The organism is Desulfitobacterium sp., assembly GCF_034927245.1.
Taxonomy (GTDB): Bacteria; Bacillota; Desulfitobacteriia; order Desulfitobacteriales; family Desulfitobacteriaceae; genus Desulfitobacterium_A.
Genome location: NZ_JAYFQK010000067.1, coordinates 1 through 44,950 on the forward strand (window position 1 = coordinate 1; position 44,950 = coordinate 44,950).

General features: G+C 44.0%; 42 protein-coding genes and 1 riboswitch. Of the genes, 9 read left to right on the forward strand and 33 right to left on the reverse strand.

Going from position 1 to position 44,950, the window contains the following annotated elements; translation table 11 throughout:
- Positions 1-880: FGGY family carbohydrate kinase (locus tag VB077_RS15305; RefSeq protein ID WP_323416125.1), on the forward strand; the 880-nt coding region annotated here is incomplete at its 5' end.
- Between the two features lie 63 nt (positions 881-943).
- On the opposite strand, the gene VB077_RS15310 is transcribed toward VB077_RS15305, so the two are convergent.
- Positions 944-1,948 carry a lipoate--protein ligase gene (locus VB077_RS15310; RefSeq protein WP_323416126.1) on the reverse strand — a complete coding sequence of 335 codons (1,005 nt, stop codon included), beginning with the start codon at positions 1,946-1,948 and terminating at the stop codon, positions 944-946.
- A gap of 175 nt (positions 1,949-2,123) precedes the next feature.
- Between VB077_RS15310 and VB077_RS15315 the strand changes: the two genes are divergently transcribed.
- Entirely contained in the window at positions 2,124-2,693 is a 570-nt protein-coding gene (locus VB077_RS15315; protein ID WP_323416127.1) for a class I SAM-dependent methyltransferase, read from the forward strand.
- Positions 2,694-2,723: 30 nt separating this feature from the next.
- Here VB077_RS15315 and yedF read toward each other — a convergent pair whose 3' ends face one another.
- The 7 genes from yedF to VB077_RS15350 form a co-directional block, all read right to left on the reverse strand.
- Complete coding sequence (gene yedF, locus VB077_RS15320) at positions 2,724-3,062, reverse strand: sulfurtransferase-like selenium metabolism protein YedF (protein ID WP_323416128.1); 339 nt, start codon at positions 3,060-3,062, stop codon at positions 2,724-2,726.
- Between the two features lie 229 nt (positions 3,063-3,291).
- Positions 3,292-3,948: a phosphate signaling complex protein PhoU gene (gene phoU / locus VB077_RS15325; protein ID WP_323416129.1), complete on the reverse strand. Its 657-nt coding sequence runs from the start codon at positions 3,946-3,948 to the stop codon at positions 3,292-3,294.
- A gap of 17 nt (positions 3,949-3,965) precedes the next feature.
- A complete protein-coding gene (gene pstB / locus VB077_RS15330; protein WP_323416130.1) occupies positions 3,966-4,721 on the reverse strand; it encodes a phosphate ABC transporter ATP-binding protein PstB in 756 nt (251 codons plus the stop codon).
- Positions 4,722-4,733: 12 nt separating this feature from the next.
- Positions 4,734-5,591 (reverse strand): phosphate ABC transporter permease PstA, encoded by an 858-nt coding sequence (gene pstA / locus VB077_RS15335; RefSeq protein WP_323416131.1) that lies wholly within the window; start codon positions 5,589-5,591, stop codon positions 4,734-4,736.
- Positions 5,588-6,469 (reverse strand): phosphate ABC transporter permease subunit PstC, encoded by an 882-nt coding sequence (gene pstC / locus VB077_RS15340; protein WP_323416132.1) that lies wholly within the window; start codon positions 6,467-6,469, stop codon positions 5,588-5,590. Before pstC ends, pstA begins: the two co-directional genes overlap by 4 nt.
- 183 nt (positions 6,470-6,652) lie before the next feature.
- Positions 6,653-7,525, reverse strand: coding sequence for a phosphate ABC transporter substrate-binding protein (locus VB077_RS15345; protein WP_323416133.1), 873 nt, complete (start codon positions 7,523-7,525; stop codon positions 6,653-6,655).
- Between the two features lie 107 nt (positions 7,526-7,632).
- Positions 7,633-8,334, reverse strand: coding sequence for a response regulator transcription factor (locus tag VB077_RS15350; protein ID WP_323416134.1), 702 nt, complete (start codon positions 8,332-8,334; stop codon positions 7,633-7,635).
- A gap of 224 nt (positions 8,335-8,558) precedes the next feature.
- Here VB077_RS15350 and VB077_RS15355 point away from each other — a divergent pair, with 224 nt between their 5' ends.
- The 4 genes from VB077_RS15355 (at position 8,559) to VB077_RS15370 (ending at position 16,861) form a co-directional block, all read left to right on the forward strand.
- Positions 8,559-10,760 carry a bifunctional diguanylate cyclase/phosphodiesterase gene (locus VB077_RS15355; protein WP_323416135.1) on the forward strand — a complete coding sequence of 734 codons (2,202 nt, stop codon included), beginning with the start codon at positions 8,559-8,561 and terminating at the stop codon, positions 10,758-10,760.
- Positions 10,761-10,971: 211 nt separating this feature from the next.
- Positions 10,972-12,351 (forward strand): sodium:alanine symporter family protein, encoded by a 1,380-nt coding sequence (locus VB077_RS15360; RefSeq protein ID WP_323416136.1) that lies wholly within the window; start codon positions 10,972-10,974, stop codon positions 12,349-12,351.
- Between the two features lie 305 nt (positions 12,352-12,656).
- Positions 12,657-13,811: an exonuclease SbcCD subunit D gene (locus VB077_RS15365; RefSeq protein WP_323416137.1), complete on the forward strand. Its 1,155-nt coding sequence runs from the start codon at positions 12,657-12,659 to the stop codon at positions 13,809-13,811.
- On the forward strand, positions 13,808-16,861 hold the full coding sequence (locus tag VB077_RS15370) for an SMC family ATPase (protein ID WP_323416138.1): 3,054 nt from the start codon (positions 13,808-13,810) through the stop codon (positions 16,859-16,861). The genes VB077_RS15365 and VB077_RS15370 overlap by 4 nt, the downstream gene beginning before the upstream one ends.
- 96 nt (positions 16,862-16,957) lie before the next feature.
- On the opposite strand, the gene VB077_RS15375 is transcribed toward VB077_RS15370, so the two are convergent.
- The 22 genes from VB077_RS15375 to VB077_RS15480 form a co-directional block, all read right to left on the reverse strand.
- Positions 16,958-18,145: an anaerobic nitric oxide reductase flavorubredoxin gene (locus VB077_RS15375; protein ID WP_323416139.1), complete on the reverse strand. Its 1,188-nt coding sequence runs from the start codon at positions 18,143-18,145 to the stop codon at positions 16,958-16,960.
- 227 nt (positions 18,146-18,372) lie between these two features.
- Positions 18,373-18,666, reverse strand: a complete 294-nt coding sequence (gene eutM / locus VB077_RS15380) for an ethanolamine utilization microcompartment protein EutM (RefSeq protein ID WP_323416140.1) — start codon at positions 18,664-18,666, stop codon at positions 18,373-18,375.
- Positions 18,667-18,685: 19 nt separating this feature from the next.
- Positions 18,686-19,327 carry a phosphate propanoyltransferase gene (locus VB077_RS15385; protein ID WP_323416141.1) on the reverse strand — a complete coding sequence of 214 codons (642 nt, stop codon included), beginning with the start codon at positions 19,325-19,327 and terminating at the stop codon, positions 18,686-18,688.
- Position 19,328: 1 nt separating this feature from the next.
- Positions 19,329-20,813 (reverse strand): acetaldehyde dehydrogenase (acetylating), encoded by a 1,485-nt coding sequence (locus VB077_RS15390; protein WP_323416142.1) that lies wholly within the window; start codon positions 20,811-20,813, stop codon positions 19,329-19,331.
- A 75-nt stretch (positions 20,814-20,888) separates the two neighbouring features.
- Positions 20,889-21,557 (reverse strand): BMC domain-containing protein, encoded by a 669-nt coding sequence (locus VB077_RS15395; RefSeq protein ID WP_323416143.1) that lies wholly within the window; start codon positions 21,555-21,557, stop codon positions 20,889-20,891.
- Between the two features lie 14 nt (positions 21,558-21,571).
- Positions 21,572-22,255, reverse strand: a complete 684-nt coding sequence (locus tag VB077_RS15400) for a cupin domain-containing protein (protein ID WP_323416144.1) — start codon at positions 22,253-22,255, stop codon at positions 21,572-21,574.
- A gap of 24 nt (positions 22,256-22,279) precedes the next feature.
- On the reverse strand, positions 22,280-22,828 hold the full coding sequence (locus VB077_RS15405; protein WP_323416145.1) for a BMC domain-containing protein: 549 nt from the start codon (positions 22,826-22,828) through the stop codon (positions 22,280-22,282).
- Positions 22,821-24,158: a 4Fe-4S dicluster domain-containing protein gene (locus VB077_RS15410; RefSeq protein WP_323416146.1), complete on the reverse strand. Its 1,338-nt coding sequence runs from the start codon at positions 24,156-24,158 to the stop codon at positions 22,821-22,823. The genes VB077_RS15405 and VB077_RS15410 overlap by 8 nt, the downstream gene beginning before the upstream one ends.
- Before the next feature lie 21 nt (positions 24,159-24,179).
- Entirely contained in the window at positions 24,180-24,440 is a 261-nt protein-coding gene (locus VB077_RS15415; RefSeq protein ID WP_323416147.1) for a EutN/CcmL family microcompartment protein, read from the reverse strand.
- Positions 24,441-24,454: 14 nt separating this feature from the next.
- Entirely contained in the window at positions 24,455-24,745 is a 291-nt protein-coding gene (locus VB077_RS15420; protein WP_323416148.1) for a BMC domain-containing protein, read from the reverse strand.
- Positions 24,746-24,764: 19 nt separating this feature from the next.
- The gene (gene eutJ / locus VB077_RS15425) at positions 24,765-25,607 is read right to left on the reverse strand and encodes an ethanolamine utilization protein EutJ (RefSeq protein ID WP_323416149.1); all 843 of its coding nucleotides are present in this window, start codon (positions 25,605-25,607) and stop codon (positions 24,765-24,767) included.
- Positions 25,595-26,269 carry a cobalamin adenosyltransferase gene (locus tag VB077_RS15430; RefSeq protein ID WP_323416150.1) on the reverse strand — a complete coding sequence of 225 codons (675 nt, stop codon included), beginning with the start codon at positions 26,267-26,269 and terminating at the stop codon, positions 25,595-25,597. Before VB077_RS15430 ends, eutJ begins: the two co-directional genes overlap by 13 nt.
- A 9-nt stretch (positions 26,270-26,278) precedes the next feature.
- Entirely contained in the window at positions 26,279-26,740 is a 462-nt protein-coding gene (locus VB077_RS15435) for a EutP/PduV family microcompartment system protein (RefSeq protein WP_323416151.1), read from the reverse strand.
- A complete protein-coding gene (locus tag VB077_RS15440; RefSeq protein WP_323416152.1) occupies positions 26,737-27,090 on the reverse strand; it encodes a BMC domain-containing protein in 354 nt (117 codons plus the stop codon). Before VB077_RS15440 ends, VB077_RS15435 begins: the two co-directional genes overlap by 4 nt.
- 35 nt (positions 27,091-27,125) lie before the next feature.
- Positions 27,126-28,076, reverse strand: coding sequence for a choline TMA-lyase-activating enzyme (gene cutD, locus VB077_RS15445; RefSeq protein ID WP_323416153.1), 951 nt, complete (start codon positions 28,074-28,076; stop codon positions 27,126-27,128).
- A gap of 25 nt (positions 28,077-28,101) precedes the next feature.
- The gene (gene cutC, locus VB077_RS15450; RefSeq protein WP_323416166.1) at positions 28,102-30,651 is read right to left on the reverse strand and encodes a choline trimethylamine-lyase; all 2,550 of its coding nucleotides are present in this window, start codon (positions 30,649-30,651) and stop codon (positions 28,102-28,104) included.
- Positions 30,652-30,666: 15 nt separating this feature from the next.
- Complete coding sequence (locus tag VB077_RS15455) at positions 30,667-32,115, reverse strand: acetaldehyde dehydrogenase (acetylating) (protein ID WP_323416154.1); 1,449 nt, start codon at positions 32,113-32,115, stop codon at positions 30,667-30,669.
- Positions 32,116-32,161: 46 nt separating this feature from the next.
- On the reverse strand, positions 32,162-32,452 hold the full coding sequence (locus tag VB077_RS15460) for a BMC domain-containing protein (protein WP_323416155.1): 291 nt from the start codon (positions 32,450-32,452) through the stop codon (positions 32,162-32,164).
- 27 nt (positions 32,453-32,479) lie between these two features.
- Positions 32,480-32,776, reverse strand: a complete 297-nt coding sequence (locus tag VB077_RS15465; RefSeq protein ID WP_323416156.1) for a BMC domain-containing protein — start codon at positions 32,774-32,776, stop codon at positions 32,480-32,482.
- 135 nt (positions 32,777-32,911) lie between these two features.
- Complete coding sequence (locus VB077_RS15470; RefSeq protein ID WP_323416157.1) at positions 32,912-33,574, reverse strand: TerC family protein; 663 nt, start codon at positions 33,572-33,574, stop codon at positions 32,912-32,914.
- Positions 33,575-33,788: 214 nt separating this feature from the next.
- Positions 33,789-35,837, reverse strand: a complete 2,049-nt coding sequence (locus tag VB077_RS15475; protein ID WP_323416158.1) for an alkaline phosphatase family protein — start codon at positions 35,835-35,837, stop codon at positions 33,789-33,791.
- A gap of 31 nt (positions 35,838-35,868) precedes the next feature.
- Positions 35,869-37,476, reverse strand: a complete 1,608-nt coding sequence (locus tag VB077_RS15480; RefSeq protein WP_323416159.1) for a BCCT family transporter — start codon at positions 37,474-37,476, stop codon at positions 35,869-35,871.
- A 337-nt stretch (positions 37,477-37,813) separates the two neighbouring features.
- On the opposite strand from VB077_RS15480, the gene VB077_RS15485 reads away from it, so the two are divergent.
- The 3 genes from VB077_RS15485 to VB077_RS15495 all read left to right on the forward strand — a co-directional run bounded on the left by VB077_RS15485 (position 37,814) and on the right by VB077_RS15495 (position 40,146).
- On the forward strand, positions 37,814-38,719 hold the full coding sequence (locus VB077_RS15485; RefSeq protein ID WP_323416160.1) for a LysR family transcriptional regulator: 906 nt from the start codon (positions 37,814-37,816) through the stop codon (positions 38,717-38,719).
- 137 nt (positions 38,720-38,856) lie between these two features.
- Positions 38,857-39,849 carry a DMT family transporter gene (locus tag VB077_RS15490; RefSeq protein ID WP_323416161.1) on the forward strand — a complete coding sequence of 331 codons (993 nt, stop codon included), beginning with the start codon at positions 38,857-38,859 and terminating at the stop codon, positions 39,847-39,849.
- Between the two features lie 30 nt (positions 39,850-39,879).
- On the forward strand, positions 39,880-40,146 hold the full coding sequence (locus VB077_RS15495) for a hypothetical protein (protein WP_323416162.1): 267 nt from the start codon (positions 39,880-39,882) through the stop codon (positions 40,144-40,146).
- Positions 40,147-40,232: 86 nt separating this feature from the next.
- On the opposite strand, the gene VB077_RS15500 is transcribed toward VB077_RS15495, so the two are convergent.
- The 3 genes from VB077_RS15500 to VB077_RS15510 form a co-directional block, all read right to left on the reverse strand.
- Positions 40,233-41,558 (reverse strand): hypothetical protein, encoded by a 1,326-nt coding sequence (locus tag VB077_RS15500; protein ID WP_323416163.1) that lies wholly within the window; start codon positions 41,556-41,558, stop codon positions 40,233-40,235.
- Between the two features lie 302 nt (positions 41,559-41,860).
- Entirely contained in the window at positions 41,861-43,111 is a 1,251-nt protein-coding gene (locus tag VB077_RS15505) for an Nramp family divalent metal transporter (RefSeq protein ID WP_323416164.1), read from the reverse strand.
- Positions 43,108-44,406: a magnesium transporter MgtE N-terminal domain-containing protein gene (locus tag VB077_RS15510; protein WP_323416165.1), complete on the reverse strand. Its 1,299-nt coding sequence runs from the start codon at positions 44,404-44,406 to the stop codon at positions 43,108-43,110. The genes VB077_RS15505 and VB077_RS15510 overlap by 4 nt, the downstream gene beginning before the upstream one ends.
- A 221-nt stretch (positions 44,407-44,627) precedes the next feature.
- Positions 44,628-44,792: riboswitch (M-box (ykoK) riboswitch) on the reverse strand.
- Positions 44,793-44,950 lie beyond the last annotated feature (158 nt).

The window sequence follows — 44,950 nt, forward strand, 5'->3', positions numbered from 1 at the left end:
CGAAGAATTATGTGCGAAGTTCAGAGCTCCCATGAGCTTACTGCCTAATGTACAGCCTTCTTCCAGCAAATTCGGAACAACCACCCTCTTCGGTGGCGAAATCCCAATTACCGGTATTGCCGGTGACCAACAGGCAGCCCTCTTCGGACAGGCTTGCTTCGATGCTGGTATGGCTAAGAACACCTACGGAACCGGCTGCTTCATGCTGATGAACACCGGAAACCGCGTGATCGAGTCGCAAACCGGCCTTTTAACCACAATTGCTTGGGGAATTGACGGCCAAGTCACCTACGCCCTGGAAGGCAGTATTTTTATTGCCGGGGCAATTATCCAGTGGCTCCGCGATGAATTGAAGCTTATTGAAACCTCTGCCGACTCCGAGTACTTTGCCTCTAAAGTTCCGGATAACGGAGGAGTTTATGTCGTCCCCGCTTTTACCGGACTTGGTGCTCCTTATTGGGATATGCATGCCCGCGGTGCGATCTTAGGTCTATCGCGAGGCAGCAACAAAAATCACATTATTCGAGCAGCCCTCGAATCCATGGCCTATCAAACAAAAGATGTTCTTACGGCGATGGAAACAGATTCCGGTCTGAATCTCAAACTTCTGAAAGTCGATGGCGGAGCAGTCGCCAATAATCTTTTGATGCAATTCCAAGCCGACATTTTAGGGGTACAGGTTGAAAGACCCCAATGCATTGAAACAACCGCCTTAGGAGCTGCCTACCTTGCAGGACTTGCAACAGGCTTCTGGACAAATACCGATGAGCTTAGCCAAAGCTACCGCATCGACCGCCGCTTTACCCCCCAAATGGCGGAAGATCAGCAAAAGCAATTATATCAGGGATGGCAGAAAGCTATTTCCCGGATCAAAAACTAGCAAGCCTTTAAATCAAAGCCCTACCGGGAAGTTCATCAACTTTCCAATGCAGGGCTTTCATGTCTAAAGTTCGGTTAATTTTATCCCCAGCCAATTTTTTAGATCCTCGATTATGGCTTTATCTTCTTCAACACCCCCGATGGTTTCTAAACCTTCCCGTATATCCTCAGCAATAAGGGGGCGGCCGATTAAGGCTGCGGCAATATCTTCAATGAGATTAGCATTCATTGCGTCTGAATAGATCTTGGACTCTGAAATAATTCCCTTGTTAAGCGTTAATCCCAAATCGATTCCACCCCAAGGGAAACGGGTTTCCCAGCTGACATCAAAGCGGGGTGTTTTACCGTAGAGCCAATCCCAAGAAGAGTATTTAGCATAGAGTTCTTTTAAATGATACTCCTGTTCTTTAATGAGTACCGGCTCAGGGCTTTTCCCATAAAGCTCTTGGAAGCTTTGGATCAATGTTTCTTTCATCTCATCAATCGTTAAATCAGGACGATAATTACGAAGATTGGTCACTCGGGACTGAACCGAATCAACCCCTTTCGAAACCATCTTTTCCCGAGAAACCTGAAGATACGCAGAAACCTTCCGCACATCGACATCGATCATAATTGTCCCATGATGATACGCTTTATCCCCTTCAAAGTAGAAGGCATTCCCTGAAAACTTCTTTCCGTCCACCGTTAAATCATTCCGCCCCGTAAACTCGGCATGAATCCCCAGTTTTTGAGTTCCCTCAAGAATAACGTGGAGCTGTTTTTTTAGATCATAAAGTGAGCGATCCATGATAAAGGTAAAATTAAGGTTGCCTAAGTCATGAAAGACTGCCCCTCCGCCGGAAAGTCTTCGCGCAAGTTTGCCGCCGTCACTTTCCAACTTTGAACAACGGCACTCTTTCCAGGCATTCTGATTTCGGCCGACAACGACCGTATTCTGGTTTTGCCAGAGATAAAGAATAATCTGGTCCTTTTCGACTTGGCGAAAAAGATATTCTTCAAGCGCCAGATTATGCCATGGATCAAAAGAATCCGATCGTACGATTTTAGTCTTTATAGGTTGGTTCATAAATTCAGCCTCCGCTTAATTGTATATGTTTTTTACCGCTCCGGTGTAATCAAATATATCCCCTTATTCACGAAGACGCAAGGCGTAATCGCTTCTTACCATTACTCCCCAGTAGTGCTATAATTTGAATTATTAAATCATTAAATAAAAGATTATTTTAGACTGGAGTGTTCTTGTGAATTTCTATGATCTCTTCATGTCACCCTTAGAAAAAAATATTCTTGCGAAAATCCGCAAAGATATTATCTCCAAAGCTTTCGGCAATGTGCTCGAAATCGGATACGGGACAGGTGTAAACTTTCAATACTATAACCATACCGCCGTTAAAAGTATTTCGGCCTTAGATATTAAACCTTCAGCTCTTGTAGTAAAGACAGAAATTCCCCTCAATTTCTTTGAAGGCAAAGCCGAGGATCTTCCCTTTGTCGATGAGTCGTTTGACACGGTTGTCGAAACTTTGGTATTTTGTAGTGTGAAAAACCCGAAAAACGCCGTCAAAGAAGTTTGGCGTGTGCTAAAACCCGGCGGCCTCTTTATTTTTACCGATCATGTATTGCCGGAGGGAAAGAATATGGCTGCCCTGTTCAAAGCAACCAATACAATCTGGCCTAAGATCGCGGGGGGCTGCAATTTAACCCGGGAGCCGCATAAGCTTATTGAAGCTTCAGGCTTTGTCCTTGAGGAATCCGGAAAATCGGGTCATGATATCTTTCGTTGGGGTATCGGCAGAAAAGAAGCATCGTGAAAGGCTGTTGCATTGCAACAGCCTTTATTTTTAGAAAGAAATAACTTTATCCGCCTCGTGCATAACTTGGATGATCGTCGGCATATTCGAAACTTGCCCTAAACCGATTTTTTCCGTGATTCCGTAATATTCGAGGCATGTAACACAGGCGAGAAATTCAACACCTTCAGCTTCCAATTCCCTTAGAACTCCAAATGCATCAAATTCGGGAAGCAAAAGCTTAACCCCACTTTCCACGAGGAGAACTTTTGACGGTTTTTGTTCCGCTTCAAAGAGTTTACGGAAAAAACCTGCCATGAGTCTCTTCCCCAGTTCCGGGTCCTGATTTCCCATTTTATCTGAGGATATAAAATAAACAATATCAGGCACCAATATAATCCCCCTAACTTTCAAAATCTTGACTTTAAGGCTTCGGCGGTTAGCATAACGCCCGATACTTATTATATAACTTTTTAGTTATTCTTTCTATTATATTTTCGAAATATATTGAGTATCTCATTTCGTTAGATTTAGATTATGGGCTCCATTATTATATTAACTTCAAATTTTATTCGTTAGATAACAAAAGTCCTATTTTTCATAGGACTTGGTGATAGGTTCAGTTTAAATCTTGGCGTTTTCCGGTAACAACATAGATGACTTCTTCCGAAATGTTTGTACAATAATCACCCATGCGTTCCAAGTGTCTTCCCGCAAATAGGAGATGAGCCGCTTGAGTGGTCTTCTTGGGGTCTTCAATCATTAAGAGTAATAACTCACTGAAAATCTGATTATACAGGTGGTCGACTATATCATCCTTCGCGGCCATGGCTTGAGCCTCTTCCGCATTTTCATTTTTACACGCCATAAGGCCCTGCAGGGCCATTTCTTGGACAAGTTCACCCATACGGGGTAAATCAATAAGCGGTTTAATCAAGGGTGTCTCGCCGATACGCAAGGAAATCTTAGCCACATCAACGGCCAGATCGCCCATACGTTCAAGATTGATTGAAATTTTAAAATGAGCCACAATCTTGCGCAAGTCTTTAGCAAAAGGTTGTTGAGTCGCAATGAGCAATGTACACTTTTCTTCAATTGCTGCTTGCAATTCATTAATCTGCAGATCACCGGTAATCACTTGATTCGCCAGCTCTAAATCGCGCTTTTCAAGCGCTCTCATAGCATCTTTTATCTGCTTGTTTACCATTTCCCCTAAACGAAATATTTGTTCATTTAATTCCTCCAGGGATTGATCAAATAAATATCTTGTTGCCAATGGAGTACCTCCTTTAATCAGCCGAAACGACCGGAAATGTAATCTTCTGTTCTCTGATCAGCAGGCCGTGTGAATAAAACTCCCGTTTCATCCGCTTCAACGAGCACTCCGTTCAAGAAAAAGGCGGTTTGATCAGAGATCCGAGAGGCTTGATGCATATTATGTGTGACAATAACGATGGTATACTTCGTTTTTAATTGAGTAATTAATTCTTCTATTTTCATTGTCGAAATCGGGTCAAGCGCCGAGGTTGGTTCATCCATCAAAAGAACCTCCGGCTCCACTGCCAAAAGGCGGGCAATGCATAATCGCTGCTGCTGTCCTCCGGATAGTCCGAGAGCACTCTTGTGCAAACGATCCTTCACCTCATCCCATAATGCTGCCCCTCGCAGACTGGACTCAACAATCTCATCCAGACGCGCTTTGGAATTCTCGCCATGAATCCTCGGCCCGTAGGCAATATTCTCGTAAACCGATTTCGGAAAGGGATTCGGTCTTTGAAAAACCATGCCGACCCGTTTCCGTAAGAGGGCTATATCCGTATCCGGTGCATAAATATCCTGGTCATCAATCTTAATCTTTCCCATAATTCTAACATCTGGCAAGAGATCATGCATTCGATTGAGGGTGCGGATAAACGTTGACTTGCCGCAGCCCGACGGTCCAATCAAGGCTGTCACACTCCGCTCAATCATCTTAAGACTAATATTATTCAAAGCCTTATGATCACCGTAGAAGAGATCCAGACTCTCAACAACGATTTTATCTTTCATTACTCGTCTCCTTTATTGTTTACTGCCATTAAGCCGTCTTTCCAATAAACGGCTTGGCAGTGATAATACCAAATTAAAGATCAGTACAACAATAATCAATAATGCCGCTGTACCATCCGCAATGGCATCTGCATTCGTTCCGGGCAATGGATTTGCCTTCACGGCATATAAGTGAACCGCTAATGTTTCACCCGCTGCCATCGGATTGATGTCAAAAAGATTACGGGAGACATTCATGCCCGCCGTAAAAATCAGAATTGCAGTTTCACCTAGGGCACGACCCGCAACAAGGGTAATTCCTGTAACAATCCCCGGCATTGCCGTGGGAAGAATGACCTTGCGCAAGGTTTGCCACATCGTAGCACCTAGGGCAAGGCTAGCCTCACGGTAACTTTCAGGAACAGAGCGCAAGGACCCTTCCGTAACCCGGACGAGGATAGGTAAATTCAAGAGGGCTAAGGTAGCTGCTCCTCCCAGGATTGTATAACCCAGTCCCAAAACATTAACAAAGATAATCATTCCGAAGAGCCCAAAAACAATGGAAGGTACGCTGGCCAAACATTCTACACTCAAACGGATTAAATCGGTCAGCTTATTTTGGGGAGCGTATTCCGCTAAATAAATACCGGCTCCAATTCCAATCGGTAAAGAAAAAAGCAGCGATAGGAAGAGAATATAAAACGAGTTAAAGAGCTGTGCTCCAACTCCATCAGGACCCGTGAAAAACTGAAGATTAAGGTAAGGAATTCCTCGTTTTAAGATAAAAACTAAGAACCAGATCAGGAGCCCGATAATAAATAAGGCAGCAGCCCAAAGGAGTAAAGTCGCCAATTTATCCGTTATTTTGGGTTTCGCTATTTTAAGCCTCATTGTTTAGCCCCCCTTCTGGCTGTCATTCGTACGAGAAGGATAAGAATCAGGGAAATAATAAGAAGAATTAAAGCCATCATAAATAACGCATTATTCCAAGTCGAACCGAAAGGAGTATTTCCCATCTCCATAACAATGTTGCTCGTCAAAGTTGAAGTCGGGCTAACTAACGAATTCGGGAATCGAGAAGAATTTCCAATGACCATTTGTACAGCCATCGTTTCTCCGATCGCACGCGCGATTGCCAAGATCAGGGCCGTCAGAATACCCGGTGTGGCAGCCGGTACTAAAACCCTCCAGATGGTTTGCCACCGAGTTGCGCCCAGTGCTAAGGAAGCTTCTTCGTAGGTAGTCGGCAATGAACGTAAGGTATCTTCCGTAAGACTAATGATCGTTGGCAAGATCATAATCGACAAAACAACTCCGCTGGCAAGCAAGCCAAACCCGGTCGGCGAACCTGTTGTTTCGCGAATGATATTGACGAAAACCGTAATTCCAACGTAACCATAGACGACTGAGGGAATACCTGCGAAGAGGTCTGTAGCCGGACGCATAATTTGCCTTAACCAGGGCGGAGCAATTTTAGCCATAAATATAGCACCGGCTAATCCCAAAGGTCCTCCGATAAGCACAGCGATAAGGGTTGAAGCAAGTGATCCCGTAATAAACGTCAGTGCCCCATAATTTCCGTTACTCGGGTTCCATACACTGCTCGTAAAAAATTCAATAATACTTGCTTCACGAAAAGTTGCAAGTCCTTGATTCCCAACAAACCAGATAATCGAAACGATAATGAGTGAAACAAGAACTGCACTGGCAATAAAAAGATAACGAAACAATCGATCATTAAAATAAACAATAGACCTACTTTGAGGCAAAACCCCCACCTCCTTTGTATACGTGAACATACTTTACTTTAGCTTGCCTCTGTAAATTCAAAATTAAACAAGTGTTAAATTAATGTTAAAAATCCTAACCATCTATTTAAAATTCAAAATTTAATAGAGGGTTAGGATAATCAATAATTCGTGCTAACAGGGTTTTAAATTTTTAGGTTATTGTTATTTTTTCACTTTGCTTACAGGGATAAAACCGGCTTTCTCGACATTCGCGTTTTGGAATTCGGCACTCATGATATAGTCGAGGTAAGCCTTAACCGTACCTGTGGGTTCCCCTTTGGTATACATGTGACCATAGGCGTAGATGGGGTATTTTCCATCGATCACTGCATCTGCACTATAAGCAACACCATTGTATTTCAACGCCTTAACCGTATCTTTTAAGTAAGCCGCATCAATATAGCCGATAGATCCGGGAGTTTGAGCCACAGCCGTTATTAAGTTGCCTGTGGAATCTTGGGCTGTTGCAGCAGAGGTAAAGTCTTTCCCATCCATGACGACTTTACTGATCGTTGCCCGAGAACCTGAAGAGGCTGAACGGCCAATAATCGTAATTTTTGCATCTTGTCCGCCGACATCTTTCCAGTTGGCAATTTTGCCGGTAAAGATATCTGTTAACTGGGCTTGGCTTAAATTATCAATGGTGACATCTTTATTGGTAATGATTAAGAATGGCTCAACTGCAACTAGATGGTCAACTAAACCTTTGTCTTTAAAATCAGCATTCCCTTCGACACTGACATCTGAGTTGCCGATATCAGCAGAACCGCTCGTAACATTATTTAGACCGGTAAAGGAACCGCCGCCGCTGACATTGACTTGAATGCCGGCATTCTTGCTCATAAAGTCTTTAGCAGCTGCTTGCGCTAAGGGTTGTAATGCTGTCGAACCTGCAAGGGTAATTGTTTTCTTGTCAGTTGTCCCTGAGGATGTATTTCCACCTTGCGGCGCGGCGGCCTGTCCACAACCCGCCAGGACCAATAAAGCAACTAAGGCTGTACTTATAAGCGCAATTCTCGACTTCTTTTTAAACATATTATCATTTCCTCCTTCAATTTTGGTTTTAACCACCTAAACCTCTCTTACAATTGCATTATATCTAATGTTTGTTAATTGACCGTGAAATAATCGTAAAATGCATGTTAATTTTTCAAGAATTGGGTGGAAGAAAAACGATATCCGATTCCGCGTACTGAATCAATGACTGGGCCGAGTGCTTTCAGCTTATTCCTCAAATTACTGATATGGACATCAACCGTTCGCGTATCAGCACTTGTTTCATAACCCCATACCTTCTGCATAAGATACTCCCGACTAAAGACTTGATTCGGGTGACTGAGGAAAATACGGAGCAATTCAAACTCCTTAACCGTAAGATCCATATTCTCCCCTGCTACGGCAGCAATATAGCTCTCCGGCCATAGTTCTAAATCCCCCCAGGAAATTGATTCTTTTTTATCTTCCTTAATATTGCGCTTTCCCTCACGGAACCTCGCTTTAATCCGAGCGATTAATTCTCGATTACTAAAAGGCTTCGTTAAATAATCATCTGCCCCTAACTCAATCCCGATAATTATGTCTGCCACTTCATCTCGTGCACTCAACATTATAATAGGAAGATTTGTGCTTTCATTGTTCGCTCGTACCGCTTTGCAAACTTCATACCCATCGATCTCTGGCAGCATAACATCCAACAAAATTAAGTCGGGATGTTCCGTATAAACCATTTCCAAGCCCTTTTTCCCATCCCCGGCTACAATAACTTCATAGCCCTCCCTTGTCAGATTAAAGGTCACAAGTTCTTGAATCATTTGTTCGTCTTCAATCAATAAAATCTTAGCCATAAACGTCCTCCTGATCCGCAATGATACTCTAATATTGAATTTATTTTATACTTTTCTTGTTAATTCATAGTGAAGGCTGTGTTAATTTATCGTTAACCTCTTGCGAATTCTTTACATAAACTTTACTCTATCCTAATTTTTTCTTTTAATTTCTAAATATAATATTTACTTTTCAGTTTTAAACTTATAGATATAAAAATCTAATTATAATAAGAGGTACGAATATGAACAATAATCTTCAATGTAACCAGTCTCATGAACACAAACTCCATCAATTTTTGCGTGAAGGATATTCTGTTTGGGTCTTATACATCGACATTGTTAAATTCCATGAAGTCGAATTTCGCTACGGTTATAAAACCTGCAATCGGATACTGGAAATCGTTGAAAAAGAAATAAGTGATTATCTCAAAGAACAAGTGCATCTTTTCAAAACCACACTACTCGAATGCCGAGGCGGGGATGACTATGTTGTCTACTTTGTTCCCCACTCTCAAACCTCTTTTGATTTTCAATCATTTATTACTCCCTGGCTGCCTCCTCTTCAGAATCGAATTAACTTAAGAACTCAAGAGTTTGTATTAGAAAACATCCATATTCGGATTGGTTTTGTAGAATGTAAACCTCAGGCTTCAAGAAGTGCCGATTATTTGCTTTATAATGCAGTTAAAGAAGCCTTCCGCTTAAACAAATCCGAACCTGATTCTCAATACTATGAGCGCAAGGATGAAATTCATCAATTATTGACTGACCCTAATAATCATTTAGCCTCCGCTTATCAACCCATTCTTGACGTTAAACGCGGTGAAATTTTTGGTTTTGAAGCCTTGGCCCGAATGAAAGGCCCTACCTGTTTTCCGGATATCGCTGACTTTTTCCTCTTCGCAGAAAAAATCGGTGAACTTTATCCGATTGAAACGTTATGCCGGCGAAGTGCAATTTTTAACTCGTCTAAGGTACTGAAACCTCGGGAGTTATTATTTTTAAATGTCGATCCCCAAATCCTCACTGACCCGGATTTTGCTTCCGGACAAACGCGCAAACTTCTTGCTCAAAAAAATTTAAAGCCTTCTGACGTTGTGCTTGAAATTACGGAACGCAGCGCTATTCAAGACTTTCCAACCTTCCGCGAAGCCCTGGAACACTATCGAAATCAAGGCTATCTTATCGCACTCGACGATGTCGGAGCCGGCTACTCCTCATTGCAATCAATCGCTGAGCTTCAACCTGATTTTCTAAAGATTGATCGCTCGCTTATTCAATTGATTCACACCGATCCGACAAAATGGGCATTGCTCGAAACATTCAGTACGCTCTCTCACCGTATTGGGTGCCGTCTTATTGCAGAGGGTGTTGAAACCGAACCCGAAATGCAGACAGTTGTTCAATTAGGGGTCGATTTCGTGCAGGGTTATTTCATTGCCCGCCCCTCCTTTGTTCGCAGCGAAGTCAATCCACAAAGTCTTGAATTAGTCAAAAAGCGCTATAGCATCAACTTCCATGATAACAACACCATCCGGACGTTAGTCGAACCTCTTCCCCTTTTTCGATCGGAAGACTCCGTTCGCATCGTTGATGAGTATTTTCGGGCACATCCAAACATCTGGTTTATCGGCGTCAGCGAACAGAAACGAATTGTCGGAGTCATTCACCGCGATAAATTCTATTCTTCGCTTGGAACGCGCTATGGTGTTAGTCTCTATACAGACCGCCCTATTACTTTGCTCATGGATTCAACCCCTCTTATGCTCGAGGACAATACCCCAATTGAAGTCGCTTCAACCCTTGCGATGTCTCGTTCCGATGCCCAGCTTTATGACGGTCTCGTCGTTATCCACCAGCAAATGGCCGTGGGTATGGTTAAAGTCGCTTCTCTCATAAAGGCCATGGCTGCAACGCAAATCAAGATCGCCCAGGGTGCTAATCCGTTGACCGGATTACCCGGCAATATTGCGATCGAACAAGAGATGCAAAAACGCATTAACAATAATGTGTCATTTGCTCTCATTTACGCAGACCTCAATCACTTCAAATTGTATAATGATTCTTTCGGATTTCAAAAAGGAGATATGGTCATCAAAACCTTAGGCGAGATATTGTGCAAGGCAAGCGAAGAGAGTAAAGAATCCACTTTTGTCGGTCATATTGGCGGGGATGACTTCTTATTCATTACCCAAAACTCTGATCTTGAAAAACTTTGCAAAGAAATTATTTTTGAATTTATAGCCAAAACTGAGCAAATGGTTGGAGCGGATCAACTAAGTGTAGCCCTCGCTGTCCTCATTTTGCCAGCAAATCATTCCTTAACCCCCACTCAGATAGCTAAGCATGCCGCTCATCTTAAAAAGGAGACTAAAACAACCCCTGGCAATGCCTATCGGATTGAAAGGCTCCAAATTCAAAAAAATGAAGAGATTGGTATTTGATGACTAAGTATACATAATTCATGGAGTTTTCAGTCAAACTATCCCAAATATTTTCTTGATTAAAATTATGTGTAAATTTATAATATTAAGTAATTACGAGTTATCCAGGGTCAAATTTTACGATTTGACTCTTTTTATATATAATAATATTCTCGATAATACAGACAAAAAGAAAAAGAAAGAGAAAAAAAATGAGGAGGAAACAATAAATATGGAGGCATTTCACAATTTTATTCTCTGGCTTAATACTTACCTCTGGGGCCCCCCAATGCTGGTTTTGCTTTTCGGCACGCACTTATTTCTAACGTTTAGGACCCGCTTTATTCAAAGGTATACTTTTAAAGCCATTAAACTTTCAGTAACAAAGGATCATTCTGCTGAGGGAGATGTCAGTCAGTTTGGCGCCCTTACAACAGCCTTGGCGGCTACCATTGGTACGGGAAATATTGTCGGGGTCTCGACCGCGGTTGCTCTCGGCGGTCCCGGTGCTGTACTCTGGTGCTGGCTGACGGGAGTATTCGGTATTGCCACCAAATACTCGGAAGCTCTCTTAGCTGTAAAATACCGTGTAAAGACTTCTGATGGAACAATGCTCGGCGGGCCAATGTATGCCCTGGAAAATGGTTTAGGTCAAAAATGGCTCGCAGTCTTATTCGCAATTTTTACATCAATCGCTGCCTTTGGAATCGGGAATACCGTCCAAGCGAATTCAATTTCTTCTATGGTTGATGTAACCTTTCATATTTCCCCCTATATCAGTGGCGCCGTAATGGCTGCTCTCACCTTCGCCGTCATCATTGGCGGGGTAAAATCAATTGCTCGAGTCACTGAGAAACTTGTTCCTTTTATGGCAATTTTCTATGTCGTCGGTTGTGCCATTATCCTAATGATGAATTCTGAATTTGTAGGACCTGCCGTTTCTCTGATCTTCCAATCTGCCTTTACCCCTCACGCTGCAGGCGGCGGCTTCATTGGCGCAAGTGTTATGATGGCGGCTCGCTACGGTATTGCCCGGGGTCTCTTCTCCAATGAATCCGGATTAGGCTCAGCACCCATTGTGGCGGCAGCAGCGCAAACCAGAAATCCTGTTCGCCAAGCTCTTGTCTCATCTACCGGAACGTTCTGGGATACTGTTGTCGTATGTGCCATGACAGGTCTTGTTGTCGTCAGCAGCATTTTGAGTAATCCCGCGGCAACAGAAGGATTGTCAGGCGCCGCGCTAACCAATGTTGCCTTTGCACAAATCCCCATAGTCGGTCCAATCGTCCTTACTGTCGGACTTTTAACCTTTGTTTTTTCGACGATTCTCGGCTGGTCATACTATGGTGAACGGGCGGTTGAATACCTGTTTGGCAAAAAAGGTATTAAGCCTTACCGTTTTCTCTGGGTTGCCGCCGTATTTGTCGGCTCCATTATAGGGCTTCCTTTGGTTTGGGATATGGCAGATGCCTTCAACGCTATGATGGCCCTTCCGAATTTGGTTGCCCTGCTCCTGCTCAGTCCTGTCATCGTATCCGAAACGAAAAAATATCTATGGGAAGATCGATTGGATGAGATTAGCACCGAGCCCATCCCCATCGTCGGCAAGTAAAAATAAAATGAATTTTTAACTTAAGTACCAATAATAAAAAATACCCAATATAATATCCAATAAAAAATGGCGGGGCTGTCGCAAAACAGCCCCGTTTCCGTGCGCCCATAATTATGGACTATTGCCAAAGACCCAAAACTACACGACCATAGGTTTTGCGACAGCTCCGTTTCTTATGTCGGTTAAAGAAAAGAACCCTAAAGTATCAAAGGGGATAACAAAATTTTGACGAAATGTTATGGTAGAGTATAAGCACACAGCTTCTAAAACATTAAACATTACTCTTGATTAAGGAGGCCCAAAACTTGCGATTCCTTCATACCTCTGACTGGCATCTCGGTCGGATTTTTCATGGCATCCATTTAACGGATGACCAAGCTTTTTTATTAAACCAATTTATTGACCTGATCCGTGACAGCAAACCCCAAGCCGTAGTGATCGCCGGTGACATCTATGATCGTGCTGTTCCTCCTACCGAAGCAGTGGAACTCTTAAATGAGACGCTCTCCCGGATTATCCTTGATTGCCAAACACCTGTCATCCTGATTGCCGGAAACCATGACAGCCCGGAACGTATAGGCTTTGGCAATAAACTTCTTGCCCGGGAGGGATTGCATGTATTCGGACCGCTCACAGGTAAACCCAGAACCATCGTGCTCGAAGATGAATATGGTCCGGTTCATTTCGTTCCCCTGACCTATGCGGAGCCGTCGATCGTCAGAGAACGTCTTCAGGAACCTGAAGCTCTCGACCATGAGCATGCCTTAAATATCATGATTAACCATGCTTTAAGTCAAATTCCACCCTCCGCTCGTAAAGTGGCCATTGCCCATGCTTTCCTGAGCGGGGGCTCAGTCAGTGATTCGGAAAGACCGCTTTCCGTCGGCGGCAGTGGCATGGTTAGTGCTGATCTGTTTAAACCCTTTAATTACACTGCCTTAGGTCACTTACATCATTCCCAAAAGGTCGGTAATGACTCTATCCGCTACCCCGGATCGCTTTTCAAATATTCCTTTTCCGAAGCTAATCAAACGAAAGGCATCAATCTTGTTGAACTGGATGCTCAAGGGCAAGCTCGCATCGAGAATATTCCCCTAATGCCCCACCGGGACGTCCGGATTCTTGAAGGATACTTTAAGGAAATCCTCGAACACGCGGACTCATTCGGAAATCGAGGGGATTATCTGCAGATCGTACTTAAAGATACCGATCCTATACTGGACCCGATCGGACAGTTGCGCAATGTCTTTCCGAATGTCTTAGCTATTGAGCGGCCTAACATTACCAATAAAGGCAATCTGCTCGGATTGAAAGCTGATCATCGTAAATTGACAGAGAAAGCACTATTCGCCTCTTTTTTTGAACAGATGACCGGACAAACTATAAATCCTGAGCAGGAAAGGGAATTAACGGATGTGCTCGAAGAAACCTTCCGCGAATTACGGGAGGTCACCGTATGAAACCTTTAGTTTTAACCATGGCGGCCTTTGGTCCCTATGCCCATCAGCAAACTTTAGATTTTGCCGAATTAAAGGGACGCTCTTTCTTTCTGATTACCGGGCCGACAGGTTCCGGAAAAACCTCCATTCTGGACGCGATTTGTTTTGCGCTTTATGGAACGATGAGCGGAAGCTCCCGCACCGGCAAATCCATGCGCAGCGATTATGCTGATCTCACCGTCCAGACCGAAGTCGAATTTGAATTTGCCATCGGCGAAAAGCAATATAAGGTTCATCGTTGGCCGGAACAGGAACGTCTCAGCAAACGCGGAGGAGGCACAACCAATTCCCCGGCCAAAGCCGAGCTTTTTATCCTCGCTGAGGACGGAAACTATGAGTTAATCGCTAGTTCATGGCGAGAGGTCACTGAAAAAGTAGAAGCGCTCCTTGGCTTCAAGAGTGAACAATTCCGTCAGGTTGTTCTCCTGCCTCAAGGGGAATTTCGCAAGCTCTTAACAGCATCCTCCGATGAGCGGGAAGTTATTATGCAAACCCTTTTCAAAACCGATATATATCGTTTAATCGAAGATAAACTCAAAACCAAGGCCAAAGAATTGACCCAGCTTCATAAAGAGCTCCTTCATGATCAGGAGATGATTCTCCAGGAAGCTGAAGTTGCGAATTTAAATGACTTGGAAAAAGAGTTAGGGCTAATTCGTCAAGATGAAACTCAATCTAAAAAACATGTGGAAGAATCGGATTTAAAACTCAAAAATGCTCAAGCCGAAATTACCACAGCTGCTCAAGCAGAAGACCAATGGAAAGAGCGTGAGGCTGCAGAAAAAGAACTTAATGAACTCGCCGCGAAAACTCCCCTCGTGGATCAATTTCGCCGGGAACTTACAAGTGCCCTTGCCGCAGCTGCTTTGACAGATACGGAAGCACAGCTCTCCCAACAACTCCACGATGTCGCACATCTCGAAACGCAGTTAAATATTCAGGAGAAAGCGCTGCAATCCGGCAAGCAGGAGTTTGAAATATCCCAGAAAAACTTAGAAATTCAAAAAAACAGAGCACCGGAGCGTGAAAAGGCCGCAGCCGAAATTCATCGTCTGCAGCAACTCTCGGGAACGGTCCAAGCCCTTGCCTTAGCCCGCAAGGAAGCCCTTGAAGCTCAAAATACCGCTCATTTAGCTTTTGAACGTAAAAACCGTTCTCAGCTTCAACTCGAAGAAGCTCAAAAAAACCATCAAGCAAAAACGGAAAAAGCCCAAGCTCTTCTTCTGCTATCCAGTGAAGCCCAAAGTCGTCGTCTGCAGTTAGAAAAGCTCCAATCTTTTCTTGAAAAACGCCAAAGTTTAGAAAGTGAAAAGAAAACGCTTCTGAGCGCTGAGCGTCATTTATCTGCGACACAGCGCAAGTTAGAACAGTCGGAGGAGCAGCTTAAAGAGCTAAAGCAAGTCTATGCTGCCCTTCAACAAGCTTGGTTCAACGGACAAGCCGGAGCCATGGCCTCTCAATTGACCGAAGGAACACCTTGCCCTGTTTGCGGTTCTATCCATCATCCTCAACTTGCCGCATTTGTTTCGGAAACGCCTGATGAAACGACACTCAAACGAAAGAACTCAGAACTTGAACAGGCTGAAACCAATGTCAAACTTCTTCAAACCGCCTATCACCGTGAATTAAATGAGCGCGATCTCACCGCCCAAAAAATCCAAAACTTAAGTGATGAGCTCGAAAACTATGCTCAGGTAGAGCTTCTCACCTTAAAGACTGAACTTGAACACGCCCGTTTAGCTTATCAGGAAGCCCTCAAGGCAGCCCAACAACACGAAACGCTCCGCCAAGAACTATCTCTCTGGGCTGAAAAACAAACACAATCAGAGCGCGAGGCGGAAGATTATGCCAAGGCTTGGGAATCCGCAAATTCAGCCTCGCAAAAAGCTCAAGCCATCTTAGAAGAACGGCAAACCAGCATTCCCGCCGAACTTCGAGATCCATCGGCCCTTCAAAAGGCTTTGCAGGCGGCTCAAGCTCTTCAGTCCCAGCTAAACTCCGAATGGGAAAATGCCCAAAAAGATGAATTGCGTCTGGGCCAAACCCTGACCAAGCTTCAAGCCGACAATGATAATATTTCAGCCAACCTGAAGCAAGCTCGGCAACGCTTAGCGCAAAGGCAAGAGGATTTCGACAGCAGACTTAAATCCTCCGGCTTTTCAACCCATGAAGAATACAATCACGCAAAATGGCCGCCTGAACGAATAAAAAAAGTACAGGAACACATAAAAGACTTTGAGCTCAACTTAAGCGCAGCTGAGCAACGCGTAGAGCGGAGCAAAGAAAAGACAGAGACCCTCCCCCGCCCGGATTTAGGAAAACTTCAGCAATCAGCCGCCGCGCTTCGTCAGGAATACGAAGCTGCAGTTCGTCACCATTCGGATCTTCTCCATACAATGGATCTTAAAAAGCGTTGGCTTGACCGTTTGAAGGAGATCAATGAAAAAGGCGAAAAACTTGCTTCGCGCTATGCCGTTATTGGCCGACTTTCTGAAGTCGCTAACGGTCAAAATGATTATCGGCTTACGCTCCAACGCTTTGTCTTGGGCACATTGCTGGATGATGTCGCCTTAGCCGCCAATGAACGGCTGAAAACCATGAGCAAAGGACGCTATTATCTTCAACGCACGATGGACCGCACCCGTAAAAATTCAGCCGGCGGTCTTGATCTGGAAGTTTTTGATAACTATACCGGCTTTGCCCGAGGTGTCGGAACCCTTTCCGGTGGGGAAACCTTCCTCGCTTCTCTCTCCTTAGCCCTTGGTTTGGTCGATGTTGTCCAGTCTTATGCCGGAGGTATTCATCTTGATACCCTCTTTGTCGATGAAGGCTTTGGCACTTTAGATCCTGAGTCTCTCGATGTTGCCATTAAAGCCCTTCTCGACTTGCAGCAAGGAGGCCGCTTAGTCGGAATCATCTCTCACGTACCCGAATTAAAAGAAAGAATTGACGCCCGTCTCGAAGTCACACCCACTTTAAAAGGAAGCGTAGCTGCCTTTAAGGTTGGGTAGTCATCGGATTAGAAAATAAGTCATATTTAATAAAAAATGCCTTAAGAAATTCCCTTTACGGGTTTTCTTAAGGCATTTTGCTTTAACATACTGTAATTAGAATGCTCCGATCACTCGTTTTCCAAATTCTCTGCATTGGCTCAAACCTTCTTCATCAGGAGACCAGAGCATCCGGAGTCCCGGATCAACAACTTCGAACCCCGCTTTTTGGAGTTCCTCAGATAATAATTTCGTATTTTCGCCGCTCCAACCATAACTTCCGAAGGAACTGGCTTTTTTCTTTTTAAATTTCATTCCCCTTATTTCTTCTAAAATTCCCGCCATCGAAGAGAGAATTCCATTATTAACCGTAGGTGAACCCACAATGATTCCTTTGGAGCGGAAAGCCTCGGCAACAATTTCCGTCTTATCCGAACGCGCTGCATTAAAGAGTTTTACCGTTAAATTAGGATCAGCTTCTCTGATCCCGGCGGCTATTTCTTCTGCCATTCTCCGCGTTGTATTCCACATCGTATCATAAATAATGGTAACTTGGTTTTCCTGATAGTCTGTCGCCCACTCCATATACTTCTTTACAATTTGCATAGGGTTATCACGCCAGATGACACCATGGCTTGGACAGATCATTTCAATGGGTAAAGCCAGTTTTTCCAGCTCGTTAATTTTCCCGACAACCATTTTGCTAAAAGGCGACAAAATGTTGGCATAATATTTCATTGCCTCAGTGGCAATTTCATCCTGATCGGCCAAATCATTATACATATGTTCGGAAGCATAATGCTGTCCAAAAGCATCCGTACTGAACAGGATATTATCGCCGGAGAGATAAGAAAACATGGTGTCCGGCCAATGAAGCATTTTTGCTTCTATAAATGTAATTTCCCGCTGTCCGATATTTAAACGGTCACCGGTTTTCACTTCTACAAAATTCCAATCCTGGTGATAGTGGCCTTGAATAATCTTTTTACCGCTGGCCGTACAATAAATCGGTGTATTCGGAATCTCTTGCATTAGGTAGGGAAGAGCACCGCTGTGATCGACTTCCGAATGATCCATGATAATATAATCAATCTTGTTTAAATCGATTTCCCGTTTTAGCTTGTCAACAAATTCTTGACCAAAGGGTTTCCAAACCGTATCAATAAGAACGGTTTTTTCATCCCTGATCAAATAAGAATTGTACGATGACCCCTTTTGTGTTGAATACTCTTCCCCGTGAAATTTCCGCAGCTCCCAGTCAATCTTGCCTACATAGGTAATGTGATCATTAATTTTAAAACTCACTTCTACAACCCCTCCTTGAACATGCAATCACGGATTTAATAATTTGTTCTGCCAAACACAATTCTACGAGTAGTTGCTTTTCTCCTTCATAATTTGGCTAATTTTAAACTTCTTATGCCCCATTAGAATAAAGAAAACCCCAGAATGTTTCTTATCGAAAAATCTGGGGTTTTTTACGTAAATCAATTATGATAATTTGATTATTGGAAATAAGGTGTGAACGGGAATTACTGATCATCCCTCTTGACAGAAGGGAGTATCATTTCGACATCACTGTGAGGACGGGGGATGACATGGACAGAGATCAGCTCGCCAACTCGCTGGGCAGCCGCAGCTCCGGCATCAGTTGCAGCTTTTACGGCACCGACATCTCCTCTGACCATTACCGTGACAAGACCTCCGCCGACTAATTCGCGGCCGATTAAATATACGTTAGCTGCTTTAACCATAGCATCGGCTGCCTCAATCGATCCTACTAAACCTCTGGTTTCAATTAATCCTAGAGCTTCTGTTTTACTCATTATTATTTCCTCCTAAATTTCATTTTAATATTGTTATTTTGGATGTTGATGAAAGGTTCATCGCATTCGCTTCTTCTGTATCGATATGGCATTCAAGCGCTGAATCATTGTTGGCTCTGATCATGACATTGGCATAAGTTCCTCCGCGAAGTCCGCATGTCTGAATGGTCACTTTCTCCCCATCTTTAACGCCATAACATTTTGCATCTTCCGGGGTCATATGAATATGCCGTTGGGCAACCATAAGACCTTTAGAAAGGATAACGCTTCCTTTAGGGCCAATAAGCGTAATTCCCGGAGTTCCATCCAAATCCCCGGACAACTTTACCGGGGCGACTATGCCTAATTTGAAACAATCGCTTTGGAGTATTTCCACCTGGGATTCATTTCGCACAGGCCCAAGGATACGAACTTTTTCAATAGCACCTTTAGGACCGGCTATGGTTAGGGTTTCTTTGCAGGCATATTGCCTGGGTTGGGACAAATCCTTCGTTGCCGTTAATTGATATCCTTCACCAAACAAGGTGTTCAATGCTGTTTGGGACAGATGAATATGACGGTTAGATATTCCCACAGGAATGGAGTTATCGTCCTCCTTCAAATCCCCCCCTTCTTTGACTACTGCCAGCAGAAGTTCTACTAAAGCGTCATATTTCCCCACTTTAGTTATCACCTCTTTTTTTCAATAGGGTCAGAACCTCGTTAACCAGGGTTTGAATCTGTTCTTCACTGACTGAACCGGAATTTCCAAGCTGGGCCTTGCAAGCAGAATACACGGGATTGACATTTTCGGTGAAATCTTTGATGCCATAGGCTACCCGTTTGATATTGATCAAGTGCATGGGGGTTACATTATCGGAGGTTGCACTGCCGCCCCATGTACCGCAACCCAAGGTAAAAGCAGGTGAAAGTCCGGTGCTTGCTCCCACACCGCCTAGGCTGGAAGGGGTATTGACTAAAATCCTGAAGACCGGTTTTTCGGCGAATCTCATCACCATATCGGAATCCTCCGTATGGATGGATACGCTATGCCCAACCCCTCCATTATTTAATAACTTGATACATAAATCACACGCTTCATGCCAGTCTTTTACGCTATAAAAAGCCAGTACTGTCGTCAGCTTTTCATAGGAAAGCGGATATCCTTCTCCCACACCTTGTTGTTCACCTAAGAGGACTTTAGTTCCGGGCGGAATAGAAATACCGGCAGCATTTGCAATGACTTCAGCGGATCTTCCAACCATTTTCGCGCTCATCGCATGACCGCGGACAAACAAGTTTTTAGCGACCTTTTCTGTCTCCGAGGGGGTCATGAAATAGCCGCCTTGGCGTCTAAACTCTTCCATAACCTGATCTCGATTGCAGTCTTCAACAATAACGGATTGTTCAGATGCACAAATGGTCCCATTATCGAACGTTTGGCTCTTGATAATATTTTTAACAGCTTTGGTAATATTGGCCGTTCTTTCGATATAGGCCGGAACATTCCCCGGGCCTACACCCAGAGCCGGTTTTCCTGCACTATAAGCAGCCTTTACCATAGCTGAACCGCCTGTTGCAATAATCATGGAGACTTCATCACATTTCATCAGTTCATTGGTAGCATTCATGGATGTTTTTGAAATACAGCCGATAATATTGGCTGGAGCACCTGCTTCGACAGCAGCGTCATTCATCAATTGGGTTGCACGCAGCGTACATTTCGCAGCTGATGGATGTGGAGAGATTACAATTCCGTTGCGAGATTTAATGGCTATAATGCAATTGTATATTGCCGTGGATGTGGGGTTTGTTGATGGAACAATCCCCATAAGCAATCCGACGGGTTCGGCGATTTCCATGACTTTATTAGCCTTATCTTCTTTGATCACGCCGATCGTTTTCATCGGTTTGATGAATTCATAAAGTTCCGTGGAAGCAAAGCGATTTTTAAACGTTTTATCTTCGACTTTGCCGAATCCCGTTTCTTCCACCGCCATTTGGGCCAGCGAAACAGCATTCTCCTCTGCTGCTTTCACCATATTTCGGATAATCTTGTCTATCTGCTCACAATTGAATTTTGCGAGTTCAGCTTGAGCCAGTTTGGCTTTACGGGCGAGATTTCTTGCCTCCTGCACTGATTGTAAATCGTAATCAAAGCTTTCCAATTTAGTATTCCTCCCTCAACCGTCTATACCTAAGCAACGGATATACCTGTTAACATCCATGATTTTCGCCACAAGTTACGCCTTATTCTTTCCCTCGTAATATCCCTGTAATTTTTGAATAAGCAAATCTTTATTGGCTCTGGATATTGCCCTGCCCACTATATCCAGTTCTTTATATTCTCTTGCCAGATTTCTCAGCTTTACTACAGGGAGGGATTTGAGAGCATCCACGCTTTTTTCAAGCCCGAATTTCAGAACGAAATCATCCACTTGTTCTTTATGGCAGTTTTCCAAAGTCACCGGTTCCAAGTTCGTATTCTCATTTTTCATCTCGATCGGTTCGATCGGTTCGATCGATTCAATCGGTTTGATCGGTTCAATCGTTTCAATCAATTCTGTGGCTGTCTCCCCAGGGAGACGTGTTTTCTCCTGTTCCTCCAGAGAAACGGTCTGCTCCTCAGCGGAATCAGCGTTTTCATCAATTATGCATTCTAAACTGTCATGAGGTCTGGGGATGACATGCTGCGAAACCAATAACGAATGGCCGATGCTCTCAACCGCGCTTACCCCTGCTTCCACAGAGGCTTTAACCGCTCCGACATCGCCCGTTACAGCAATAGTGACCAGACCGCCGCCTACAAAAGTTCTCCCAACAAGTGTTACTTGTGCTGTCTTGAGCATAACATCTGCGCATTCAATCGCCGGAAGAAGCCCCCGTGTCTCAATTAGGCCAAGAGCCTGCATAACTTATCCCCCTCTTATTTAGCCGTAATCTCAGACCAGTTTGCCGGGTAAGTTACGTAAAAGAGTTTGACATAGCCGGTAGAATTCCAGGTAACTTTTGAACCTTTAGGTAGGAAAAGCACATCACCCTGGCAGGCTTCATAGGTTTTACCATGGATTGTGACGGACAAGCTTCCTTCGAGAATGATATCTATTTCTTCATAGCCTAATTCCCAGTCAAAGCTCGATTTTTCAATGGTCAAAAACCCCGCGCTCATTTGAGAATCATCTTTGCCGATGACTTCTCGGAAAGCCGCATGTGTACCGGGCTTCCCTGTATCAAAATTTTCGAATTGAACGCTTCTGCCGCGCACAATTTTCAATCCGCTTTGGGGATCACCCTCGGTCAGGAAGGGCTTTTCAAGGGCCGGAGTAGAAAGACTTGCCAGTAGCCCATGGCTCAATACCGCTTTGACGACTTGATAAATGACATCTCTGTCTATGGCTATTGCCGGATTCTCGGTCTTTGGCAGACTACTGTTTTTACAACGCGAACTTTCTACGGCAGCCGGAGCTGAACCAACCGAAAATTTCACTCCCAACTCTTTAGCCAAATCCTTTGCTGACGGTGTAATGATTGTCCCGCAATCTACGCAAAAAACGTTTTGACCCTTTGCTGCTGCCGCTTTTACCTCTTCTGCACAAACAAGTTTCTTCAAGATCGCACCTCCTTTCGATCGCCACTAGACCAGAGATGACCACAGCCGATCAGAAGGCGAAGGAATCACTTCAGTATCGACGAGCAAACCTTTTTCCAGGGCAATGGCTTTTCCCGCTTCAACCCCTTCCTCTACAGCTGCAACATCGCCGGTAAATGTGAAATACGCTTTACCCCCTAATCCTCTGCCCAATCGAAGTTCCAAGGCCTGAATGTCGGCAGCTTTAAGTGCCGCATCAGCCGCGGTAATCATGGAAGCCATTGAGAAGGATTCCATAATTCCCAGCGCTCCGGTACCCTCCGGTTCGGAGGTACCCGTTATGGCCGGGAAAATCCCCGGATGAACATTGGGAAGAATAAAGCTATCGACTAAATATTCTCCCGCAGAAGTCTCCCCTGCACTGATCGAGCTTTCCACAGCCGCAACATCGCCTTGAACAATGGCAATATATTTACCGGGGCAGACAGGGGTAGCACTGACTACATCAACGTAGGCTTTTTTTAGCATTTGGTCTGTTGCAAAAATTCCTTTAGCAACACTCATAACCTCAATCATACCTATTGCTCTATACATATGAACCCACCCTTATCACAATAGAATTCTCTTTGATCTCGGCAACCGTACCCGCCAAGCTGGCATGAACCGCTGCCCCAAGGCTATTTTCCGGAATCTTCCCAATCATTTGCTCTTTCTGCACGTATTCACCGACAGCTACAACCGGAATTGCCGGTGCTCCGATATGCTGGTGAAGTGAAATCTCAATGGTTTCAGGCCGAAATTCGACTTGAGTCATTGGCGCAGGCTGATCAAAAGGGGTCAAGCCGATTTTGGCGATAAGCCGTTTGCTGGGAATCAAGCGATATTCTCGGGCCGACCTTGTTTGGTATTCCTTCTGTGTCGGCTGGTATCGTATTCCTTGCTCAGCCAGTTTTTTCTTAAAATAGATATTGGCTGATTTGGGATGAAGATTTGCCGGACAGGAGAATAGTTCACAGGCATTGCATTCACAGCATAATTGGGCAATTTGCAATTCATTGATGTCCTGAATATTGTAGCTGAGAGCCCGCATCATTTTGTGCGGCTGAATGCTGTGCCCCAAGAGGTAGCGCGGACACAAATCAGTACACATGCGGCATTGCTCACAGGCCGTCCTGTTGATAACCCGAGCCTGATTCAGGTTCACCGATTTCTTGCGAATCAAAAAATGATTCTTTTTCAGCACAACATAGCCCTTGCTCTTTTTCGTAACGTATCCGTCAACACCGGTCTTGAGCGGGCCCATCATAGGGCCGCCGTCAATAATCGCATAATCATCTAAATCTTCTACTCCGCTTTGCTTGATAACATCACGAATGGGTACTCCAACCGGCACTTTAAGGGTCAGACGGTGGGGAATATCTCCGGCAACAGTGAGGTATGTTTCCGTAACGGGTTTCCCGGACATGGCCTTAAAAATATTAAGTGCCGTTTCCGCATTGATGACGACACAACCCACTTTTAAGGGAATGGAGGCCTCCGGAACAATCCTTTGCGTCAATTCATGAACCAAAACTTGTTCATCACCGGCAGGATACATATCCCGCAGTTCCTTCACTTCCATGAAATTTGCCAGTCCCAAAGCGGATATTCTCGCCCGCATGTGGGCAATGACTTCTTTATGTTTGCCTTTTATCCCCATGATCGCTTTATCGGCTTCAATATATCGTCCCGCAGCTTCAAGTCCTTTGATAATTTCATCAGCAAACATAGCCATCAACTGCTGATCCACCCGCAGCAGCGGTTCGCATTCGGCACCATTCAATAAGATATACTCGGCTTTTGACGTGAGCTTGGCATAAGTTGGGAATCCTGCGCCTCCTGCCCCAATCACCCCTGCATTCTTTATCATGTCTAACAGATCCAACGTTTTCCCACCTCCGAATTTCTAAAACGTGCAGTCTTCATCGATAATTCCTACAATAATGGCATCAACGGGGGTATTCTCCTGATTCAGCATTTTGCGGGCGGAGCTGCCGGTACAAACAAGAACACGTTCGCCGATCCCTGCCCCAATCGTGTCTGCAGCAATGAAGAGACGGCCGGCATCAATACCGCCGATAACTTCCACCAGCATAAATTTCAGCCCTCGGAGCGAATCCGCTTTACGTGTGGACCAGATATTATCCATTACTTTTGCTGCTATCATAGATTCTCACCTGTTCACTTCTTTAATTTTTCCTGAATCTCGCGAATCGCTGCTTCCACCGCTGCCGTATCCCCAAAGATAGCAATCATGATGAGATGCTGCGGGCAATGACCTTTTATATCCTCCACGACGACTCCGGCTGCCTTTTCAGCGATGTCAGCGGCAAAAACCATATCGATCAGCTGCCCCTGGACTAAACCTACGGCATCGTAGTTCTCAATCGAGACACTGGGTGCGGAACCTTTACGCCGAAAAAGGATATCGATCGTTCCTTTGGATGGAGATTTAATGATGCGATAATCCATGAACAACCGTCACTCCCCTCTAAAGGATTTCCTGAGTACAGTTCAAAGCTATCCCTAACGGTGTAACAAACATCGGATTTTGCGGCTTATAAATAGGAAGGTTTATTTGCTTGGCGATGATATTTTCGATTCCTTCCAAACAGCAGGTTCCCCCGACCAGGTAGATTTCTTTAACCGGGTAATCACGGACATGGCAGTTAATGATGGAGGCTACTTTTTCAATGACAGGCCTTAGCACCGGAAGCAATTCCTTATGATGTCTGGAATCCCGCTTATATTGGTCTGCTTCGTCAAAGCTCAACTTATAGGCCCCCGCAATAACAAGCGAAAAGTGCGTGCCACCCGTGGGCTCATCGGCTACATAAATCACTTGGCCGTCTTTCAGTATGGCAATCCCCGTAGTTCCCCCGCCAATATCGACAATCGCACCATTTTTAATGTTCAGCACAGCATTGGCTGCCGTGGGTTCATCTAAAAGCTTGGTTAATTCAAAACCGGCTCCCTGCACCACATATTTGATGGCTCCCGAATCCAAGGTGAATGTCCCCGGGGGAAGGGCTGCTGCGGCATAGATTAGTGTTGTCCCGATTTTTTCTTCAAGCTCTCGCTTTAGTTCTTTAACGATGCGAATCGCCCCAATATAGTCAACAACCATGCCGTCTTTAACAACATCGGCAAACCGGTAGGCACCGGCAACCGGCTGATAATTCTCATCAAGAACAGCCAGAACAATATAAGCTGTCCCTAAGTCAACCCCTGTATAGTAAACGGAGGATTTCTTCACAATCGGTTGGGCAATCACTTTTTCAAAATCACGCACCAGTTGATCGCAATATTGAAAGGATGTATTTACGGTTTGCATTGTCGTCCTCCTTGACACTTCCACATCATGATGCAGAGCACATCCATAATAATGTTTACTTTCTCAATTAAATCTTCACGTGTACAGGCTTGCTGCTCTTCATTCCAATAGGCTTCCAAAATCGCAATTTCGGCCTCGCGAAGGGAAACACACAAGTGATTTAACTGGGCCATTGTTTTTCCATGCGGAAACTGCACAAACGAGTCATCGATGATTAAATGTTTCTTAAGATTTTGAGAACAGTTTTTAATCTCCGTTTCCGTCCATTCCCAGAATTCAATCTTATCCGGCGCTGTTTGATTGCGTTCCGCATTTTTTACGCTTCGAACGTATTTCCCCAGTTGCAGGACTTCTTCACTTCGGGCAGCATCACCGCTGCTAAAAAGCTCTGCCGCTGTCACCTGAAAAAGTGATTCAATGCAGTCCAGTCTGCTCCTTAATCTGAGAACACACCAATTTCGCGATTCTTGTACAGGATTTGCCCTTTGGCCGTTCTTGTTCTGCTTGTCTTGCTTATCCTGCTCGGTCTGCAGCTTTATCCCTCTGTCCATGAGAAATTGGCGAGCACCGGGTGTGATCTTTGTATCTGGTTTGAGAACATAAGTGCTGAATGGATCTATTTTATATAAATCTCGCAGCTCCATTTCAGTAATGAATTTCATAGCCTCACCTCACACTTTCTTGGCTTCGGAATGATCCCGTTTTCCAAGCAGATACGATTTCAGCGTTTCAACGCCTGTATTGTCTTTTAACGAAATCTCAAAGCAGGGTTCTGAAACTCCGATGCGCTTGAGTTGCTGCCGACACAAGCTGAGATTTTCCGGCGCTAAATCAATCTTTGTAATCACACCGATAACCGGACACGTAAACGTTTTGGCAAAGCATGGAGGGTAGACGTCAATCGGGCGGAAAGCATTGATCAGGAGGAGTACATAGGATGCGGTTTGTGCTGTTGCAATCAGGTATCTGTACATTGAAGCGTTTTCAATATATGAGCCCGGTGTGTCCATCGTATTTTTCCCATAGATGACATCCTGAGTTTTTCTCAACGGTCTTTCCGTATCATTTAAAACATTGACCAAAGTGGATTTTCCGGCCTGGGTAGGCCCGATAACCATAATGCGTTTTTTCATGTTCGTGTCACCTTGGCCGGCGTGAAGAGCAGCAAATTTTCCAATGTATCATTGATGGCAGTCATGGCGGATTCGACACTGGCTACATCTCCGGAAATCACCAAGGATCCGGTAAAACGATCCAAAAAACCGATCTCAACGTCTGATGCCTTTGTTGCAATATCAGCGGCTATAATTGCCGTCTCACTCGGAGTAAGGGTTAAAATTCCGATGGCTCCGCGCTCCTCAATTCCCAAACGTTCATATAAATCGGATACGGGTGAGGCGATGATATGGGCCAAAGTAACTTGTTTGCCGGGTACATATTCCTGGATGATGCGTCTTCGGTCAAATTCATCATCTTCACTCATAAAATCCCCCCATCCGTTGGTCTCATTTGTACCGCTTAGTGTTTAACAATATTGACGTTTAGATTGTAATCCTTGATCACTTCGGCAATACGGTCCAGTTCTTCCGCTTTAAAGCTTAAATCTTCCGTAATGGTGTACTTTAGATCTAACTGCTTGTATTTGTTGATTCCTAATTTGTGATAAGGCAGCAGATCAATGCCTCGAAAGTTTTTGAACGTTTTAAATGGAAGTAAAAATTCCATGGTACGATGAAGGGTATCTGCACTGTCATTCATGCTTCTGATCAGCGGCATCCTAATTTTGACGTTAAATCCCCGATTAATAAGCTCTGTCAGATTATCCAGAATGCGTTCATTCCGGACTCCGGTCAGTTCATAATGATGATCGGAGTCAATATTCTTAATATCAAACAGAATCAGGTCGGTGAATCGGGCGACCATGAGCAAAGCATCCGGTTTTGCATAACCACAGGTCTCAATCGCTGTATGAATTCCCATCTGTTGGCATTCCATTAGAAGGTTAGCCGCAAACTCAGGCTGCGATGTGACTTCTCCTCCGCCAAGCGTGACCCCGCCACCTGAACTGAGATAGAAAAGGGCGTCTTGTTGGATGATTTTCAAGACTTCAGATACCGTTTTGTCCATACCGGCTATGGAAAGTGCCTTTCGCGGACATACCGATTCACATCTGCGGCAGCCTCGGCAATCTATCTTTCGATTGACTTTGTGTCTGGGTCCTTCCATCCAATAATGAATCTTTTCCGGACAAACAGAAATGCACTTGCCGCAATGAATGCACAAATCTTCCATAAACATGACCTGATATTTTCTTTCAAGTCCCTCGGGATTTGAACACCATTTGCATCTTAGCGGACATCCTTTGAAGAAAATTAATGTTCTTATGCCAGGCCCGTCATAGATTGAATACTTCTGAACATTGAAGATCCTCGCTTTCCGTTCTAAGACTCCGCTCATTTCTGTACTCATAATGTCTCCGTTCTAAAATTCCCTTTTAAAAATGATCTAAAACTGTTCTGCTGATAATCTCATCCTGTACTTCTTTGCAAAGTTCTACGAAGTAGGCACTATACCCGGCAACACGAATGATTAAATCACGATATTTGTCCGGTTCGATTTGGGCCTTCTTTAAGACTTCATTGTCAACATAGCTAAATTGCATCTGGCCATTGCCGAGAATAGATGCTGTTCTGAGCAAGGTAATCAAACCATTTTCACCTTCCGGCGTTTCGAGAATGCCGCGCAGCAGTTTAAAGTTGTGCACCATGCCGATATTCATAGACTCCACACTCAGCTTGCTGACCGATTTAATAATCGCGGTGGGACCAAGCTTATCGGCACCTTGGGTCGGGCTGATTCCGTCAGATAAGGGTGTCCAGGCGAGCCGCCCATTGGCTGTCGCACCGGTAATTTCGCCGATAGGTGTATTGTTGGAAATCGAAAGCGTACCATGGGAAAAATGCGAGAAGAGCATTTTATAGGAGTTATGCCTCCGTTCAGTCCAACTGATAATATCTGAGGCAATCGAGTCAACATAATCATCGTCATTCCCGTATTTCGGTGCATTCAAACAATCCGTTCGCAGAGCTTCATAGCCCTCAAAATTTGCGTCCAAGGCATCGCGAATTTGTTTAAGCGAATACTTCTTTTCTTCGAACACTAACTTCTTAATGGCTGCCATTGAATCCGCATAGGTTCCCAAGCCGGAGAAGATCAGACCGGGTCCGTAATTGATGAGCGCTCCGCCGTTTGTAACATCGGTCCCCTTTTCCATGCAGCCCTCGATCAGCAGGGACATCAGCGGTTTGGGAACAAGTTCCCGATGTACCCGCTGGCTGACAAGAGTTCCTATAGCCGATAAGCGAATAATGTGTTCGATTTGCTTCTTACAGGCCGCGTCAAATTCTTCATATGTCTTAATCTTGTCGAGATCCCCGGTATCCACCCCTTCCATCGTGCCATGCCATTTCATGATGCCGCGATTCAGAACAAATTCAATCGCAATCGGCCACTGCGTATAACCGGTGGAGGTCCACTGATAGATACGGCCGGATTTTTGCGGTTCAACACATCCCATCAGGCAATAGTCGCGTGCATCTTCGATGCTGAACCCCTTGGCTAGCATCATTTTTATATGACAATCATCAAAGTGGCAAGCGGGGAAGCCTAACCCGGCTTTAACAACCTCTACGATTTTCTTCAAATATTTTTGTGGGGATCGATTGTGGATCCGGCAAGCAAGAGAGGGCTGATACATCTTGGTAAACCGAACGGCATCCATAATTAGATAGGTCAAATCATTCGTGGCATCACCGCCCATCCGTAGCTGTCCGCCGACCGTCAGGTTGATGAACGGCTGATAGCCGGCAAAATATTTTGCTCCCAGCTCACTGGAAAGCCACATCACTTCAGAGCATTTGATAATAAAACAGCTCATCAATTCAAAGGCTTCAAGCTTGTTGATGCGGCCCGCCTCCATGTCCGCCTTGAACATTGGATAAATATATTGATCCAAGCGTCCGAGGGAGATACCTGTCTGATTCTCTTCCACTACAAACAGGGATTCCAGCGTCCAGACCGATTGCAAGGCTTCATGGAATGTTTTCGGCGGATTAGCCGGTACACGGGTCAAGATATCCGAGATTTTGTACAGTTCGTTCCTCCGGGCAGTGTCCTCTTCTCTGTCAGCCAGTTCATGCGCATAATCCGAAAGGCGTTTAGCATAGGCCAAGATCCCGTTACACGTTTCAATCTCGGCTTTATAAAAATAAATCTTATCGATATCATCGGGGTTTTCCATGGATAACCGGCTCAATCTGTTAACGGCTTCCTGTTTTACCCCACCGATCCCTTTTTTAATAAGGATGACATCATAACCCGGACAAGTATCCCCGCCGCCATTCAACTGATGATAGGAGAGGTCACTGACAAAGGCCTCGCCGGAGAATGACCAAATGCCGGCTTCTTCATATTGTTGCTGACAGATTTCATCCAGGCTTTTTCCTTCCCAGAAAAGAAAAATCTCCTCCCGCAAGATCCGCTTGTCCTCTTCACTAATTTGGAAAGGATCCTGGGGCCGGGTTGACATAGTATCCAACTCATCCCGAATCCATCTCCAGGCAATATCAGGGGATACTGCCCCGGCACGCGGTTTACCGCAGGGATGTCCCACAATTAACTCATCCTTTTGAATCAGCAAAGGGGCTGTCTCACAAGCTTTTTTGAAACACTTGGCCCGCAGCAAAATCTTGGGCAAGCCGGCATTTTCCTTAGCGACTTGGGTAAAGGCCTTGGCCCGATAGGTAGTAACGCTGGGTTTCGCTTTTAAATAAGCAGCGCGAAGACGTTTCAGCCTTGGCGTTAAACCGGTAATTTCCCCTTCATACACTTGTGAATTCGACCCACCGGATGTTTTAGCCCGTGTACTCGCTGCGGACAGTTCCCTAGAAATTCCTTGGAATAGCTTCATAACAGCCTTTTTTTCTTCCGGGGACAAATTTTTAGTGACATCGGCAAACTTTGCCGAGAATTCTTTTGCATCCAACATATTGTCCTCCATCTACTTATTCAGCAGCCGCTCAAGCAAATTCTCCAGCTGCTCTTTTAAATCAGACTCGTTTTCTTCGGAATGATGCACACCCTTTATATCTTCCAGTTTCCGCACACCATAACCCACTTTGCGGATATTGATCAGGTTTAGGGGCGAGACATTATCGGAAGTAAACCCGCCGCCGGCTGCACCGCACCCTAAGGTCAATGCCGGGAAGAGATTTGTTGTCGCTCCGATTCCGCCTAACGTGGAAGGCGTATTCACCAAAACTCTGGATACGGGTTTTTTCAGGGCAAATTCCCGAATCACATGATCGTTCTGTGAGTGAATGACGAGGGTATGTCCTCGGCCATCATTCAGCAGCAATTCGATGCATTTTTCACAAGCATTGTGCCAATCCCTTTCAATATAAAATGCCAAGATGGGGCAAAGCTTTTCCCTCGAATACGGATTGGTCGGGGAAACATATTTTTGTTCTGAAACCAAAACTTTCACATCATCAGGCAGACTCAGCCCAATCTTCTGTGCTATCTCACCGGCTGATTTCCCGACAATTTCCGGATTAATCGTACCGTCAGGACGCTGGAAAAATCGACTAAGCTCTTCCGATTCCTTTTCCGAAAGGAAATAGGCCCCCCTTTTTTTAAGCTCCCGCCTAACTTCTTCGGCAATACAATCCTCAACGACGATGGATTGTTCCGAGGCTGACACAATACCGTTATCAAACGTTCTGCTGGCAATAATATCTGCTGCCGCCTGTTTTATGTCGGCTGAACGTTCGATAAAGGCAGGGCCGTTGCCCGGTCCGCCATAGATGACAGGCTTTCCTGAGGCATATGCCGTCTTAGCCATCTTCGGTACCCCTGTCACTAAAAGGAGTGCCGTGTCCTTGTGCTTCATCAATTCAATCGTACCGCTCACTGTGATTGTATGCAGATAGGAAAGAGCACCCGGCGGCAATCCACTGGTTTCAGCCGCTCGTATCAGTATCTCCAGCACTTTGCCCATTGTTTTTTGAGCCTTGGGATGGGGTGAAAAAACAATGGCATTGCCTGATTTTATAGCAATTAACGCTTTATATATCGTGGTTGATACAGGGTTTGTCGAAGGAACCAAAGCGACAATGACTCCGACGGGTACCCCAATATCCATCGTCTTGTTTTCATGATCTTCAGCAATTATCCCGACAACTTTCATATCTTTAATCTTGTGATAGAGAAAATCACTGACAAAGATGTTTTTGATCCACTTATCCTGCCATTTGCCAAATCCCGTTTCTTCGGAAGACATAACGGCAAGCTCTCTGGCATATTTCGCAGCCTCCGAAGCCATATGCTTAACAATCTCATCCAATTTTTCCTGGGGGAAAGCTGCCAGAAGCTTTTGTGCTTCACGGGCATTCTCGATAAGAATCCGTGCCTCTTGAATCGAAAGCAGATCAATATCCATATGATTCACTCTCACCCTCTCATAACTCAAATCCTGTTCAACAATTCCCCTCTATTTACCAATCAAGAACATACTTAGCAACGATCTTTTCCACATCCGGATGGGGATTGGCAATTACATTGGTGCTGTAAATCTTGCCGACCTTGCCGGCGGCTTCGATACCCGCTTTGACCGCAGTTTTGACAGCTTCTACATCACCGCGTATGACAACGGAAATCAATCCGGAAGCTACATTCTCATAACCGACTAGCTCCACATCTGCAGCCTTGCACATGGCATCTGCTGCTTCGAGGACCGAAACAAGTCCATATGTTTCTATGAACCCTAATGCATCGCTTCTCTCCACAGCATTCTCCTTTCCGAACATCAATCATCAGTCATCAATATCATGCTGAGAAACAATTTTCCCTACACGGCTGACAGGACGCGGCATAACATGGGCGGCTGTTAATTCACCAATGGCAGCAGCGGCTGCCGCCCCTTGCTCGACAGCAGACCTTACAGCAGCGACATCACCTTTCACCATAACGGTAACAAGCCCGGAACCCACATTTTCATACGAAACAAGAACAACATCGGCTGCTTTACACATCACATCTGCCGCTTGTATGGCCGGAACCATCCCTTTTGTTTCCACAAGACCGAGTGCTTCTTCTCCAAAGTATTCCATGAGAACTACCCCATCCGATTTTTTTCTGATTCAACCCGTTTTTTATGTTTATTATTATAGTGCGACACACGGAGTTTGTAATATACTAAACTCTTATACGGGATATAACTCAAACGCTCTGCTTCGGAACCATGTCTATACCAATTTTTCAGCTACCTTTTTCTTATAGCTAAGAATTAATACAGCCGCAATGAGAACAACACTAAAACCAATTTCGAGGAACAAACTTTTCCCAACATAGTTTTGGATAAAAGGCTCACCGAGCATCATCTTTACTGCCGTGTGTATGATGACTGCAGCACCAATGGGAAGGATTATAGGAAAACGTTCAATTGCTTTGGTAATCAAAGTACTTCCCAAAACCACAATAGGAATGCTAATAGAAAGACCGCAAACAACAAGCAATGGACTGCCATTCGCCGCTCCGGCTACAGCCAAAACATTATCTAATCCCATCACGGCATCTGCGATAATGATCGTTCTGACGGCACTCCAGAGATTTGCACTCGATTCTATATGACTTTCTTCGTCACCCTTCTTTTCATTAAGGAGGTTATACGCCATCTTTACAAGAAACAGACCGCCAACGAGCATTAGACCGGGTATTTTCAACAACCAAACCGCAACAACGGTTGCAATAGTACGAATAACAATGGCCCCGCCTGTACCTATAAAAATAGCTTTTTTCTGATTTTTGTGAGGTAAATTTCGTACAGCCATACCAATAAAGATTGCATTATCTCCACCAAGTACTAAGTCCATTAGTATAATCGAGAAAAGAGCACTAACAAATTCCATTTTTGATTATTCCCCTTCTTAAACCAAAGCTTTTAAAACTTCCAACTATTAGTAAGACCTTTACCCAAATTGGGTAAAGGTCTTGCTTACAACTATGTTGCCAATAAAACCGGGATTAAAAGATCCGTACTGACGGCTTTATTGTTCAGCTACTCCCCTTTAAACAATTGAAATTTAATCTTTTCTGTAACGATAGCCGCGCAAATGGTATTTTCTAAACTTCTTCTGTGAAAATTTGATAGATTGGAGCCCCTTCACACTGTGCAGGGAAACGCAAACCCAACAATACTGCAACAGAAGGTGCCACATCCACTTGACGAATCGTGCGCTCGGTTGTAAACCCGGCTTTGATCCCGGAACCTGCCGCAGCAAAGATAGGCGAAACGGATGTATCGAAATATCCTTCTGAGGTTGAAATACTGTCACCATGTAATCGGTTGTAACCTTCTTCAATCGAGAAGAAGATATCGCCGCATTCCGGTCCGTTTGTACCGATTAACACTGCGTCTTTGTTTCTCAGGCAGATACCGACAACACGTTTTCCTGTCCTATCATCTCTGTAATTATATAGATCAGAGATGATTTGTTCTTCCAGGTCATACTTATCTTTCGGATCGACAATTCCATATTTATCTCTACCTTTAAGGTTGACATAAATATAGTTGCTGCGAATCTGAATCGCTCTTGTTTTTTCCCAATCCACTTCTCTGATAGAATTGCCATTTTCATCTTTTTTCATGACTGTATAGCCCAGTTCTTCCATAACCTTTGTATTGAGTCCACCATACTCCCCTAAAATAGGCGGTACGTTTTCACCAACGATAAGGCCATGGTCACTCAAAAATAGGATAGTCCAACCTTCATCTAATAGATGCAGGAACTCACCCAGATAATTATCAGTTTGGACATAAAATTTCTCGATGAACCCTTGGTAGGTTTTCTCATCTGTGTGTTTCCAAGGTTCCAGAGTTTTCCCGAGATGCCATAATTGATGGCCTGCACAGTCAATGTTATGAAGATGTGAGAATACAACCTCATATCCCTTTTCTTTGATACAGTAATTCAGACAATCCGCTTGCCATTTGTCATAAAGGGCCCAAGAAGGTTCAAAAATTTCTCGAACCAATTCGGCATCTTCCCCGCCGATCAAACTAACCGGCGGAACTTCGCCAACATTTTTAACGATATCTTGATAGAGCGATTTTTGATGCCATAGTTGGTCATTCGAAATATCCAGAGCATTACTGATCCAAAGTCTTACCTTATTGCCGGCCGGATCAAGTTCTAAAATCTTCATCGAACGGCATGCGGGTTTAGTCACTTCTTTTTTAGTAACATCGTCAATAATACCGGTGATCATGATATCTCTTTCTAAGGTAACGATCGGTGCTTCCGCTTTTTTATTCTTATAAATAGCCACTCGGTCATATTCACCGGCTTCATTTTTAAGGATTAAAGCGGGACGTCTCATGACACCGCCGGAAGTTATGATGGTAAATTCTTTAGCCCCTTTTGGTGCATTGGCCCAACCTGTCGCATCTTTGAGCGGGGAATTAACAATGTCATAGGCAACTTTACTCCCGATCACAACTTCAGTGTCCTCGTCATCCATGACATAGGTGCGAATTTCGCCGCCTTCACGCGCTTTATCTCCCCACCAAAGCTCCATCATTTCATCGTCAACTTCATCGTCCAAAGTACCTTCCAAATCCGTAATGATGCAGCCTACACCTGCCGGTTTCTCCGCTCTTGGGGCATAACGAACTTCTTTAATTTCAGGTGTAGCCACAATAACTTTTTCCCAGTCAAGCTGTGCGACACCCATATTAACAGAACCCGGCTGCGTACCATCGACAACACTTAGATTTTCACTGTGAGAGGTTGGGGGCCAAGAACTCCCGGGCCAGTGCCAGACTAGAGTTTTCTTCCCTGCTTCAGCTGCGACATTCCAGACTTGTTCAGCGGTACAATTCCGTGAATCCATATTGTAAACAACTGCATCAAGGCTTTCCGGTGATTGTCTCCAATAACACGTGATACCATGGGTTCCCGGGTAAGCACCTGTAGCTAAGGTTGTCCAACACGGCGGTGTAATGGTGGGAATTGCACCGAGCAAATGTAAATCTTCGCGAGCTGATCCGCGATTAATGAATTTTTGTAAGTTAGGCATTTTCCCTTCGGACAGGAATTTTTTACTGATCCTAGGGTCCATTCCATCGACACCTAATACCAGAATTTTTTTGGTAAGCGGTGTTCTTTTCATATCATGTCACTCCTCTTCTGCTTCGAATAATTTACTTACTGGCTTGGGGAATCGATTCCGCATTAACTGTGTCAATTTCGCCATCATATTTGTCTGTAGTTAGGGGGCGTGCATATCCAAAATCTTCACGCAGCCATTTCACCGTGGAAATCGCGAGAATAATCAGCAGGAATAGTACCGGTACCGCTGTCAAGACAGAGGATAGCTGAACAACTTGCATCCCTCCGACGAGGAGCAAGGCGACTGTTGAGAAGAACAGCATCGCTGCCCAGAAAAGCCGAATCCATTTCGGAGGTTCAACGCCGTCTTTTACTTCATAACACGCCATGTTGGCCATGGTAAAGGAAGCCGCATCTACCCCGGTAGCCTGGGAAATCGCCATGACAAAAATGAAGAAAGGAATGACGACCTTAGAGAAGGGAAGTGTATTCAAGAACGCAGAAACAACGGCCGGACCGCCTTGCGTTTTAAGAATTGCGGCAAGATCAGCTCCATGGTTAAGGATGGCATCGACCTGATAGCTTCCAAAGACAAGATAGAAAAGCATAGAACCTATGGTCGCTGAGAAAATCATGTTTAGAATGAGCGAGCGAATCGTACGTCCCTTGGAAATCCGGGCTGCGAAAAGGCCTACATAAATTGCCCAAGCAAGCCACCATGCCCAATAGAAGACAGTCCAGTCTTGAGGGAATCCTGATTTAGTGATCGGATCGGTATAGAAGCTCATCCGCACGAAATTTTGAAGGAGCACACCGATATTATCGCCAAATAAAGAGAACATGAAGGTGGTTGGCCCAACAATCATTACAAACCCAAGAATAATAAAGGTTAAATACATGTTCATATCAGCGAGCTTGGCAATCCCGCCTTTTAGACCATGGTAACAGCTCCAGGTATAGATACAGGAGAAAAGCACACAAACAATAAGTTTAAATTGGATATTATCTGCAATCCCGAAATAATCGGCTGAGATCTTGGATAACATGGGAATAACAAAGCCCAATGATGTGGCCATCCCTCCGACCATACCCACGATGACAATGGCATCAATGAATTTTCCTAACCATCCGTCAGCAGCTTTTCCGATTACCCCGCGGCAGGCATAACTTGGATAGAGATAGGGTTTCTTGCGGACATAATACATGTAAGCAAAAGCGACGGCCGGAACAGCAAAGGTTGCCCAAGCACTAAAACCCCAGTGAAAAATTCCATAGGCCAAGCAATATTGGGCAGCTTGTGGTGAAAAGGGTTCAATCCAAAACGGCGGAGCCTGCAAGTAGGAAATCGGCTCGATCAATGCCCAGTAGACAAGAGCCGCACCTGACCCTCCACAGAACATCATTGATATCCAAGTAAATGTGGAAAATTCCGGTTTATCATCCGGGCCCCCTAACTTTACATTGCCATAGCGGCCCATGGCTAACCAAGCTAAAAAGATTAGACACCCGAAAATAACAAATTCCCAAAGCCAGTCCGTATTATACGTGATAAAGTGTATTGCCTTATTCACGGGTTCTTGGGCCGCATTTTGGAATATCATCATAGGGCCATAGACAAGAAAGCAGGCTATAACGGAAACCCAAAACACAGGGTGGTTGACTTTTGCATAAATTGGCTTTTCATCTTTACCAATGGACATTGAACAATCCCCCTAAATTATCCGATTTTAGCTTCTTCAAAACTGATTAAATTTATAAGTTCTATTTTTTCTATTGAGACGGCGATACCAGATATATAACTTGACATTCCTCCTCATTGAACAATTCGGCTCCGCGGTACCGTATTGTTCTTGTTATCACTTGTACTTACACGCAAATTATAATCATCCGATGTTTAGCTGTAAAATACATCGTGATTATGCCCCGTATAATTAATTTAATCTGGTTTGGTAAAACTTTATTTAGCTCAACTGACAATACTAATATATAATTAAAAAAAGATGGATTAGATATGCTTATATGGGAGAAGGAAAGATTATGCGTCTTGAACAACTCATGTATCTTGTTGCGGTCAATGAATCGGAATCCATTTCTCTTGCAGCCGAACGAATTCACATTTCTCAACCTGCTCTTAGTTCTGCGCTAAATAAACTTGAAGATGAACTCGGTGTCGTTTTGTTAAAAAGGACAAATTCGGGTGCCCAGCTCACTGAAATCGGCGAACTTATTATTGTAAAAGCCAGAGAAGTTCTGAATTCAGTCGATGAAATCAAATCCATAGCGCACATTAACTCCATTGAGCTTAATGGAAGTATTTCTATTGCTGTCGAACCCGGCGTTAATATTACGATAATGCCTGATATTTTAACGACCTTTAAGCATAATCATCCTAAAGTCAATGCTCTCCTGAAAGTCGGAGAGTCAAACAATATTTTAAGGGATGTAGAATCCGGCAAAGCCAATTTTGGTATTATTTTAAATACTGATGCCGTTCAAAAATCTAAGGATATTAACTATCACGAATTATTCACAGACGAATTCGTAATCATCACCGGAAGAAATCGCAAAATTGCTATGGATTTACAAACAATGACTTTGGAAAAGGCACTTTCCATGCCCATACTTCTCTACAATACGGAATACATTACCGATTGCGGGGTATCCAGCCTATTAAGAAAATATGGTAATTTGAACGTTTCTTATCGAGTGGATAACCTTGAAATGGTGGAAAAAATATTAACTTCCGGTGATATTATTGCGTTCGTCCCTAAATTTATGGCTGATGAATTTGTTAAAACCAGTAACATAAAAAAGATGCTGATTGAAGATGCTCACCTGGAAGTTTCCATTATCTTAATATGGTTAAACCGTCATCATCTATCGATGGTCGAGAAAGAATTTATTAAAATTATAAAATCAACATGTTGCAAGAAAACACAGTAAAAAGTTTCGTTCCAAAAGTTGATCCGATAGAAACTTAAAAGTTATAGGGGGTATACGAACTTGGTATTTTACTTTTCACTTTGATTATGTAAAATATTTCTCATAAGGACCAAATAGATCTTAGGAGTCTTATCCAAATGGATCAACAAACACGATTATTCTTGCAACAGAGAGACCTAAACTTTGCCAAAAAGGGGATTAACAGCGGATTATTAGCGGGTGCTGCTTGGGGCTTAGACGGGGTATTAATGGGGATGGTGTTAGGTTTAGCACCATTCACAAACAATATGAGCCTATTTGCCGCTCCTTTAGTTGGAGCCTGTCTGCATGATGGTTTTGCCGCACTATGGTTATTTATAAATAATGTCATTAACGGAAAATGGCGTGATTATGCACGCACCTTAAAGACTAAGCCCGCCAAAATGATCATGTTAGCCGCTATCTTGGGTGGTCCCATTGCTTCGTCCGGCAATTTGCTGGGCATTTATTTCGCGGGTGCCTCCTATACCGCGGCAATTACTGCAGCTTATCCGGCTATAGGTGCTATTTTAGGATTTATTTTTCTTAAAGAGGAAATATCACTCCGCGTGTGGACCGGCATAGCATTTGCCATTATTGGCTCATTTATTGTTGGCTTTACCCCGCCGGAAGGGACAAACAATCCCAACTTTTATCTCGGTCTTGGATTTGCCGCGGTTGCAGCCATTGGCTGGGCAATAGAAGGGGTTATATCAACCTATGGGATGGATTTAGTCGATTCGGATATTGCCATCGGGATCAGAGAAGCGACTTCGTTTTTTGTTTATATCTTTGTCATAATTCCTTTATGCGGAAGGACAGCTTACCAGATTCTTTTTGCTGCTTTAGCAACACCCTCCGGCTGGTACATTGCTATGATCGGCTTGATTGGTGGAATTTCCATTTTTTCTTGGTATCGTGCGATGAATATGACCGGAGTGAGCAGAGCGATGGGTCTAAACGTAACCTATGCCTTATGGTCTGTATTCTTCGGGTGGTTATTAAATAATTTACAAATAAAGCCGAACCTGATAATCGGAGTTGTCATTATTACCATAGGTACAATTCTTACGATCGGTAATCCTAAAGATTTAGTTCATTTAAAAAGCTGATATGGTAAAAAGCTGATATGGAGGTCCACCATGAGTCAGATGCCCGTAAAATTTAGAGTAGTTCAAGCAATCTACGAAAATGAAGAACTATCCAATCAAGAAATATTGGAAATTCTCAAAAAGGAATACCCTTTAGATCGAAGTGTCAGCGAAAAAGGCGTCGAAAACTGCCTCCTTTCGTTAAAAGCGAGTGGCATGATAGAACTTTCGCATGTGACATCAGATAATAAAGGAAAGCTTAAACTGAGTTATAAAATCATGGATTATGGTGCAAGACGCATGAATTATATTATTTAGAACCTAAGTTTAGACATAATAGTAAAAGCACCGGCGTTCTCACATGAGAATACCGGTGCTTTGTCATAACCTTTATTAACGGATAATCAGCTGCTGAGGAGACATTTTTCCCTCTTACCCATCGTTTGCTCCGGTGGGAATTCGCAAGCAGCAGCATATTGACAAATTGTCTTCCAAATATCTTGGCACTGAAGAAATTCCCGGAAATGAACAGATACAAGACTGACATAAGCATTAAATTCTTGGATCAGAGGCGAAAAATCGTATTGAAAAGTCCTGCTTAGGGTCGGAACGGATTTTTCCAGATTAGAACGAACTTCTTGCACTGCCGAATTAAAATGATTGGGGTCCGTCAGATAGAGTAAAAGCGGTTTATAGCGAATCCATCCTAAACAGGCCTTATAAAAGCGACGGATGATCGCCGGTTGTTTCCATAAAACAGCCTTTAATTGAACAGGCAAAACCCCCTGCAATATTTTATCATATTGCAAAAAGCCATCATGAAAAGCGTAACACGGAACTTTAAGCACTTTAAAATCGGCTAAACAGGCACTTAAAAAAGTGTCCTCGCCGCGGGCTCCTTCCGGGTTATAAAACGGAGGCAGGGGTTTATTTTCATAATATGTTGACAAGTTAAAGCCGAGATTTGAACCGGAGATAAATTTAAGGCCTCGGTTTTCCTCAACAAGATATGGACTGCCTACGGCTGTTTCAAAATCTGCGTAATCCACTCCACCTCTTGCCTGTCGATCGGCCACTGCCTCAACACTAATAATATCATTGCTTACGGCTTTCAAGAAACAACCCAAATTATCTTTTGCCGCACGATCTACCTCTTGTAAAACAGGGATAGGAGAAATATAACCGCAATGATGACCATGCGTTACATCGGCTTGATCCAAATAATTGAGATGCGTCCCTAAAATATCCTGTCTTTGCCAGAATATTTGACCACTGTAGTCATACGCAGCTAAGGGATACTCATCATCATCAATAAATAAAAGATAATCCATTTTATGTTTAACGGCCGAATAGACAATGGCATTTCTGCGTTTGGCGTAGCCCCTGCCTAAAACTTGCCGGGTTCTTACCGGATTGGCGATGTGATGTCTTTCCAGCTCAAGGATCGCTTCATCAATCTCCATATCATCAATAAAGTAAACCGCCTCAACCATGTCTAATATTTCACGATCTAAGTTCCTAAAAACTTCAGGACCCACCCCGTTATACGTTGTATCATAGGCAATAAAAAGATTTAAACTGAATTTGTCTTTGTCGGCAAACTGCCCGTATTTCCAATTCCGGGCATAAAACTGAAGCAATGTCGGGAAAACGGCCCGGCCTGTAAAAAAACCAATTCCCACTCTTTTGGGGCGAGCAGGACGAACAGAAGGTAATGGATAAATTGACATAAAAGCTGATTCCTCCTTTCTCATATGCTTAACAGAAGATAGTTGTTAGCACTCATCTCGATTGAGTGCTAACAACTAAGTACATTCTAGCACTTTAAATAGAATTAATCAAGAGAGTGCCAATTGAAGTTGTCAGTTAAAGTTGTCAGTAAGTCTCTCATTTAATAAAAAAGCATGAGTCTTCAGTTCGAAGAATTCATGCTTCAATCACTTACTTTAGACATAATGATAAAAGCACCGGCGTTTTCACTTGAGAATGTCGGTGCTTTTATCATACCTTCATTAGCGGATTAGAGCCAAACTTAACTAAAAAGCCCAGCTGTCAACCCCGGAAACAGCGTTGAAACTAGTAGAAGCAGCGTTAATCCGATTAAAATTACCGTGAAAATCCAGGCCACTCCATTGTAGAAAGGTGTATTCACATACTCGCCCATGATACTTTTCTTGCTGGCGATAAGCACCATAAAAATGAGAATCGGCGGGAGGAGCACCCCGTTGATGACTTGCGTAAAAAGCAAAACATGATAAAGAGAGAGACCCGGCCAAAGCACAATTGCCGCCCCCAGAATAATGATCACCGTATAAAGGCCAAAAAAGAATGGGGCCTCACGGTAAGATTTACTGATTCCATGTTCGAAACCAAATGCTTCGCAAACGGCATAGGAAGTGCTGAGCGGAAGGACAAAAGCAGCTAAGACCGATGCTCCAAGAAGCCCGAACCCAAAGAGTAAACTTGCATATTCCCCGGCTAACGGCTTCAAAGCCAGAGCGACATCCTTAGTTGTTTCAATCGGAATATGATTAGCATAGAGCGTTGCCGCCGTTGCCACGATGATAAAGAAAGCGATAAATCCGGTGAAGAAAGAACCAATCAAGACATCCCAACGGGTATACCGATAATTTTTCGCCGTTATCCCTTTATCAACAACCGAAGCCTGGACAAAAAACTGCCCCCACGGCGTAATCGTGGTCCCAATCACCCCAATGGCCAGCAGGAGAAAATCAGGGGAAGGTGAAAAGGTCGGCGTGATGGACTGAATCATCACCTCTTTCCAGGGGGGATTCACCATCACACCTGCTATGACATAGCTAAAAAAGGTTAAACAGAGCATAAAAAAGATCTTCTCAATCTTTTCATAGCCTGTTTTAATAACTAACCACCAAATAATGAAAGCCACCAGAGGAACAGAAATATATTTACTGACACCCAAAATTTCAAACGCGGTAGCGATTCCCGAAAACTCGGATACTGTCGTACCCAAATTCGCGACCATTAAAACAGACATAGCAAACAAGGCCCAACGAACGCCATATTGCTCACGAATCAGGTCGGCTAAGCCGCGACCGGTTGCTGCTCCGGTTCGGGCAGAAATTTCTTGAGCAATGACTAAAAACACAGTACTTATGATCATTACAAAGATTAAAGCATATCCGTACTTTGCGCCCGCCGAGGCATACGTGGCAATTCCGCCGGCATCATTATCGGCAAAAGCGGTTATAATTCCCGGTCCCATTACCGATAAAAAGAGGGCCAATCTACTTCTCAAGGTCATTCGGTTTGCCCCCTTTTCGTTTGTCTTCTCCGGACAGCAAACCAGGAATCAAACTCATTTTTCCCGCGTTCAGGAATCAGCAACTCTAAAACATCATCCACCGTAATAATACCGAGCATCTTTTGATCTTCATCCACGACCGGCAAAGCAAGCAAGCCATACTTATTCGTAATATCGGCAATCTTCTCTGTATTTTCTAGAGGGTGGATTTTGACGACTTTTTTATGCATGATATCCTTCAACTGCGTTGATGGCCGGGCAATAATCAATTCACGTAAAGAAAGCACGCCCTCCAAAGTTTCTTTTTCATCGACAACATAGACGTAATAAATCATCTCGGCATCCGGGGCCAGCTCACGAAGTTTATCAATAGCCTCCCCTGCCGTCAGATGAAGCGGGAAACCGATATAGTCCGTCGTCATTAACGCACCGGCCGTATTTTCCTCATACTTCATCAACTCACGAACATCTTCTGCCTCCTCAGATTCCATCAATCTTAAAAGCGTCTCCGATTTCTCAATCGAGAGTTCTCCTAAAATATCCGCAGCCTCATCCGGCGGCATTTCTTCCAAAAGATCGGACGCGGTATCTTCGTCCAATTGGTTAATGACTTCAACCTGAGCCTCAAGTTCCATTTCTATCAAGGCATCGATCGCCTGCTGCGAATCCAAAGTATGAATTAAATTCGTTCTTTCTTTATATCCCATGGTTTCTAACAAATCCGCAACGTCGGCAGGATGAAGCTCTCGAAGCTGCTCCTTTCCCCGAGTAAGCTGCAAAGCGGAAGAGCGACTTTCCAAAGGCTTTATATATTGCCAACTGAGGAAATTGTTTTTCATTCTACGCACAAAGAACTCTGCTCCTAAACGTCGGAACAAACCCCTTATGCCAATATCGACTGCCGCCAAAACTAATATTTGCTTATGATTACGAGTAACCCAAGATAGGGCTAAATCATTGACACGAACAAGTTTTGACCCTTTCAAATCGATAATTTGCTTATCCAATAACCATTTCCCAATAAACGTTTCATCTTCTTGAAGCGGAACAGTAATGTCGGGACTGTAATTAACCGACAATCTGATTTCTTGGGGGTTTATTGAAGAAACCCGGTCAATTGGGATCATCTCATGGACCCCTTTAGCCACCTTAATCGCTGTAACATGAGGTGTCAAACTATCCCAACGCATGACCATATCTTTGACCCGGCCTACTTTTCGCCCTTGAACATCAACGATAGGTTTATTTAGAACTTGGCTAAAATAAAATTCCTTAAGAATCTTGACTTCACCCATTTTCCTCCTCCTCTAGCTCCGGAGTCTGACCCCCTCGAACCGGGAATCAACTCCCTGTAATTCACTTGTAATGTCTCTTATAACCGATCTTAACCGTCTCTGACTAGGGCCAGAATCCATCATAACCACCTCCTATATCCTTCCCATTTAATCTAAGCAAATTAAAAAAGCCTTCTAAATTAGAAGGCTTCAGCACGCAAAAGAGGAAAGCGCCATATTTAACCTTCCCTAACTCGTTGAGCTTTAGCACTGCATAACGTAGAGCTTACTCAGCCACCTTAAGTAAAACCTTATGCCGGTAATACCTGTTCTACCCCTTGGCGTCTCTCGACATTTCCGGGCAGTGGCCTTTGTTTATACAGGAGCCTCACCTAACTGAGAATTAAGAATTATAAATTGTAGAAATGATTTGACTGCTGAAAGCAGTTAAATTTAGTCCTCTATACCTGCTAAAGTGGAAAAATGAGGATAATCCAGATCCAGGTCTTAATGTTCCTACTGAATGACATGTTAGTCGGGGGTATAATCCCCATTTCTTCTTCAT

Bases quoted from the DNA above. Each gene is read 5' to 3' on its own strand.
- VB077_RS15370 (WP_323416138.1), top strand. From the start codon at position 13,808: ATGAAACCTTTAGTTTTAACCATGGCGGCCTTTGGTCCCTATGCCCAT.
- VB077_RS15435 (WP_323416151.1), bottom strand. From the start codon at position 26,740: ATGAAAAAACGCATTATGGTTATCGGGCCTACCCAGGCCGGAAAATCC.
- VB077_RS15345 (WP_323416133.1), bottom strand. From the start codon at position 7,525: ATGTTTAAAAAGAAGTCGAGAATTGCGCTTATAAGTACAGCCTTAGTT.
- VB077_RS15500 (WP_323416163.1), bottom strand. From the start codon at position 41,558: ATGTCAATTTATCCATTACCTTCTGTTCGTCCTGCTCGCCCCAAAAGA.
- VB077_RS15360 (WP_323416136.1), top strand. From the start codon at position 10,972: ATGGAGGCATTTCACAATTTTATTCTCTGGCTTAATACTTACCTCTGG.
- VB077_RS15490 (WP_323416161.1), top strand. From the start codon at position 38,857: ATGGATCAACAAACACGATTATTCTTGCAACAGAGAGACCTAAACTTT.
- VB077_RS15355 (WP_323416135.1), top strand. From the start codon at position 8,559: ATGAACAATAATCTTCAATGTAACCAGTCTCATGAACACAAACTCCAT.
- VB077_RS15440 (WP_323416152.1), bottom strand. From the start codon at position 27,090: ATGAGTGAAGATGATGAATTTGACCGAAGACGCATCATCCAGGAATAT.
- VB077_RS15485 (WP_323416160.1), top strand. From the start codon at position 37,814: ATGCGTCTTGAACAACTCATGTATCTTGTTGCGGTCAATGAATCGGAA.
- VB077_RS15495 (WP_323416162.1), top strand. From the start codon at position 39,880: ATGAGTCAGATGCCCGTAAAATTTAGAGTAGTTCAAGCAATCTACGAA.
- eutJ (WP_323416149.1), bottom strand. From the start codon at position 25,607: ATGCAAACCGTAAATACATCCTTTCAATATTGCGATCAACTGGTGCGT.
- VB077_RS15480 (WP_323416159.1), bottom strand. From the start codon at position 37,476: ATGTCCATTGGTAAAGATGAAAAGCCAATTTATGCAAAAGTCAACCAC.
- VB077_RS15405 (WP_323416145.1), bottom strand. From the start codon at position 22,828: ATGTATAGAGCAATAGGTATGATTGAGGTTATGAGTGTTGCTAAAGGA.
- VB077_RS15415 (WP_323416147.1), bottom strand. From the start codon at position 24,440: ATGATAGCAGCAAAAGTAATGGATAATATCTGGTCCACACGTAAAGCG.
- pstB (WP_323416130.1), bottom strand. From the start codon at position 4,721: ATGAAAGATAAAATCGTTGTTGAGAGTCTGGATCTCTTCTACGGTGAT.
- VB077_RS15510 (WP_323416165.1), bottom strand. From the start codon at position 44,406: ATGGGTGAAGTCAAGATTCTTAAGGAATTTTATTTTAGCCAAGTTCTA.
- pstA (WP_323416131.1), bottom strand. From the start codon at position 5,591: ATGAGGCTTAAAATAGCGAAACCCAAAATAACGGATAAATTGGCGACT.
- VB077_RS15350 (WP_323416134.1), bottom strand. From the start codon at position 8,334: ATGGCTAAGATTTTATTGATTGAAGACGAACAAATGATTCAAGAACTT.
- eutM (WP_323416140.1), bottom strand. From the start codon at position 18,666: ATGAGTAAAACAGAAGCTCTAGGATTAATTGAAACCAGAGGTTTAGTA.
- VB077_RS15475 (WP_323416158.1), bottom strand. From the start codon at position 35,837: ATGAAAAGAACACCGCTTACCAAAAAAATTCTGGTATTAGGTGTCGAT.
- VB077_RS15470 (WP_323416157.1), bottom strand. From the start codon at position 33,574: ATGGAATTTGTTAGTGCTCTTTTCTCGATTATACTAATGGACTTAGTA.
- VB077_RS15310 (WP_323416126.1), bottom strand. From the start codon at position 1,948: ATGAACCAACCTATAAAGACTAAAATCGTACGATCGGATTCTTTTGAT.
- VB077_RS15420 (WP_323416148.1), bottom strand. From the start codon at position 24,745: ATGGATTATCGCATCATTAAATCTCCATCCAAAGGAACGATCGATATC.
- VB077_RS15395 (WP_323416143.1), bottom strand. From the start codon at position 21,557: ATGCAGGCTCTTGGCCTAATTGAGACACGGGGGCTTCTTCCGGCGATT.
- VB077_RS15465 (WP_323416156.1), bottom strand. From the start codon at position 32,776: ATGGAATACTTTGGAGAAGAAGCACTCGGTCTTGTGGAAACAAAAGGG.
- cutD (WP_323416153.1), bottom strand. From the start codon at position 28,076: ATGAGTACAGAAATGAGCGGAGTCTTAGAACGGAAAGCGAGGATCTTC.
- VB077_RS15430 (WP_323416150.1), bottom strand. From the start codon at position 26,269: ATGAAATTCATTACTGAAATGGAGCTGCGAGATTTATATAAAATAGAT.
- VB077_RS15505 (WP_323416164.1), bottom strand. From the start codon at position 43,111: ATGACCTTGAGAAGTAGATTGGCCCTCTTTTTATCGGTAATGGGACCG.